The sequence below is a fragment of the Maribacter orientalis genome, assembly GCF_900109345.1.
Taxonomy (GTDB): domain Bacteria; phylum Bacteroidota; class Bacteroidia; order Flavobacteriales; family Flavobacteriaceae; genus Maribacter; species Maribacter orientalis.
On the sequence record NZ_FNZN01000009.1, the window covers coordinates 28,180 to 85,850 of the forward strand.

Here is a 57,671-nt window from a genome sequence, read left to right on the forward strand (position 1 = left end):
GGAGACAAAGGACTAATAGGAGATACTGGTGATAAAGGCGAAACCGGAGACAAAGGTATAGTTGGAGACAAGGGTGAAATCGGTGATAAAGGACTCACTGGAGATACGGGTGACAAGGGTGAAACCGGAGACAAAGGACTCACAGGTGACAAGGGTGAAACTGGTGACAAAGGACTAATAGGAGATACCGGAGAGAAGGGTGAAGTTGGAGACAAAGGTGAAACTGGAGACAAAGGTGAAACCGGAGATAAAGGATTAACAGGTGATACCGGTGACAAGGGTGAAGTTGGAGACAAAGGTGAAACTGGAGACAAAGGACTTACCGGTGATACGGGTGACAAGGGTGAAACCGGTGACAAAGGACTTACTGGTGATAGCGGAGACAAAGGACTAACTGGTGACAAGGGTGAAACCGGAGACAAAGGTGAAACAGGTGACAAGGGTATAGTTGGAGACAAAGGTGAAACTGGAGATAAGGGTGAAACCGGTGACAAAGGTGAAACTGGAGTTAAAGGTGAAACAGGTGACAAAGGTGATGCTGGAGATGTGATAGCAGCCGAAACTAACAACAACATAACTGCTGGTGCCAATGGTGGAGCATTCTACGAAAGTCCAATCAAAGCTTTTGGGAAAATATCAACAACCGGTTCAGTCACAAGAGCAACAACAGGTGTCTCAGCGACTAGAATAAGTACCGGTCGATATCGGGTGACATTGCCTTCGGGAGCGGTTTCTGATGCAAATTATATTATCCAATTGACCCAACCTGGAAGAGACGGCGTTGGCAATGATGACCCAGGTATCTCCTACTCTAATCAAACAGCAACGAGTTTTGAAGTTATTATAGGCGATAATGATAATGGAGGTACCGACAGAAGTCGTTTTGATTCTGAATTTATGTTCACTGTTTTAGATTTATAATAGATGGATTATAAAAAAATAATACTTACAAATTTATTCCTTTTGGTAACGATTGTTGGTTTTTCACAATTAGATGGCAGTCTATTTTTAGGGTTAACAAACGCAACAACATCAGAAATGAATTCCGCAGTCAATGTAGAAAAAGGCGCAATACTTTATAATACAGATGTTAATGAAATTTATGTTTATAATGGATCATCTTGGGTGTCAAATACCAAACCAAGTGTTTATATGGGTGTCTTAACCATAACATCAACTGGCAATTTATCAGTTACAGGATTGCCTTTTAAACCTTCGCAAATAAGTTTTGCGGCCCATGCAAATATTGAAAGCCTTAATTTGAATACAGATAATGGAACTAGGAATAATGATAATGGAATTGCAAATACCTATGGATCAATGAACGGATTCGCAAGAAATGACAATGGTAGTACTGTACAACAAGTAATTTATGTTGGAGGTAATGGTAATTCTATTAACGACATTTCTAGATTTTCATCAAACAGTTCATGTATTGGTATACGATATAGTAATCAAAATGGGGATAATCTTGGTGTTACCTCTGCATCATTGGCTAGTTTTAATTCTAACGGATTCACTATTAATGTTGGTAGTCACGCAGACAATCTAGTGGTTATCTATCAAGCTTATAAATAATGATTGTTCTTACAAGAATATACATATTATCTATAGTAATGTTGTTTGCTATGACCGGGTTTTCGCAAGACGCGGTTCATAATTATGGTAACATACAAATTCACGACGATGGTCTTGTAGGTTTTCATATGGATATCATTAACAACGGAGCCTTTAATCAAAATAAGGGGTTGGTAGGATTTTATTCCATGGATAAAGCTCTCACTATATCTGGAGGATCTAATCCAGTTTTCTATGATTTTGAAGTTGCCGTGGATAATCATCTTTATGTTGATAATACTGTAGGAATCTTAAATAATGCTAACTTAATTTCTGGTGATATTATCACATCTAGAGTAACATCCGAAGTAAATATTAATTTCCTAAACGACTCATTTTATATTGGAGAAGGTGATAATTCAAAAGTTGATGGATACGCTGCAATAAGTAAAAAAACTGAATTCACTTTTCCAATAGGACAAAATGGTAGTTTAAGGCCTCTGAGTATCCATTCTGTAAATTCTAACGATTATGCCAAATCTGCTTATTACTTTGAAGACCCTACTACACCAAGTATTTTTGGAACAAGTTTTGATACTAATAAAAAGGAAAATGAATTTTTATCTGTAAGCGAATATGAATTTTGGCATTTAGAAGGTAGTGTTACCTCTAAGGTTACCTTAACATGGGACGAACAAAGTAACGCTAATCTTTTGGGAGATTTTATTTCAGATTTAAAGGTTGTTGGCTGGAGTGTAGCAGATAAGGAATGGGTTAGTTTAGGTAGTACAAATGTTGAAGGTGACTTTAACAAAGGATCTATAACTTCAGAAGAATTTGTACCAAATGATTACGAAGTACTGACTATAGGTGGTAATTCTGATGTTTTAGAAACCTTAGATAATATAACCTTAGACAACTTTTACATGACGCCAAATGGCGATGGAGTTAATGATTATTTAGTGATTGATGGTATTGAAAATTCACCAAATAATACACTACAAATTTTTAATAGATATGGTATAATGGTTTTTTCAAAGAAAAATTACAATAATGAATTTGACGGTATATCTAATGTTGGTGGGGTGATTTCTAAAAATTCAGGTTTATCTTCTGGTATTTACTACTACATTATAACCTTAAATGAACTGAATATTAAACACCAGGGTTATTTATACCTCACTACGTATCAAGAAAATTGATTTAAATTCTTTTGAGACTAAGATTTATTACTTTTACTAGAGATAACATCATTTTCTAATTTCAATTTGATTTACATACCTGATTAAAAAGGTAATTTTATTATATTAAAAAATAGTTACTACAGTTATGCAAAGAAGAACGTTTATCAACAAAAGCAGTGCGGCAGCCTTAGCAATTGGCCTTGCCCCTTCAATATTTTTACAAGAAGACTATGAATATTCTATTTCAGAGCTCATGGGTAAAGAGGATATTGAATTATTCGGGAAAGGAATCAACTTAAGGAAGGAAGCTCACGATGCTTTCTTAGAGATGAAAAAGGCTGCATATAATGATGGTATAGATCTTAAGATTGTTTCTAGCTTTAGAGATTATGAGCGTCAAAAGGCAATTTTCGAGCGTAAGTTTTTAACTTATACTGAAGATGATGGAATAAACCCTCTTGATGCCATCGATAAAATTATAGAATATTCTACCATACCTGGAACAAGTAGACACCATTGGGGTACAGATATTGATGTCATTGATGGGTATAGAAAAGTTGAAGGTGATGTTTTAGTCCCTCACAAATATGAAAATGAAGGACCCTTTGTTGATTTTAAAAAATGGATGGATGAAAATTCTGAAACCTATGGTTTTTATTTAGTATACACAGATGAACCTAAAAGAAGAGGGTTTAAATATGAGCCTTGGCACTACAGCTATGCCCCACTTTCTATACCGATGTTAGAGCAATTTAGAGGTAAAAATATTGCATCGCTCTTACTTCGTGAAGATTATTATGGTGCAGAGAATTTTACAATGGGCTTTTTAAAATCTTATATTCAAAATAATATTTTAGATATTAATAGAGACCTGTTATAAGCTTTTTGCACTTTAAGGACCTGTATTAGCATACATTACCATGAGAAGAGGAAGTTGGAAAATTAGAATATTTATCGGTTTGGCTATTGTAGCCTTTGCATTTATCCAAAAATGCAGTAATACCGAAGAAAATCCATATACTGGTCGCTCGCAGCATATCACCATGACTTCAGACCAAGAAATTGCTATTGGTTTGCAAAGTGCTCCAGAAATGGCGCAACAACATGGCGGACTTTACCCTGATCAAAGACTACAATCATTTGTAGAATCGGTGGGTAATAAATTGGTGCAAAATAGTATCGCCAGAGAAACTCCTTATGAATATGATTTTCATTTACTTGCAGATGATCAAACTATAAACGCCTTTGCCTTACCTGGCGGACAGTGCTTTATTACATATGCATTATTTTCACAATTGACCGAGGCTCAATTAGCGGGCGTATTAGGTCATGAAATAGGACATGTGATTGGTAGACATTCTGCAGAACGAATTGCTGATAGTCAAACTTGGCAAACAGCGACAATGGGTGCAACCGTTGGTGCAGGAGATATGGGAAGCATTGTTGGCAGTATTGGCCAGAATACCTTGCTTAAAAATGGTCGTAGTGATGAATTGGAAAGTGACGAACTAGGGGTTCTTTTTATGATTCAGTCTGGGTATGACCCTTATGAGATGATTAAGGTAATGGAAATATTAAAAGCAGGTGGTGGTCCAAATCGCACTCCAGAATTTCAAAGTACCCATCCGGATCCCGAAAATAGAATTGAGAAAATTAAAGAAGCTATAGCAAAGTATAAAAATCAAGGTTAATCGGATTTTTTGGTCATTTAATCTATAGTACGTTTTACGACAACTATAATTTTGTAACTTTGGATAAGTCCCAAGCTTATTTTGCCATTTATTAATGCCTTTATAGCTATGATTTAATCATAGAAGAACACTATAATGGGAACAATTACACATTTTAGAAATATATACGTGCAGGCGTTCGAAAATTGTAAACCTGAAATATTGGTTATTATTTTAAAGGTCTACTCTATATTTTGTGCCTTAATGATATTTTCGGCACTATATGCTTTTGTTTATAGAGCATTAAATGGATTTGATTTTTAACGTTGTTTACTCTTTTACCTGAACACTATTTGGAGTAGAATTTTACAATTAAAAAAGCCTCATTGAAAATTTCAATGAGGCTTTTTTATATACTATTTATTAATTAAGAGTTTTTGTCGATTACGGCTAATACATCTGTTGCATTAGACATGGTTGCATATTCTTTTGCCGTATACCCTTTATCACTTTTAATATTAAGATTAGCTCCATTTAATAACAAAACTTTTAAGACCTCTGCCCTATTGTACCTCGCTGCATACATGGCAGGAGTTAGGCCTAGGGATTTTTTATTCAATTCTTCGCCCAGAGCAATAAGACTTCGAACCTTTTCTACATCACCTTGCATAGCAGCTTTACATAAAGAACTTATTTCCTCTTTGAAAGTAGAAGTAATTTGTTCAGAAGATATCGTTTTATTTGAAATATTTGCATAAGTGCCAACCACCACAAATAGGCTTAAAAAGAAGAAAATTTTAATTGAATTTTTCATAAAATTTATGTTTAAAAATATATAATTTTATATATTTCATAAAAATAGACATGTTTTAATAATAAAAATTAAATTTTAAGAAAGAAATAATAAACATTTAACATTTATAAAATCTTGACTAATATTTATTTTTAACTTAAACAAAAACTAGTATTAACAGACTAATCAATCGCGTATGTTTATATAGCTATTTGAATTAGTTCTAGCTACCCAATGCAGTTTCTATAACTACCACCGCTTCTTCCGCATTTGATAATTCAGCGTATTGTTTAACCGTAAAGCCTTGATTACTCTTCATGGTTAAATCTGCACCCTTTTTTATCAATAAGGACAACACTTCAACCTTATTATATCGAGCAGCAAACATTGCAGGGGTCATGCCTCCAGATTTTTGATTAACATCTTCTCCTAAATCTATTAGTCGTTTTACGTTTGATACATCTCCTTGTATAACAGCTTTACAAAACGAACTGATATCTACAATAATAATTAGTTCACTGCTTAAAGCGCTAAATGGTTGTGTAGTCGCATTGGCCATTAAATTTGACCCCATCGTAATCGCTACAATGGATAATGTTAGAATTGATTTTTTCATGATGAGTGATTTAATTGATGAATACACTATTGTATACATTAAAAGACCCAATCCATTTAAATTTGTTTCATCCATTAACAGTGTTATAACTAAACTTTAACAAACAAATACTATTCGAAACTGAAAATATGTTGTGATATGTTATCAAATTAAAAAAGGTACGTAATCTTATAGATTTACTAAGCAGAACATAGTATTTTTGATATCTAAAACCTTAGGAAAGATGAACAAAAAAGTAATCTTGATGATATTAGATGGTTGGGGAAAATCACCTGACCCAGAAGTATCTGCAGTTGACAAAGCCAATACGCCTTTTGTTGATAGTCTATATAAAAATTATGCAAACGCAAATTTACTGACCGACGGAATGAACGTTGGGCTACCCGAAGGCCAAATGGGTAATAGTGAGGTAGGTCATATGAATTTGGGTGCAGGTAGAATCGTATATCAAGATCTAGCTAAAATCAATAAAGCGGTTAAAGAGAATACGCTGAAGGATGAGCAAGTCTTAAAAGATGCTTTTGAATATGCTAAGAAAAATAACAAAAATGTTCATTTCCTAGGACTTCTTAGTGATGGTGGCGTACATAGTCACACAAACCATATTAAGGGACTCATTACCGCCGGAAAAGAATCTGGTGTTCAAAATATGTTTGTGCATGCATTTACCGATGGTAGAGATGTAGATCCTAAAAGTGGTAAAGGATTTTTAGAAGATTTAGTTCATTTCTGTGCTGACAAGAATACCAAATTAGCAACAGTTATTGGCAGATATTACGCAATGGATCGTGACAAACGATGGGAACGTGTTAAAGAAGCCTATGATGTTATCGTAAATGCAGAGGGCGAAAAATCAACCGACATAGGAAAAACTATTCAAAAAAGTTATGATAACGATATTACCGATGAGTTTGTAAAACCTATCGTTATGACGAATACCGATGGAACACCTATTGCATCTGTTAAAGAAGATGATGTAGTTATTTTCTTCAATTTCAGAACGGATCGTGGTAGAGAACTGACCCAGGTATTAAGTCAAGTAGATATGCATGAGCAAAATATGCATAAATTAAACTTGTATTATGTGACTTTGACGAATTATGATGAGTCATATAACAACGTACATGTGGTTTACAATAAAGACAATATCGTTGAAACCCTAGGAGAAGTACTATCTAAAGCAGGTAAAAAACAAATACGTATAGCTGAAACCGAAAAGTACCCTCACGTAACTTTCTTTTTCAATGGTGGTAGAGAAGTTCCTTTTGAAGGTGAATCTCGAATTTTATGTCCTTCACCAAAAGTGGCTACTTATGATTTACAACCCGAAATGAGTGCCTTTGAAATTAGGGATAAAATTATTCCAGAAATCAAAAAAGGGGATGTAGATTTTATTTGTTTAAACTTCGCTAATCCTGATATGGTAGGCCATACGGGGGTAATGGAGGCTGCTATAAAAGCTTGTGAAACTGTTGACGAATGTGCTAAAGATGTTATTACGGCTGCAATAGAAAAGGATTATTCTGTTATTGTTATTGCCGATCACGGTAATTGTGAAACAATGATAAATGAAGATGGGAGTCCGAATACAGCGCACACCACCAACCCAGTTCCATTAATTTTAGTGGATAAAGATATTCATCATATCAATGATGGCGTGTTAGGTGATATCGCACCGACAATTTTAAAAATGATGGGTGTGGAAAAATCTAAGTACATGACCCAAAATTCATTGGTATAAAATAAATAATCGGAAGCAACCGAAAGTCTAAACATCTATGATAAAAATTAAAACGGCAGAAGAGATTGAATTGATGAGAGAAAGTGCTCTCATTGTATCTAAAACTTTAGGGATGATAGCTAGCGAAGTGAAACCAGGAGTAACAACTCTTCAGTTAGATACTTTGGCTGAAACTTTTATTCGTGATCATGGTGCAGTACCCGGTTTTCTAGGTTTATACGATTTCCCCAATTCCCTTTGCATGAGTCCTAATGCTCAGGTAGTGCATGGTATACCCAACAATACCCCATTAGTAGAAGGTGATATTATTTCAATTGACTGTGGTGCATTAAAAAATGATTTTTATGGCGACCATGCCTATACTTTTGAAGTTGGTGAAGTAACCCCAGAAGTGAAAAAACTTTTAGATGTAACTAAAAAATCACTTTATGTAGGTATTCGTGAATTTAAAATTGGCAATAGAGTTGGTGATGTTGGTTATGCGATACAAAAATTTACTGAAGACCATGGATATGGTGTTGTTCGAGAGCTAGTAGGCCATGGTTTAGGTCGCAAAATGCATGAGGACCCAGAAATGCCAAATTATGGTAAACGTGGACGTGGCAAAAAATTCGTTGAAGGCATGACCGTTGCTATCGAGCCTATGACCAATATGGGCACAAAGAATATTAAGCAATTGAAAGATGGTTGGACAATACTTACCGCTGATGGCCAACCTAGTGCTCATTTCGAGCACAATATTGCGATTGTTAATGGCAAACCAGAATTGTTATCCACATTTAAATATATATATGACGCGTTAGGAATTGTTAGTGATGAAGAAGCTGAATTCACTTCTTCCTCCACTAACAACAACTAGGTAAAAAGTATGAAGAAAATATTTAAATTTTTTCTTAATCTGGTACCTAGACCTATTCTAATATCGCTTAGCTATGTAGTAAAACCTTTTTTTAAGATTTACTATAGCGGCAATACCTATGAGGACCCCATAGATGGGAATACATTTCGTAGCTTTTTACCCTATGGTTATGAAAATCCGCGTGAGAATGTACTCTCGCCTTCTACCTTATCTTTAGAAAGGCATCGTTTACTTTGGCTATTTTTAAAGGAAGAAACTAATTTTTTCACCACACCACTTAAAGTATTACATTTTGCTCCTGAGCAGGCCTTTTACAAGCGGTTTAGAAATTTAAAGAATTTAAACTATGTAACTACAGATTTAAATTCTCCCTTAGCAGATGTAAAAGCTGATATATGCAATTTACCCTTTGAAGACAATACTTTCGATGTAATTTTATGTAACCATGTGCTAGAACACATTCCTGATGATACTAAAGCTATGTCAGAATTATATCGTGTTTTAAAACCAGGAGGGTGGGGAATTTTCCAGATACCTCAAGATTTAAAAAGGGAAAAAACTTTTGAGGATAATTCCATTACCGATAAAGTAGAACGTGCGAAAATTTTTGGTCAATACGACCATGTTCGTATTTATGGAAAAGATTACTTTAATAAATTACGCACTATTGGGTTCACGGTCAATGAAGTAGATTTCACAAAAAAACTTACACCTGAAAAAATCAATCGATATCGATTGGCAACTGGAGAAATAATACCTCTAGTCAAGAAATAATTAGTTAACTACCAAATCTTTAAAGCCTTTGGTTAAATATTCTTGTGTATCTCCATTTTTATCTAGATAAATGATATATGCTTCTAGATCTTTATTCTCATTTATCAATTTGAAAGCTTCATCTAAATCCATGGCCATAAATGCTGTAGCATAAGCATCTGCAGTAGCGCAATCATCTGCCAAAATAGTAACTGCAAGTGTATTTGAAATTTGTGTGAAACCTGTTTTAGGATTTACAGTATGTACATATTTTTTACCGGTACTTTCGTCAATTCTAAATTTTCGATAATTACCAGAAGACGCTAATGCCCTATCATTCAAATGAATTAAGATTTTTGTTGTTCTATCAGTTTGCATTTGTGGATCATCAATGCCTACAACCCAAGATTTATCATTAATTATGTTTCTTCCTTTAGCGACTAGCTCACCACCAACTTCAATCAAATAATTCTTTACCCCTTTCGCATTGAGCATCGCAGCAATTCTATCTATTGCATAACCTTTAGCAATAGCATTAAAATCTAAATAGATATTTTTATTTCTTTTAACTAGCTGCTTTTCTGAATTAATACTTACCTTATCTAAACCTACATAATTTAATAAACTATCTACCTTAAGGCTATCTAATATTATCTGTTGCTCAGGACCAAATCCCCATGCGTTTACCAAAGTGCCAACGGTAGGGTCAAAATATCCATCAGTATCTTCATATATCATCTTAGATAACTCAAATACATCTTCAAACATCCTATCAACGACAACCGTACTATCACCATGGTTAATTCTAGAGATATCAGATTCGGGAATATAGGTAGATAATGAATGATTTATAGCTATAAAAACGGAATCAATATCTTTTTGAAAATCAATTTCATTTGCAGTAATGGAAATAACATTATAAGAAGTACCTAAAGCAGCACCTCTGTTTTCATTACGATGTGCATCAGCATCGTTTTGACTACAAGAATAAAACAGCCCAAAAACTACACCTAACACTAAAATTTTCTTCCTCATATCTCAACTAATCCATCAAAATCAACAATATACTCCTCATCTAAATAAACCGGTAAATTATGGTCAGCCGCATTTACCAGACCAACACCTGCATAAAAAGTACTTGCATCAAATTTTAATGCATGCTCCTTCATTTTATTCAAATCTGATTTAAAAAACTCTATATCTTTAGGATCACCGGGATATTCAATCGCCTTTACAACTACAAAGCGCATTTTCTTATCCTTGATGCAAACAAATTGAGGATTCTTACGTAATTCGCTATTCACGGCTAAAAACTCAAACCCAGCATCTTCCAATTGCTTACCAACAATGTTCATCGCTAAATTGTGAAGCTCTTGTTCTGTTAATACATGCATTTAAATAAATTTGATAAAAAAGCCGATACTTTAGGTATCGGCTATAATATTACTTATCAGTGTTTTATATATTATCCACCAAAATCATCAAAACGTATATGCTCATCTGGGATACCAAAATCTTCACCCATTTTCTGAACAGCTTTATTCATCAATGGAGGTCCACAGAAGTAAAGCTCTATATCCTCTGGAGATTCATGATGAACTAAATAATTGTCAATTACACAATTGTGTATGAAACCTACAAAACCGTCACCAGGCGCATCTATATTCTCTTTTACTTTCCAATTATCAACTTCCATTGGTTCTGATAAAGCCAAATAGAATTTGAAATTAGGAAACTCCTCTTCTAATTTATAAAAGTGATCTAAGTAAAATAACTCGCGTTTAGAACGACCACCATACCAATAACTAACTTTTCTTTTCGTTCTTAATGTTTTGAATAAATGATATAAATGCGAACGCATAGGCGCCATACCTGCACCACCACCTACATACAACATTTCTGAATCAGATTCATTTATGAAGAATTCTCCATAAGGTCCTGAAATTGTTACATTGTCACCTTTTTTAAGGTTAAAAATATACGATGAAGCAACACCAGGGTTAACATCCATCCAACCATTTTTAGCACGATCCCATGGCGGAGTAGCAATACGAACGTTCAACATAATCTCTCTTCCCTCAGCAGGGAAAGAAGCCATTGAATATGCTCTTTCTACTGTTTCTGGGTTCTTCATGACTAAAGGCCACAAATTAAACTTATCCCATTCTGCTTGAAACTTATCTGGAGTTTCATGCTCTTCCGGGTGAGCCGTAATATCCATGTCTGCAAATTTTACCTCACATTGTGGTATTTCAATTTGAATATAACCACCAGCTTTGTAATTCATATCTTCAGGAATCTCCACTACGAATTCCTTAATAAATGACGCTACGTTATAATTACGTACTACTTTTCCTGGCCATTTCTTAATACCAAAAACCTCTTCTGGAATAGTGATTTCCATATCTTGTTTCACCTTAACCTGACAGGCCAAACGTGCACCATGATTTAATTCTCTTTTTGAAAAATGAGGCGTTTCTGTAGGTAAAGCTTCACCTCCACCAGATAATACATGACATTCACATTGAATACACGTTCCACCACCACCACATGCAGATGGTAAGAATACTTTTTGATTTCCCAAGGTGGACAATAAAGACCCACCTGAAGCTACTTCAATTTTCTTTTCTCCATTTATTGTTATGGTCACAGGACCCGATGGAGATAGCTTTTGTTTGGTGAACAAAAGCAATGCTACCAATACCATTAATAATATTAGAAATGCGACAACGGTTATTAGTATAGTTCCGCCAGTACTTGCAGCTAAAATCATATTTATTTTTTTACGTTGTTATAAGAAATCTCCTTTTCGTCAATTTCAGTGTTCTTTTCTACTACTTCTTCTTTTGGCTCAACAACCTCAAGTTGTTGAATTTGAATAACTTGCTCAGTAGCTTCTTCAGTTTCATCGCCACCACCTGTAAGCATGCCTCCAAAACTCTGGAAACCAATACCCATTAAACCGGTAGTAATAAATGTAATTCCTAATCCTCTTAAAGGTGCAGGCACATTACTATATCTGATTTTTTCACGAATGGCGGCAATTGCTAAAATTGCTAAGAACCAACCAATACCAGAACTAACCCCGTAATTAAACGCCAACCCTAAGGTTTCAATTTCTCTAGCTTGCATAAACAATGAACCTCCTAAAATTGCACAGTTTACTGCTATCAATGGCAAGAAAATACCTAATGAATTATATAAAGAAGGTGAAAACTTCTCAACAACTATTTCTACTAATTGTACCATAGTTGCAATGGTTGCAATAAATAGGATAAATGATAAAAAGCTAAGATTGTAATCTGCATATTCTGGACCTAACCAAACCAAAGCACCATCTTGCAATAAATATTTATCTAACAACCAGTTCATTGGTACTGTTACTGCCAATACGAATATTACCGCGGCACCTAAACCTACTGCAGTAGCAACTTTTTTGGATACAGCCAAATAAGAACACATCCCCAAGAACACGGCAAATACCATGTTATCGATAAAGATGGACTTAAAAAATAATTCTACATGTTCTAACATAATCTCTTATTAAATGTCTATTTAATTCTCCTCTACCAATGCTGGATTCCTTGAGCGTTGCACCCAAATAATTATACCTACTACTATCAATGCAGCTGGCGGAATTATCATAAAACCGTTGTTCTCATAGCCCGTTGCATATAATCCAGTTTTTGTAATTGGATCTCCTAAAACCGGATAACCGAAAAGCGTACCTGATCCTAAAAGCTCTCTAAAGAAGCCTACAATAACCAAAATAATACCATAGCCTAGAGAATTCCCTATTCCGTCCAAAAATGAGCGCCATGGTCCGTTAGCCAAAGCGAATGCTTCAAATCGACCCATAATAATACAGTTCGTAATTATCAAACCAACAAATACCGCCAAGGTTTTGCTTAATTCATATTGATATGCCTTTAATACTTGGTCCACAATAATTACCAAGGTTGCCACAACAATCAACTGAACAATAATTCTAATTTTTGAAGGGATGATATTCCTCATCAATGATATGACGACGTTACCAGCACCTAATACAAACATTACAGAAACAGCCATCACCAAAGAAGCCTTTAATTCTGCAGTAATAGCTAATGCCGAACATATACCTAATACCTGAATGGTAATAGGATTATTATCCGCAAGCGGATCCGTTATAAGATTTGTATCTTTTTTTGAGAGTAGTGCCATATTACTTTGCTCTAATTGTTTCTAAATAAGGTTTATATAATTTAACGGTTTCCTTAATCATAGCCGAAACACCATTACCTGTGATAGTAGCACCTGCTAAGGCATCTACTTCATTATCATCTTTTGTTTTGTTCAATGGGTCATTGTTACCTTTTGCAACTGCTATACCCGCATACTGAGTCCCTTTTAATATAGATTCTCCTTTAAAATCGTCCATGAAATAACGCATTTTTATATTCGCACCTAAACCAGGAGTCTCCCCTTTATGATCAAAATACACCCCTTGAACCGTCATGGTGTCATCTAGAGCAATAAAACCCCAAATGGCATCCCAAAGACCTTTACCGTACATTGGTATGATATAAAACTTTTTTCCGTCCTTTTCACCAATAAAAACAGGCAATTTATACTCCTCACCTTTTTTCATGTTTGCCAGTTGCTTTTTCAAATCAATCAAATAAGCCTCATCATTCTGGGTGATTTTGTCTCCTTGAATAACTAATTGCTCTTTAATATAACTTGAAAATTCACCCTCAACTACATCCGTAGGAATAAAGTTCACACTACCAGCGTCATCGCCATTTTCATTTACGCCCATTGCATAAAGGATGTTCTGCTGCTTTTCGAAACGCTCGTTTTCTTTAATATTTGGTCGCAGTGCCGATGCCAAAAACGCAAGTATTGACCCAACTACCACAACCATAACAGCAGCAAAAACTACTGTATAAACGTTACTATCTGTTTTAATTGCCATAATTAAACTGTTTCAGCTTTAAGTTCTTCTGCCTTACCATCTGAATCTTTTGGATAGATAGTGGCATTCTTTAATCGTTTCATTCTATTCTTGATGTTACCTCTAATCACATAATGATCAATAGTAGGTGCAAATACGTTCATCAATAAGATAGCCAAGAATACACCTTCTGGATACGCCGGATTGAACACTCGTATCATTACAGAAATAAATCCTATAAAAAATCCATAAAACCATTTACCCTTGTTGGTCTGAGAACCTGTAACAGGATCCGTGGCCATATACACTATACCGAATGCCAGACCCCCAACGATTAGATGTTTCCAAAAATCAAAACTCATTAAACCGTAAAACTTACTAGATTCCGAAACCCAACCAAAATCGACAATTTGATTAAAAATCAATCCCATTACCAAAGAACCGATAACAGCACTCACCATAATTCTCCAACTAGCAATCTTGGTATAAATTAAAAACAGACCTCCTAAAAGAATCAAGAAGGCAGAAGTCTCACCTACAGATCCTGGTATAAAACCAAAAAACATATCTGATACGGAATATGTCATTTCAGCCCCTTTATTCTGAGCTAAATACCCTAATATCGTTTCACCTGAAATTGCATCTACATTTGCTCCAGCTAGTATTTCTTCGGAACGCTCACGTGCTCCGTAAACCCAAACTTTGTCACCACTCATCCATGTTGGGTAAGCGAAGAAAAGAAATGCTCTAATCGTTAATGCCGGATTAAGAATGTTCATTCCCGTTCCACCAAAAACTTCTTTACCTATTACTACACCGAAAACTACAGCAACGGCCAACATCCAAAGTGGAGTATCGACAGGTACAATTAAAGGCACTAACATACCGGTAACCAAATACCCTTCTTCAACTTCGTGACCTTTTATAACGGCAAAAATAAATTCTACCAAAAGACCCACTCCATAGGATACCACTACCAAAGGAAGAACCTTTATTATACCAATCCAAAAGTTATCCCAAGTAAGGAAATCGTTCATTACAGAAAAATCTGCCGGAAAACCGTTTATAGCAGAATAATGCTGATAACCCGCATTGAACATCGAAAACAACAACACTGGAATCAGTGCCATGATTACCGTATTCATCGTACGTTTTAAATCATCTGCAGCTTTAACATGCGTACCACCTGCATGGGTAGTTTCATCTGGCGAAAACAAAAAAGTATGAAAAGCATTGAAGGCAGGTGCCATCTTTTTACCCTGATACTTTAGTTTAAGTTCGTGTAATTTACTTTTTAAACTCATTTCTTATCCTATTTCTTTTTGCAATAAATCTAACCCCTCACGAATAATCTTCTGATGTGGTTGTTTGGAAATACATATAAACTCAGTCAATGAAAAATCTTCCGGAGCTACTTCGTACAAGCCTAGTTGTTCCATTTCATCTAGATCCTTCACCATACAAGCTTTTAAAAGTTGCATTGGAAAAATATCCATAGGAAAAACCTCTTCATACTGACCCGTTACAACGAAAGCTCTGTGTTCTCCATTTGTATTGGTATCTAACTCATATTTCTTATTCGGCTGCATCCATGAGAACGTTAATGCCCTAGTTGCCGAGATTTTATTAAAGACAGGCTTGTTCCATCCGAACAACTCATAGTCGTCACCTTCTGGAATAACCGTGACTGTATTATTATAGAACCCTAAGAAACCATCTGGTTTACTTTTTGTTCCAGTAAGAACATCACCATTTATAACCCTAAAATTCTCTTCATTAACACCACTGGCATATAGAAAAGTAGAAATTTCAGCGCCTATTTTAGTACTGTAATATTTCGGTGCCTTAACAGATGACCCAGCAAGTGCAACTACTCGATCAGCATTGAATTTACCCGTAAGCAAATACTCACCAATAATAACCAAATCTTGAGGTGATACCGACCAAACTGTTTCACCTTTATTAATAGGATCCAACTTGCTTATATGAGTACCTACTAAACCAGCAGGATGTGGACCAGAAACTTTATGTAATTCAATACCATTTAAAGTAGCTAATGGCGAATTACCCGAACTACCAACAGTTACATGAACTTTACCAGGCGTTAACTTACCTAGCGCAGTAATTGCTGCTTGCAATTCTTTTTCCTTACCCTGTAAAACATAATCCAAATCGGCCTGTAATGGCGCACTTGAATACCCAGAAATAAATATTGATTTTGGCGTAGCATCAGGATTAGCAACTACATCATATGGTCGTTGCTTTATGAATGGCCAACAACCACTCTTTAACAAAGCAGCCTTCAATTCTTCCTTAGAAGCCTTTTCAACATCTAAAGCCGCTCCCGCAAATGCTTCTTGAGTTTTATCAGCTAGTATCTTTAAGGTCAAAATACGTCTTCTATCCCCTCTTTCAATTTCTACCAACTCACCACTTACTGGCGACACAAAGAGCATATTCTCTATGTTTTTGTTGTAGAACAAAGGCTCTCCAGCTTTCACCTCAGCGCCTTGTTTCACTATCATCTTAGGGGTAATTCCGTGAAAATCACTTAATTGTATAGCATATACATTACTCAAAACAGCTTTCGAAGTCGTCTGTTCTGCGGCACCCACAAGGTTAATGTTGAGCCCTTTTTTAATTCGTATGTCTTTGGACATGTGTGTGTAGACCTTTAGGTTAACAAAATTTGAGCAAATTTAAGTACAAAAACTTCGTTTTCATAATTATTACCGCATAATTTAGACATTACATCGAGGTATATTTTTTAGGCATCGTTTTTGTTTACCTTTACTCAAAAAAAAGCCTTCCAATGCGAATTTTTATTAAACATTTTATATGTCTTTTTTTCTTACAAAACATAGTCGCTCAGGTTCAAGAAGAAGTAAATCCGCCAGATAATATAAAATCGATTATCTTCAAAGGACCAACAGAAGATCAGTTTCCAATAATAAAGATCGGCGAGCCTATTTACTTAGAATTCGATGATATTTTAGCCAATGAGCAAGACTATTACTATAAGGTAACGCATTGCGATTATGATTGGAATAAATCAACTCTATTAAAATCGCAATATTTAGATGGTGTAGACAACCAAAGAATTACTGACTACGAAAATAGCTACACCACCCTTGAAACATACTCCAATTACCAATTAACCATACCTAACGATAATGTTCGCCTAAAAGTTAGCGGCAACTATCTTTTAGAAGTTTACAACAGTAATTACGAACTTCAGTTTTCACGTAGATTTTTAGTTTATAAAGACCTAGTAAGCGTAGCTGCCACCATAAAACGTTCTAGAGATTTTAATTTCATAAACGAAAAGCAAGTAGTTCAATTTAATATTCAATCATCAGGCTTCAAGCTGGTTAATCCAAAAAAAGAAGTAAAAGTCACTATTTTACAAAATTATTATTGGCCAACCGCCATACAGGATATTGCACCGCAATACACCATAGGGAATGAACTTGTATATAAATACGATCAAGAGACCGCATTTTACGGAGGAAACGAATATTTACTTTTCGATACGAGCGACCTTAGAGCCCCAAGCTCTCAGATTTCTAGAATTGACCTAACCGACCTATATAATCACTATTTGTTTTCTGATGCTTTCAGGAACGACAAGCCATACAGTTACTTTCCTGATATTAACGGAGATTTCGTAATTAGAACCTTGCAGGGTGACAATGCTTCTCGTGAAGCGGAATATACTAATGTACATTTTAGCCTACCCTACAACGAATTCATAGCCTTAGACGATGTATACATATTTGGCAAATACAACAATTACGCACTTACCGATGAAAACAAAATGACCTATAATGAAACTAACGGTATGTTAGAGGCTACACTAAAAATGAAGCAAGGTTTTTACAACTATAAATATGTACTGAAAAACGGTCAAGAAATTAAAGCTAATGTAGTTGGAGGTAATTTTCATTTTACTGAAAACAATTACCTTATACTCGTCTATTACCGAAACTTTGGCGACATGTATGACAGCTTAATTGGTATCGGATCTGCCAATTCAAGAAATATCACGAACTAACTGTATCTTTATGTTTTTCATCGATCATGAAAAACCAATCAATCATAAAAACTCCGGGCCGATTTAAGCTTCAATATAGAGGGGTTGACTGCTTAAACTGCGGCCACCCTCTTGATTTAAGCGATAAATATTGCCCCAATTGCTCTCAAGCCAACAGCACCAAGAAGCTAACACTATTAGATTTTTTTGAGGAATTTTTCTCAAACTATTTCTCATATGATTCTAAACTATGGCAAACACTTGCGGCACTATTACTTAAGCCTGGTAAAATTACAAGAGAATATATTTCTGGCAAACGCTTGTCATACACAAATCCTTTCCGTTTTTTATTAAGCTTATCAATTGTATACTTTTTAATCATAAGTTTTAATAGTGAATTTGAATCCTTAAATAAATATGGTAGCGGCAATAGAATGCCAACGTTCGATATAACAAAGCAACTAAACACTTATGAATTTGAAAATGAAGACGAAAAAAAAGCAGCTTTGGCGGCTATTGATTCCATAAAACTAGAAAAGATTATCGGAAATATAAAAAGCGCAAAAGATTCTAGCATACTTTCAAATCCCAAAAAATATTTCAAAGAAATTAAAGACAATGGATTTTTCAATCGATATGGCACTAAAATAGAATTCTTTACCACCGTTATTAAGAGGGATACTATCTATAGCTTGGATGAAAGTATTATCAAATATGATATTAGCTCTAATCTAGAAAATGAAATAACCTTTAACCTTGCGCAAAGTTTGGTGGAAATCGAAAAACGTCCTGGAACTTTTTTCAACAGTCTCATATCTAAATTACCAATTGCTACATTTTTCTTTCTCCCATTCTTTTCTTTTTTCGTTTGGATGGTCTATATCAGAAAAAAATACACTTATACCGATCATTTAATCTTTAGCTTTCACAATCAATCGTTATTATTTATCTTGCTCATTGTTAGCAATTTGATTAACGCAGTTTTCAATATTGGCAGCGAAGGAGTATTTTTCCTGATATTTGCAATCTACCTTTATAAAGCAATGCGGAATTTCTATCAACAAGGAAGAGTTAAAACGATTATAAAATATATTTTCCTAACCTCATTATTTTTTACCTTAGGAGGTATAGCAATTACAATATTAATAGCTGCAAGCGTTTTTACATATTAAACATGATGATAACACAGGTAACCAAAGGCATTAAAATATCGGTACAGACTAGTTTTGAAGGCACATTCTTCAAAAACTATAAAATGCACTATGCGTTCGGTTATACTATTACCATTGAGAATCAAAGTAAAGATGCCGTTCAATTGACTTCTCGTCATTGGAAAATCTATGATTCTTTAAATGAAATGGAAACCTTAGATGGTGAAGGGGTAATTGGCAAAAAACCAGTAATTCAACCTGGAGATTCTCATACCTATAACTCTGGATGTTTGCTAACCTCTCCTATTGGTGCTATGAAAGGTCATTACAATATGACTCATCTTAGCAACTCTGAAAAATTCAGAGTATATATTCCTACGTTTAAATTTAGCGCCCCTTTTGCTCTAAACTAAATCCTTTTAACCTTATATTAGTTTTAAGTCCAACTCCCTTTTAGTACCTTTGGTCAACTTTTTAATTTAAAAATATTGACAATGGGTAAAGGTTTTTTCCAAGTTCCTACAGCTATTAATGAACCAATTAAAAGCTATGCACCTGGCTCTTCAGAAAGAGAAGCTGTTTTGGAACAATACAAAACATATTTTAACGGCAATGTAGATGTTCCTATGTACATAGGTTCAAAAGAGGTTCGAACAGGCAATACAAAACCTATGTCGCCACCTCACGACCACAAACACATTGTTGGTACTTACCATACTGCCGATAAAAAAAACGTACAAGCCGCAATAGATAATTGTTTAGAATCAAGAAACGCTTGGGCGAATTTAGCATGGGAGCAACGCGCTGCCATATTCTTAAAAGCTGCAGAATTAATTGCTGGGCCTTATCGGGCTAAAATTAATGCGTCTACCATGATAGCTCAATCAAAAAATATTCACCAAGCGGAAATTGACGCTGCTTGTGAATTGATTGACTTTTTACGTTTTAACGTAGAATATATGTCACAGATATATGCTGAACAACCTGATTCTGCAGAAGGTATTTGGAACCGTGTCGAATACAGACCTTTAGAAGGATTTGTTTATGCAATTACTCCATTTAACTTTACAGCAATAGCAGGTAACCTTCCTGCAAGTGCTGCGATGATGGGCAATGTCGTTGTTTGGAAACCTAGCGATAGTCAAATATTTTCGGCAAAAGTTATTGTTGACATTTTTAAAGAAGCAGGTTTACCTGACGGAGTTATCAATGTTGTTTATGGCGACCCAGTGATGATTACAAACACTATTTTGGCTAGTCCTGATTTTGCAGGAATCCATTTCACAGGTTCAACACATGTTTTCAAAGAATTATGGAAACAAATTGGAAATAATATTCACACTTATAAAACCTACCCAAAAATAGTTGGTGAAACTGGTGGTAAAGATTTTATACTTGCACACCCGACCGCAAACACAAAGCAGGTTGCTACCGCTATTTCCAGAGGTGCCTTTGAATTTCAGGGTCAAAAATGTAGTGCAGCATCAAGAGTATACTTACCAAAATCCACATCTAAAGAGATATTAGAATATGTAAAAGCAGATATCGAATCGTTTAACAAACCTGGATCGCCAGAAGATATGAGCAATTTTATCACCGCGGTAATTCATGAAGGTTCTTTTGATAAATTAGTGAAATATATAAACCAAGCGAAAGAAGATGAAAATGCCGAGATATATGCCGGTGGTAGTTTTGATAAATCTATAGGATATTTTATAGAGCCAACAGTTATTGTTACTACCGATCCAAAATACACAACAATGGAAACCGAACTTTTCGGACCCGTGGTTACGATTTATGTATATGATGATAAAGATTGGAAAGAAACCTTGCAATTAATCGACGGAACTTCAGAATATGCTTTAACAGGCGCTGTACTTTCAAATGACAGATATGCTATTGAAGAGGCTACAAAAGCATTACAAAATTGTGCTGGCAATTTCTATATCAATGATAAACCAACCGGCGCTGTTGTTGGCCAACAACCTTTTGGCGGTGCAAGAGCATCTGGAACAAATGATAAGGCTGGATCAGCTCAAAACTTATTAAGATGGGTATCTCCTAGATTAATAAAGGAAACATTTGTAACCCCAGTAGATTATAGATATCCATTTTTGGGATAATCAAACTTAAAAGGCTGAATTTAAATTCAGCCTTTTTTTTTTGATATTTTATTTAAATAAGGGTAATATCACACTAATATAATTTTTACTTTATCAATCTTAACACACTAATTATGAAAAAGTTACTATTAATTGCTGTTCTTTTCTCTGGCGCATTTTCTAACGCTCAAGAAGGGTTAGCGCAGACTACCATTAAAGCTGTTTTAACCAGCAATCAATCACAGGTAATTCAATTAGCAGAAGCATTTACTGAAGATAAATACGACTGGAGACCCGCAGAAGGAGTTAATTCTGTTGGAGAAGCACTTTTACATGTTGCATCCGGAAATTATTTTCTAGCATCTAAATTAGGATTTGCTCCACCAGAAGATGTTGATATGATGACTTTAGGGAAAATTACCGGGAAAGACAACATCATCGCAACCTTAAAAAAATCTAATGAATTTGTTTTAGAAAAAATTACCATGGTAGAAGATGGTGATTTGAACGAAGATGTTGATTTTGGCTTTATGAAAGCTAATAAATTAGGCGGACTTCTAGCAATTATGGAACATAATGGCGAACATAAAGGTCAATTAATTGCCTATGCGAGATCCAATGGGGTTGTTCCACCTTGGAGCGAGTAAAAATTCAGTTAAAAAAATATTAGCCTTCAACCATTTAAATGGTTGAAGGCTTTTTTTATACCCAATCCTTCTCCAGCATTATTAAACTAGGAATTACAACTATTGAATTGCCTTAGCATAGCAGGTTTCATTTCCAAACCAACCAATATTTAATTTCTCAAAAATTTAGGTATTTCTACCCAATTTGAGGTATTTCCTATGCCGAAATATAATTTCAATGTAAATTTAACGTTAATTAATTGTAAATTAAATGCTATTTACGGAACTTCATACGTCATTTAAAGTTAAATTCTTATGAAAACTCAAAAAGAAAAGATACCAATTAGCAGTTTCAAATTTCTAAGTTGGAAATCCATTAAACTATTTGTTCAAAAATACAGAAGAGCTTATTACCAAGCATTTAGTCTTTAAATCTAAGATAAGTACAGTAAAATCACCCTTTAAATTTCAAAGGCAGATAGACCATTTTTTTTGTTTCAAAAAAATCTTCTTTGAAATAATCCGTTAATTTATAGACTTCAGCCGTTTTATAGTCCTTTAGTTCTTCAAGCAAATCACCCCCTTTTAAGTACAATATTCCGTTACGAATAGAATGGGTCGATTCCTTTTTAATTTTTCCTTTTACCCAATGCACAAAGGTTGGCATCGCAGCAACAGCCCTACTGACAATAAAATCGAACTGACCCGGTATCTCCTCTACTCTGGCATTAATAGTTTTTACATTAGCTAACTGCAATCCTTCAACTACCTCATCAACTACTTTTATTTTCTTTCCGATAGAATCAACCAATGTAAAATGTGCCTCAGGAAATAATATAGCTAGTGGAATTCCGGGGAAGCCTCCTCCTGTGCCAACATCTAGAATTTTTGAACCTTCATTAAAAGTGATAAATTTGGCTATTCCGAGAGAATGTAAAACATGCCTTAAATAGAGTTCATCTATGTCTTTTCGAGAAACCACATTTATCTTTTGGTTCCAATCCTTATAAAGTTCCTCTAATCTTTCAAATTGTTCTTTCTGATTTATTGATAAATTGGGAAAATATTCAAATATGGTTTCAGCAGTCATCCTTATCTTTGTAAATAGATATTATTAGTATATTCACTATTGCAAAGATTTAGCTTTTAATTAAGCTATCAAACTATTATAGATTCAATTACATATAATTAAGTAAAAGATTACCCAATTATGGAACAAAATACCATACGATTTCCCCGAACAGATTCTGCAAAGTTTTTTAAGACTTTGAATAGTAGAGTCAATGATTATTTTAAAACGAATAAATTAAAAAAAACAGGTAATTGGAGACTTCACATTAAAACTTTTGTGATGTTCTCATTATTTCTCGCACCTTATTTTCTAATCTTAACTTTAGGATTGCCAAACTGGGCTAATTTTCTTTTGACAATTGTCATGGGCGTAGGTATGGCAGGTGTTGGCATGAACGTTATGCATGATGGCAATCATGGAGCTTACTCTAATAAAAAATGGGTGAACAAATTAATGGGCAGTAGTATTTATATACTCGCCGGAAATGTTTACAACTGGCAGGTTCAACACAATGTTCTTCACCATACCTATACCAATATTCATGAACATGATGAAGATATGGAAGCAGGTAGAATATTACGTTTTTCTAAACATGCCGAATGGAAAAAACATCATAAATTTCAACATTTTTATTCTGTCTTATTGTACGGTCTACTTACCTTCAATTGGGCCATTACCACCGATTTTCAACAAATGTATAGGTACATGAAGCGTAAATTATCATATGGTAAATTACCAAGTGCCACCATGAATTGGAGCACTCTAATCATCACAAAATTGCTATACATAACAATTTGGATTGTTCTACCTATGTTAATTTTGGACATTGCATGGTGGAAAATTCTAATTGGTTTCTTTTTAATGCATTATGTTGCAGGCGTTATATTAAGTGTAGTTTTCCAACTTGCCCATATCGTTGATGATGCCGATACGCCATTGCCAGACGAATCTGGTACAATGAAAAATACTTGGGCTATTCACCAACTATTCACTACCGTAAATTTTGGTACAAAAAATAAATTAGTGAATTGGTTTACAGGCGGATTAAATCATCAAGTTGAGCACCATATATTTCCTAACATAAGCCATGTTCATTACACAAAAATTTCGAAAATTGTGAAACAAACAGCGCAAGAATTTAATTTGCCATATCACGAGTATAAAACTACCAGAAAAGCTATAATTTCGCACTTCAAACATTTAAAAGAATTAGGCAAGGAGCCTACATTGCAATACTAGAAATTTATAGCACCCATGAGCAATCAACTTTCGGATAGAATAAACAGCGTTACACCGTCAGCTACTTTGGAAATGGCCGCAAAGGCCCGTGAATTAAGAGCATCAGGAAAAGACATCATAGGTTTAAGCTTAGGCGAACCAGATTTTGAAACTCCAGATTACATAAAAGACGCAGCAATTCAAGCAATTAATGATAACTACAATTCCTATTCTCCGGTAGATGGATATGTAGATTTGAAAAAGGCAATTATAACAAAATTTAAAAGGGATAACAACCTAAGTTATGAGCTTCCTCAAATCGTTGTTTCCACTGGTGCAAAACAGTCATTATACAATGTTGCCCAGGTTATTTTAAATCCTGGTGATGAAGTTATTTTACCTTGCCCTTATTGGGTAAGTTATAGTGACATTGTTAAATTGGCAGATGGTATTCCTGTAGAAGTGCCAACTTCTTTGGAAAATGATTTTAAAATGACTCCAGAGCAATTGGAAGCAGCTATAACACCAAAAACTAAAATGTTATGGTATAGCTCACCTTGCAACCCAAGTGGATCTATATACAGCAAAAAAGAATTGCGTGCACTTGCTGATGTTTTAATAAAACACCCACAAATCATTGTTGTTAGTGATGAAATTTACGAGCATATTAATTATGGAGTAACCAAACATGCCTCAATGGCTGAATTTGATGATATGTTCGATCGTACAGTTACGGTTAATGGTGTAGCAAAAGCATTTGCTATGACTGGATGGCGTATTGGATATATCGGCGCACCTGCTTACATTGCCCGTGCAACGAACAAACTTCAAGGTCAAGTTACCAGTGGTGCGAATTGTATTGCTCAACGTGCAGTTATAACAGCTTTAGAAGAATCACCTGACCGTATTCAATTCATGGTCGATGAATTTAAAGAACGTCGCAAGTTAATTTTAGGATTGTTAAATGAAATAGATGGTTTTAAATGTAATGAGCCTGAGGGTGCATTTTACGTATATCCAGATGTAACTGCCTTTTTTGGTAAAACATTAAACGGCACTAAAATCAATAATGCATCAGATTTCTCTATGTATATTCTAGAAGCAGCTAATGTAGCAACAGTTACTGGTGATGCATTTGGTAATGGAAATTGTATTCGTATATCTTACGCTGCATCAGTTAAAGATATTAAAGAAGCGATTTCAAGAATAAAAGAAGCACTGAAATAATATTCAACACATTATAGAATAAAAAAGTCCCTTTGATCAAAGGGACTTTTTTATTTTCAATTATCTATCTCCTTATGTTCGTTTCCAGAAATAAGGCGTTAACAATATTAATACTGTAAAGAGTTCTAGTCTACCTGCCAACATTAAAAAGCCACACCACCATTTCGCCAATACCGGCAAACTATTAAAATTACTTACCGGGTTTAGACTACCCAATGCCGGACCAACATTACCTAACGATGATGCCGCGCCACCAATAGCCGATTCAAAATCTAAACCTAAAAAACCTAATACAAGCGCACCAATAATAAAGAGTAACATATATAGCACAAAGAAGCCTATAATGTTATAAACGATTTTCTCCTTTACCGTTTTATTGTTGTACCGTACTGGTATAATGGCATTAGTATGTAATGTTCTTTTAAATTCTAACACACCGTTTTTAATAATCAATATGTGACGCATTACTTTAATACCGCCAGCCGTAGAACCCGCAGAACCACCTAAGAAAAACAACCCAAAAAAGAATATGGTTAAAAAGGGGGTCCATTGCGTAAAATCTGCACTTACAAAGCCAGTTGTAGTGATTACTGAAACTATTTGAAACAATGCATGCCTAAACGAGCTTTCTGCCTTACCCAAAACCATAGGGTAACCAGGTGTCATATCTGTTATGTTTGCTTTAAAATAGATAACCAAGGCTACTATAATCGTAAACACAATTACGAATCCAGCATAATATCGAAACTCTTCATCTTTAAACACCTTCTGTACTTTGCCTTTAAAAGCAAAATAGCTTAACACAAAATTACTACCTGCCAAAAACATGAAAAAGATAATAATGTATTGAATTAAGGGTTGATCATTCCAATAAGCAACACTTGCATTTTTAGTAGAAAAACCACCGGTAGACAATGTCGCCATTGCATGATTTATAGCATCAAAAAATGACATTCCGGCTGTTTGCAATAGAATTGTTTCCGCAATGGTATATCCAAAATAAATAAGCCAAAGTCGCTTTGCCGTATCGGTAATTCGAGGGTGTAATTTATCTGCACTTGGCCCAGGAGCTTCTGCAGAAAAAAGCTGCATACCCCCTATTCCTAATAATGGCAAAATAGCTATAGCCAATACGATGATACCCATTCCCCCAATCCAGTGAGTAAGGCTTCTCCAAAAAAGAATACCTTCTGGCATTACCTCTATATCATCCATAATAGAGGCTCCTGTGGTGGTATAACCCGATACCGTTTCAAAAAAAGCATTCGTAACATCAGGTACCGCTCCAGAAAATAGATAAGGCAACATACCTGAAATAGACATAATTATCCAACCAAAAGTAACAATAATGTAGCCCTCTTTTTGCTTTACTTCTTTCTTATGCCCTCGGGTATAATACATTGAAAAAACCCCAACAAACATGGTCGTTAACGATGCTAACGTGATACTAAGAGTAGCACCATCTTGATAAATACCACTTACTACCGCCGCCAAAAGCATAAAGCCTCCGTTACAAAGCAACAGCAACCCCATTAAATGAAATATGATTCTTAAGTTGAGCCGCATTTTAAAGGAACATTCGTTCAATTTTTGATATCTCAGAAGGCAAACAACAAACCACTACTCGATCACCCTCTTGGATTTTGAATCCACCTAGAGCAATATGACCAACACCATCTCTTACTACACCACCAATAGTTGCTGCTTTAGGAAAATTTAATTCCCTTATTGTCGCCCCAGTCACCTTAGAATTCTTTTTAACTATAAACTCTAGAATTTCGGCATTTAAATTATTCAAACGCATTAAGGCTACTACTTCGCCTTTACGAATATGTCTAAAAATATTATTAGCAGCTAACAGTTTTTTATTGATCAAGGTATCAATCCCGATAGAATGAGAAAGTTGAAAATAATCCATATTTTCAACCAAGGCGATGGTCTTCTTTATGTTCTTAGATTTTGCAACTAAGCATGACATTATATTGGTTTCTGAATTACCTGTCACCGCAATAAAGGCATCCATGGACTCTATGCTTTCCTCATCTAACAATTCAACATTTCTGCCATCACCATTAATTATTAAGGCATTAGGCAATTCATCTGCTAGATCAAAAGCTTTTTCCTTGTTCTTTTCTATCAACTTAACATTGAACTTATTGGCACAAAGGTCTCTGGCTGTTTTATAACCTACCTTACTACCTCCCAAAATCATAACATTTTTGATTTCAGCCTTTTTCTTACCCGTTAGCTTATAAAGTTCATCAACCCCTTTTTTTACAGTAATGAAATATACTTGATCCCCTTCTTTAAATAAGGTATCTCCTCTCGGTATAACTGTATATTGAGTACCTGTTCGCTGAAGTGCAATAGGCATAAAGTGTAGTTCTGGAAATATATTAGCAGCTTCTTTCACCATTTTACCAACAAAAGGAGCAGATTTTATTAAGGAAACACCTACCATAATTAGCTCACCATCCTCAAACTCGAAAGTATCATTAAAGGCCGACTTATTAAGCAGCATTTGAATTTCAGTAGCAGCTAAAGCTTCAGGAGAAATCAATTCATCGATTCCCAATTCAGAAAATCGCAATAATTCCTTATTGCTTATAAACTCGGTATTGGAAATTCTTGCGATAGTTCGCTTACAACCTAACTGTTTTGCCAGCATACACAATGTAATGTTGGTAGTTTCAGAAGAAGTTACCGCAATAACCAATTCAGAATCTTGCACTTGCGCATCTCTAAGCACTGCTATAGAGGTTGCATCACCCTTTAATACACGTATATCTAAATGATTATCTGCATAAGCAAGACTTTCTTTATCGCTATCAATTAAGGTAATATCCTGTGATTCATAGGAAAGTAACTTAGCCAAATGAAAGCCAACTTCCCCAGCACCAGCAATTATAATCTTCATTTAATTTATTAGACCGCTAACTATCAAGAATTCTTTAAAAATTCCACACTTATCTATATTACGTACTCAGAAGTATCTTGAAAACCGTAGCATTTATTATAGCACAAAATTACATAAATTAATTAGTTTAAAACTTATTTCCAGTTCTTTAACCATTTAAGAAATAACCACTCTCATTAAAAATAAAATTAGCCTTTCCTAAATCGTATCTTTGCAAAAAAAAGCGTACAATGTCTAAAAAAGTCACCCCTTATAAAGATTCTGATTTAGGAAAAAAGGAACAGGTAACTAAAATGTTTGATACTATTTCCAAAAATTATGATGGTTTAAATCGTGTAATTTCATTTGGAATAGACATTAAATGGCGCAAAAAGGTTGTTGAAATATTAAAAAAAGAACATCCAAAATCTATATTGGACATCGCTACAGGAACAGGTGATTTAGCAATTGCTCTTGTTAAAACGGGTGCTAAAAAAATTATCGGTCTTGATATCTCACCTGGCATGTTAGCCGTTGGTAAGGATAAAGTAAAAGATAAAAAGCTCGACAATACTATTGAAATGGTTGTTGGCGATAGTGAGAACCTAGTATTCGATGACAATTCTTTCGATGCTGTAACGGTGTCTTTTGGTGTTCGAAATTTCGAAACTCTTGAAACAGGCATGGCCGAAATACTAAGAGTTTTAAAACCTAACGGGTCTCTTGTCATTTTAGAAACCTCAGTACCAACCAAAACTCCTTACAAACAAGGTTATACATTCTACACTAAAAATATTCTTCCGCTTATTGGTAGAATGTTTTCTAAAGATAATTCTGCATATGGGTATTTAAGCGAATCAGCTTCTGTTTTTCCGCATGGGGAAAACTTCAACAATATTTTACGCGAAATTGGGTTTATAGATGTAACGAACAAACCTCAAACATTTGGGGTGGCATCAATTTATATTGCGAAAAAGGCAAGTACTACGCTTTAGATAGTCCGCTTTATTAATTTGATGACATACAATCGTAAACCTGGATATATGAAGAAATGGTTTTTTATAAGCCTAGCAATATTGTCTATGACTACTTCGTTGAGTGCTCAATTCAACGAAAGCCCCATATTAAATAAGCAAAACGAAGACAAGAAATTGTTGAACTGGGGTTATTTCTTAGGTTTAAATCAATATGATTTTAAGATAGAGTACAAAGAAAATGCTCCCGATATTTTGGTTAGCAAAAGTTTCGGATTCAATGTGGGCCTTATTGGAGAATTGCGTATTAATGAGTTTTTAGACTTACGATTTGAACCCGGACTGCATTATGGCTCAAGATTAATGGGTTTTACTGGTTTTGAGGAAGAGCGCGATGCTATTAGAGAAGTAAAATCTACCTATATAAACTTCCCTATTTTACTTAAAGCCAGCATGAAAAGATTTGGGAACTTCAAACCTTTTGTAATTGGTGGCGGATCAAGAAGTCTTAACCTAGGTAGTAACGAAGAAAGCCTTGACGACAATAGCTCCGGTACGTTTAGAATGAAAAAATGGGTGTACAACTACGAACTTGGCTTCGGTATTGATTTTTACTTAGAATACTTCAAGTTTACTCCTTCCATACGTGGTGTTTTCGCCATCACAGATGAACTTGTACCAGATCAAGACCCAAATAGTCCATGGACAGGCAATATTGAGTCGTTAAAAACAAGAGGTCTCTTTATCAATTTTACTTTTGAATAAATTTTAGCAATTAGCTCAATTTAAAATGCTATCATTTAAAAAGTTAGGCTCCGCTATTTTCTAATTTCGTGTAGTAAAATAGCTGTTGCAGATGCCACATTTAAACTTTCTGTTGTAATACCACCAAATTGAGGTATGGCCAACTTATCAGTGCATAATTGAGCAACAGAATCAGAAATTCCCTTTCCTTCGTTTCCCATTATTAGAATTCCTTTTTCTGGCAATTTTAAATCGTTGACACTAACACCGTCCATAAATGCTCCATAAATAGGAAGTTCGCTAGAACTCAGAAACGCTTTTAACTCTGTATATCGCATATGAACTCGCGTAATCGAACCCATAGTCGCTTGAAGCACCTTTGGGTTATAGCAATCTACAGTTTGAGGAGAACAAACGATATCTACCACGCCGAACCAGTCACACAGCCTAATGATTGTACCTAAATTTCCTGGATCCTGCACTCCATCAAGTACTAAAATCCAGTCTGACAGTACTTTTTGTTCCTGTTTAGGAATATAGAATACTCCAAGATATCCATTCGGATTTTTAAGACTACTTATTTGGCTAAGTTCCTTATTTGAAATTCGATTGACTTCTACTCCTTCTGTATTAAAATCATCAAAATCTACCGCAAATAATTTATACAGTTGCATATCAGACTTCAAAACCTCTTCTATAGTTTTTTTTCCTTCAACAACAAAAAGACCGTGTTCATTTCGGCATTTTTTTTGTTGTAGACTTTTGATAAGTTTCAATTCACTTTTGACAACCATTCAAATAATGTATTTTTGATTTATATGAGGATGGCACTTTGCTCCAAAAACAACATGGCTAAATTAAGCTTATTATCCCTATTGGCAATAGTCTTGCTATCCTGCAACTCACTTAAAAAAGTTGAGGATGATGAATATTTGGTGGTAAAAAATTCCATTTATACAGATTCCATAAAAATTAACAACGAAGAACTTCAAAGTCTTATATATCAAAAACCAAATTCAACTGTACTTGGTTACCCTTTAAGACTTAATTTATACAATTTAGCAAAAGAAAATCCTGATTCATCGTTCAACGCATGGTTGTATAAAAAGGAGAACAGAAAAAAGAGATTAACAAAATTGCTATCGGCTAAACAAGTTGAACGTTTAGGAGAATCGTTTTTAGTGTCAGGCCTGAGCTATTGGTTAGAAGATATAGGCGAGGCACCCACTGTTTTAGATACGACTAGAACGCGTCTTAGCTTAGCAAGGCTTAGCGCATATTATCGAAGCAAGGGCTATTTCACCAATAGTACTACTTATGAAATTGATACGACCAAACAGAACAAAAAAGCCAAAATTAATTACCATATAGAACTTGGGAACCCTTATATCATAGATTCTCTTGGTAATGATATTTTATCAACAGCTATTGATTCCTTATATTTTCTAAATTCAGCCAACTCCATAATTAAGGAAGGGCAACAGTTCGACTTATCTAATTTTAATAAGGAGCGTGAACGACTTACCGGTATTTTTAGAAATAATGGTATTCGAAATTTTCAGGAGAGTTCAATTACTTTTGATATTCTTAGAGACACCACAAAAACAGCTGATGATCAGAAAATGAACATCACATTAAATATTGGAGATTTAAAAACCAGGGGTGAGAATGAAGTCACCACCTCGGCCTATAAGGTGGAGAAAATCAATAAAATCAATATATATACAGACTATCTTTCAACAAACACAAAAGATTCACTGTATACAATAGATTATAGGGACTATACAATTCACTATTCGAAGAATTTCGACATAAAGCCAAAGACATTGGCCAATGCTATATTTTTTAAGAAAGACAGTATTTACAGGGATGTCGACAAAATAAGAACAAGTAGACAGCTTAACGCACTGAACATTTTTAAATATCCGAATATTATTTTCGAAGCAGATAGTATAGGTAATCAGGTAAACACCAATATTTACTTGGCACCAAAATCAAAATATTCATTAGGAACAAATTTCGAAGTTAGCCGTTCTAACCTCCGTAGACTAGGAGTTGGCCTAGGCACTACCCTACTTATTAGAAATATTTTTAAAGGTGCTGAAAATTTAAGTATTTCTGCCGATGGCACTTATGGACTTTTAAGCAGCAATACTTTTCAGGCCAATTACTTTTCAGAGTTTGGCGGTGACATTACCCTTGATTTTCCTCGTATCTGGTTTCCCTTTATTAATACAACTAAAATAATACCTAACTACACATTACCCAAAACTAGAATCGCGATAGGTACAAGTTTTCAAAATAATATTGGCCTAGATAAGCAGACCTTTAATACTGTTTTGGGTTATAATTGGGTTCCGAGCGATTTTGTTAACCATAACGTGGAGCTATTAAACATTCAATATGTGCGTAATGTTAATAGTAGCCGCTTTTTTAATGTGTACAACAACACCTATGAAAGACTCGATGCTATTGCAGATAATTACCAAACCGAACCCGTATTGTCAGAGTTTTTTGAAATAGAATCGGACTCGACCGACCCAAAGTTAATCATCCCTTCTGGCACCACAGGCTTTATCAATGCTATTGAAGATAGAAGAGTAACCTCTACGACAGAGGATTACAACAATATAAGTCTTATTGAAGAGCGAAGAAAACGTTTAACAGAGAATAATCTAATTTTCGCCACTAACTACACCTTCAACAAGACGAATAGAACAGGTATCATCGATAACAGTTTTTATCAGTTTAGATGGAAGCTCGAAAGTGCTGGGAATCTTCTATCGGCTTTTTCATCGTTCGTTCCTTTTAACAAAAATGAACAAGAGCAATTATTAGTTTTTGGTGTACCATTTTCTCAATATATAAAAAACGAATTTGAGTATGTAAAATATTGGGATCTATCACGGTCAAATGTTTTAGCAGCACGAGCATTTTTTGGAATTGCAATACCATATGGCAACTCTGACAACATCCCTTTTGTTCGAAGTTATTTTGCAGGTGGGTCAAATGACAACCGTGCGTGGTTCCCATATTCCTTAGGCCCTGGTAGTGTTTCCGCAGTTAATGATTTCAATGAAGCAAATCTAAAACTCGCATTAAACCTTGAATATAGATTCCCCATTGTAGGTGATATAAACGGTGCTATTTTTGCTGATGCCGGTAACATATGGAATGTTTTAGATAACGTTGAAGATCCAGACGCGACTTTTGACGGGGTTGCTTCTTTAAAAGATATCGCACTAGGCACAGGCATTGGCTTACGGTACGATTTTACATACTTTCTATTTCGATTAGATTTGGGTTTCAAAACCTACAACCCTGCTGAAATTCAGTCAGAAAGATGGTTTAAAGATTATAATTTCGCCAACTCTGTTTTGCAAATAGGTATCAACTATCCGTTTTAAATATAATTGTTTTATTACTTTTGTTTTTCATTTTTTCAGAAACTAAAAGACCACTAAATTATGGCTCACAATATTAAGCCGGGCGTTGCTACCGGAGACGAAGTTCAAGCAATATTCAACTACGCTAAAGAAAAAGGGTTTGCAATACCCGCTGTAAACGTTATAGGTTCTGACACCATTAATGGCGTTTTAGAAACAGCCGCAACTTTAAATTCTCCCGTAATCATTCAATTTTCTAACGGTGGCGCACAGTTTAACGCTGGTAAAGGACTTTCAAATGAAGGGCAAAATGCAGCAATACAAGGAGCTATAGCAGGAGCAAAACACGTTCATCAATTGGCTGAGGCATACGGTGCTGTTGTTATTTTACATACAGATCACTGTGCTAAAAAATTATTACCATGGATCGACGGGTTATTAGATGCAAGTGAAAAACATTTTGCTGAAACTGGTAAGTCTCTTTTCAGCTCACATATGATCGACCTTTCTGAAGAGCCTTTAGAAGAGAATATAGAAATCTGTAAAAATTACCTTGAGCGCATGAGCAAAATGGGAATGACTTTGGAGATTGAATTAGGAATCACTGGTGGTGAAGAAGATGGTGTAGACAACTCAGATGTTGATGATTCTAAGCTATATACGCAACCGGAAGAAGTAGCTTATGCATATGAAGAACTTTCTAAAGTAAGTCCAAGATTCACCATTGCTGCTGCATTTGGTAATGTACACGGTGTTTATAAGCCAGGTAATGTGAAATTAACCCCAAAAATTCTCAAGAATTCTCAAGAATACATTACAAAGAAATATGGTGTTGAACATAATCACATTGATTTTGTATTTCATGGTGGTTCTGGTTCTACGGTTGAAGAAATTAGAGAAGGTATCAGCTACGGTGTTATAAAAATGAACATCGATACAGATTTACAGTATGCATTTCTAGCGGGTGTTCGTGATTATATACAAGACAATAAAGACTATTTACAATCACAAATTGGAAACCCTAAAGGAGCTGACGAGCCTAACAAGAAATACTACGACCCAAGAGTTTGGCTAAGAAAAGGTGAAGTAACCTTCATAGAACGTTTGAAAAAAGCATTTGAAGATTTAAATAACGTTAATACGCTATAATAGATTTTAGGATAACTAAAAAATGGACGATATGACGGCTTGGTTTAAAAGAAAAGAAAAAGGGATACAGACTTCAACTGAAGAAAAAAAAGACACCCCAAAAGGCCTGTGGTATAAATCGCCCACAGGCAAAATTGTCGAGTCTGATGATCTTGCAAAAAACTTTTATGTTAGCCCTGAAGATGATTATCATGTAAGAATAGGTAGCAAGGAGTATTTTGAAATTTTGTTCGACAACAACAAGTTTACCGAACTTGATGAAAAGCTTACATCAAAAGATCCCTTAAAATTTGAGGACACCAAAAAATATAGTGAACGGTTGAAAGCGGTACAGAAAAAAACCGGACTTAAAGATGCTGTTAGAACAGGATACGGAAAGTCTTTCGGTAAAGACATCGTAATTTGCTGTATGGATTTTAAATTCATTGGTGGTTCAATGGGAAGTGTCGTTGGTGAGAAAATCGCTCGTGGTATCGACTATGCCATTAAAAAGAAAACACCATTCATGATGATTTCAAAATCTGGCGGTGCACGTATGATGGAAGCTGCACTTTCGTTGATGCAACTTGCAAAAACATCTGCTAAGTTAGCTCAGTTATCAGAAGCTGGATTACCATATATTTCGCTTTGTACCGACCCTACTACTGGCGGTACAACAGCATCATATGCTATGCTTGGCGATATTAATATTGCAGAGCCGGGAGCATTGATTGGTTTTGCAGGTCCTCGTATTGTTAAAGATACCACAGGTAAAGAATTGCCTGAAGGCTTTCAATCATCTGAATTTTTATTGGAACATGGTTTCTTGGATTTCATTTCACATAGAAAAGATTTGAAGAAAAAGGTTAACCTGTATATTGATTTAATACAGAACAATCCTGTTAGGTCGTAATAAAGGTCTATTTTTTCTTGAATTGAAGTAGTTTCTTATTTCAAAAAAAGAGTATCTTTGCGCCCTGATTGAAAATCAATCACGTACATAAAAATCATTTAAAATAATATTGGAATGTATTTAACAAAAGAAGTAAAAGCCGAGATTTTTAAAAAATACGGCGGTAAAGAAGGCAATACAGGTTCTACAGAAGGCCAAATTGCTTTATTCACACACCGTATCAATCACCTGACCGGTCACTTGAAAAGAAATCATAAAGACTACAATACTGAGCGTTCACTTGTGAAGCTAGTAGGTAAAAGAAGAAGTCTTCTTGATTACATGATTAAAAATGATATTGTAAAATACAGAGAGCTAATTGTAGAGCTTGGTATTAGAAAATAATATTGCAAAAAAAGGGGATAGTTAACTATCCCCTTTTTTTTAAATTACTCCGAGCCTTGGGAGATTTAGCCAATCATTGGTAAAGGTGAACACAAAAAGCTACACACGGTTTTTCATTGGTCAACACAACAACACAACAACTCCGACCAGAGAAAATTTAGTCGGAAAGACCATTGTTTAACAAATCTGCAATACGCAGATTTTAATCAAATTTTATGATTCCAAAAGTATTTAAAGAGGTCATAGACCTTGGCGACGGTAGGGAAATTTCTATCGAAACCGGTAAATTGGCAAAACAGGCTCACGGCTCTGTTGTTGTTCAATCAGGAAAATGTATGTTATTATGTACAGTTGTTTCCAATTACAAACAAAGTGATGTGGACTTTCTTCCACTTACGGTAGATTACCGTGAAAAATTTGCTGCCGCAGGCCGTTACCCAGGTGGTTTCTTCAAAAGAGAAGCTAGACCAAGTGATGGTGAGGTGTTAACCATGCGTTTAGTGGATCGTGTATTACGCCCATTATTCCCAAAAGATTACCATGCAGAAACACAAGTGATGATTCAGTTAATGTCTCATGACGAAAACGTTATGCCAGAAGCTATGGCTGGTTTAGCTGCATCTGCTGCTATACAATTATCAGATTTTCCTTTTGAATGCCCAATCTCTGAAGCTAGAGTTGGTCGTGTAAATGGAGAATTTATCATCAACCCAACTAGGGCACAATTAGCCGAGTCTGACATCGATATGATGATTGGAGCATCAGCTGATTCTGTAATGATGGTTGAAGGTGAAATGGATGAGATTTCTGAAGAAGAAATGGCAGAAGCTATAAAATTTGCTCATGAAGCCATTAAAGTACAATGTGCTGCACAAGTAAAATTAGCTGAAGCATTCGGTAAAAAAGAAGTACGTGAGTACGCAGAAGAAAGAGAAGATGAAGATTTAGCGAAGAAGATTCATGATATGGCATATGATAAAGTTTATGCTATAGCAAAAGCTGGCTCTGCTAAACACGAACGAAGTGCTGCCTTTTCTGAAATCAAAGAAGAAATTAAAGCAACATTTTCTGAAGAAGAGTTAGCCGATTTTGGTGATTTAGTTTCTAAATACTATTCAAAAGCTGAAAAAGCTGCGATTAGAAATTTAACTTTAGATGAAGGTTTACGTTTAGATGGTCGTAAGACAGATGAAATTAGACCAATCTGGTGTGAAATCGACTATTTACCATCAACTCACGGTTCAGCAATTTTCACAAGAGGTGAAACTCAAGCATTGGCAACTGTAACTTTAGGAACTTCTAGAGATGCAAACAAAATAGATATGCCATCTCACGAAGGTGAAGAAAATTTCTATTTACATTATAACTTCCCTCCTTTTTGTACAGGTGAAGCAAGACCGTTAAGAGGAACTTCTAGAAGAGAAGTTGGTCACGGTAACTTGGCGCAACGTGGTTTAAAAGGAATGATTCCTGCTGATTGCCCTTATACCGTGCGTGTAGTGTCTGAAGTATTAGAGTCTAATGGCTCTTCTTCAATGGCTACTGTTTGTGCAGGTACAATGGCATTGATGGATGCCGGTGTTCAAATGATAAGACCTGTTTCTGGTATTGCCATGGGGTTAATCTCTGATGCAAAAACTGGAAAATATGCTGTTCTTTCTGATATTTTAGGTGATGAAGATCACTTAGGTGATATGGACTTTAAAGTTACTGGTACTTCTGAAGGTATTACTGCTTGTCAAATGGACATTAAAGTAAAAGGATTGTCTTACGAGATTTTAGTAAATGCACTAAAACAAGCAAGAGAAGGTCGTTTGCATATCTTAGGTAAAATAACGGACACTATTTCTACACCAAATGCAGATGTTAAGGAACATGCGCCTACTATGGTTACGCGTAGAATTCCTAACGAATTTATTGGTGCTTTAATCGGACCTGGTGGAAAAGTGATACAAGAGATGCAAAAAGAAACTGAGACCACTATCGTTATAAACGAGGATCCGGTAACTGAAGAAGGTATCGTTGAAATTTTAGGTGTAGGTCAAGCTGGTATTAATGCTGTTATGGCAAAAATCGATGCTATATTGTTCAAACCTACCGTAGGTAGTGTTTACGAAGTAAAGGTAATCAAAATGTTAGATTTTGGTGCTGTTGTTGAGTATATGGATGCACCAGGAAACGAAGTTCTACTTCACGTTTCTGAATTGGCATGGGAAAGAACTGAAAATGTAACCGATGTGGTAAATATGGGTGATGTATTTGATGTGAAATATTTCGGCCTTGATCCAAGAACAAGAAAAGAGAAAGTTTCTCGTAAAGCTCTTTTACCAAAACCAGAAGGTTTTGTAGAAAGACCACCACGTGATGACAAACGAAGAGATGACCGTCGTGGAAACGATCGTAATCGTGATCGTGACCGTGATAGAAAACCAAGAAGAGATTAACTCTTTGTAAGTTTAAAAAGTAAGCCTCGACATATATGTTGGGGCTTTTTTTATGCATTTCAACAGAAAAACAAAGTTTTTTACCTTCAATTGTAACATTCGGAAGTTTTTTACGTATAAGTATATGCAGTCTATGCAAATTGAACTTAATTTATTTTAATGAGACAGCTTAAGATTACAAAACAGGTCACCAATAGGGAGACCGCATCTTTGGACAAGTACTTACAAGAAATTGGAAAAGTTGACTTGATTACCGCTGATGAAGAAGTAGAGTTGGCACAACGCATCAAGGCAGGCGACCAGATCGCTCTTGAAAAACTTACAAAAGCCAACCTCAGATTCGTGGTATCAGTTGCAAAGCAGTACCAAAACCAAGGCCTTACTTTACCAGATTTAATTAATGAGGGAAACCTTGGGTTAATTAAAGCTGCACAGCGTTTTGACGAAACGCGGGGATTCAAATTCATCTCCTACGCCGTATGGTGGATCCGTCAATCTATATTACAAGCTTTGGCAGAGCAATCTCGTATTGTTCGTTTGCCATTGAACAAAATTGGTTCTATCAATAAAATCAACAAAACTTTTGCTTTTCTTGAGCAAGCGCATGAAAGAATGCCTTCTCCTGAAGAAATCGCAAAAGAATTGGATATGACCGTTGAAGATGTTAAACAATCTTTGAAAAACTCAGGTAGACACGTATCTATGGATGCGCCTCTTATCGATGGTGAAGATTCTAACCTTTACGATGTACTTCGTAGTGGCGAATCTCCAAATCCAGATAGAGAACTTTTACATGAGTCTTTACGTACCGAAATTGAGCGTGCATTAGAAACATTGACTCCGCGTGAGGCAGATGTTATTCGTTTGTACTTTGGCCTTGCAGGTCAACATTCTATGACCCTTGAAGAAATTGGTGAAACTTTTGACCTAACAAGAGAAAGAGTGCGTCAAATTAAGGAGAAAGCGATTAGAAGATTAAAGCACACTTCTAGAAGTAAAATATTAAAAACGTATTTGGGTTAAAAATCCTTAGCGTTCAAGCTATAGAAATTACACGTTAAATATATCCTAAATTGGTTTTATGGCATATTAATTGTAATTTTAACGATAACAACAGTTATCATGACTGTTCGTTTTTTGATTGATGAATAAACTCCGGCTGATTACCGGAGTTTTTTCATTTATAATAGTTAGTAAAAGAATTCGACCAATAATAGCAGCCAACAATTGCCCTCAAATTAATCTTCCTTATATTAGAACATTATCGCCAAGTATCAATGAAACAATTCTTTGTATTTATAATGAGTATCACGCTTTTAGGTTCTTGTAAAAAACAAAACGCAGATTTTCTCAGTTACCCAACGCCTGTAAATGAAAACCTTTGGACCAATTATTCCAAAGAATCAACCTTATTTAAATTATGGTCCCCTACTGCTGAAGAAGTTACCCTCCGATTATTTAAAACCGGCAATGATTCTAATTCTTTCGAAACATTTTCTCTTGAATCTGCTAAAAGTGGTATTTGGCAAAAAAACCTAACCAAAGATCTTGATGGAATCTATTACACGTATCAGGTGAAAATAAATGGGAGATGGTTAGAAGAAACACCCGGCATGTATGCCAAAGCAGTTGGGGTAAATGGCAATAGAGCTATGGTTCTTGATTTGAACGCTACAAATCCTGATAAATGGGAAAAAGATAAAGGTCCAGTAATAAGCCATTTAAACAAAGCTATTATTTACGAGCTCCAAATAAGAGATTTGACCATCCATCCTGAATCAGGTTCATCCTTACCAGGCTCATATTTAGGATTGGTCGAGGAAGGCACAAAAGGGACTGGTAATATTTCTACAGGTATAGACCATTTGAAGGAATTGGGAATAACCCATGTGCATTTATTACCCACTTTTGACCATTATTCGATTGATGAGACAAATTTAGATACGCCTCAATATAATTGGGGCTATGATCCACAAAACTACAATGTGCCTGAAGGCTCGTTTTCATCAGACCCTTTTAATGCTGCAGTTAGGATTAAGGAATTTAAGCAAATGGTGAAAGCCTTTCATGATAATGACATCGGTGTTATACTAGATGTGGCCTACAACCATACCGGCAAGACCGAAGAAGCCAACTTCAACCAAGAAGCGCCAGGCTATTACTATCGACATTGGAAAGATGGCTCTTATGCCGATGCGGCAGCTTGTGGTAACGAGACAGCTTCTGAACGTGCTATGATGCAAAAATTCATTATAGAATCTGTAATGTATTGGACTAAGGAATATCATGTTGATGGTTTCCGAATCGACCTTATGGGAATTCATGACATCACGACAATGAATAAAATATCTGATGCGGTCAAAAAAATAAATCCCGATGCATTATTATATGGTGAAGGATGGACAGCAAAAGACTCACCCTTACCAGAAGAAAAACGTGCACTTAAAAAACACATGAAGCAATTACCCCAAATTGCTGCATTTAGTGATGATATTCGTGACGGTATTAAGGGCTCTGTTTTTGAAGATGAAAGTACCGGTTTTGTAAGTGGTGCAAAAAACACCGAAGAATCTATAAAATTTGGAGTTGTAGGTGCCATTCAACATCCTCAACTCGATTATGAAAAAGTTAACTATTCAAATGCTCCATGGGCATTAGAACCCTGGCAGTCTATCAATTATGTTTCTTGTCATGACAACCATACCTTATTCGATAAATTAAAAATCTCAAAACCTAAAGCAGATTCCGAAGAACTTATTGCAATGGATAAATTGGCAAATGCAATCGTCTTAACCTCTCAAGGAACTCCATTTCTCCATGCAGGCGTTGAAATGCTTCGAACTAAAAATGGGGAACACAATTCCTATAACCTCCCAGATAGCATCAACCAAATTAATTGGAATTGGAAAACTGAACATAAAGAGGTATTCGAGTATTACAAAAATCTAATCTCACTTCGTAAAGCCCATCCAGCATTCTATATGAAAAATGCCGCTGATGTAGTAAATAATTTAAATTTTCAGACTGTTAAAGATGGAATTGTTTCATATATTATTAAGGATAATGCCAATAATGATGATTGGAAGAATATTTTAGTTATTTATAACGCGAAAAATAAAACAATCTTTCATGAAATAAAAGGAACATGGCAAGAGGGTGTTTCAGGCGACAACTTTGATTTAGAAGGTAAAAGAACCTTAAAAAATAAAATAAAAGTTCCCGCCTTATCCATGTACATTGCATTCCAGAAATAACCCAATTACATAATCATACTAATATTACATTGATGAATTCTGAAACCCAACCTAATAATCCGCTTCATGGTGTTAAACTAGTCACTATGCTAGAAAAACTTACTGAAAAATATACATGGGAAGATTTGGCAGGACAAATAAATATCAACTGTTTTAAAAGTAATCCATCAATTAAGTCCAGTTTAAAATTTCTTAGAAGAACACCGTGGGCACGAGAAAAAGTGGAGCATTTATATTTACAATCCTTTAAAAAATAATGAGTTTTAATATTGTATTAATAGAACCCGAAATACCTAATAACACAGGTAATATTGGCAGATTGGCACTTGCCACAGGATCTACACTTCATCTAATTAAGCCATTTGGTTTCGAACTTAGTGATAAACGCCTAAAACGGGCCGGTCTAGACTATTGGCAGCACCTAAACGTAATCATTTACGAAAATGCGGAATCGTTCTTTGAGCAACATCATGATAGAGAAATGATTTTCTTTACGGCTACCGCCAAACGTAACCATTGGCAGGTAGATTATAAAGATGAAATGTTTTTAGTTTTTGGGAAAGAATCTGTCGGGCTATCTAAAGCAATCTTAACACAACATCAAGACAAAACAGCTAAAATACCCTTATACAGCGAACATATTAGGAGTTTAAACTTAGCAAATGCTGTAGCCATTTCAATTTATGAAGGATTACGTCAATTAGACTGATAATTGCACTAAGTTACTTTGTATCTTTAAGTAACCAATTATCAGAAATCATGACCAATACCACCAACCGATTCATAATCCTTATCATTACGTGTTTACTATTCTCCTGCAATGAGAAAAAAAAAGAAATAGTCGAGGAAACTAGTATCGAATTTAACACTCCAAAAGATTTTGCACTCGAAGAAATTTATCATCCTAGCAATAATGAGCAAGGTTCTTGGGTAGCATTGGCACAGGGCAATGACAATACAATGTTTGCTTGTGACCAGTATGGTAAATTATATCAATTTAAAACTCCTAAAATTGGAGAAATTCTCAATACAAGCGATGTAATTCCTTTAGATTTAGAAATTGGGGAAGCACATGGCTTACTGTGGGCATTTAATAGTTTGTATGTTGCTGTTAATAAAAATTGGGATGACGAAATTTCAGACGACCAAGAGAATGGCAGCGGTATTTACCGAATAACGGATGCAAATAATGACGGAAAATTAGATACCGTAAAAATGCTTCTTAGATTAGAAGGTAGTGGAGAACATGGCCCACATAGTTTTACATTATCACCGGATGGAAAAGAGATTTATTTCATTGCCGGCAACCATACTTTAATACCTGAAAGGGTAAAACAAAACAGTCGTATTCCGACTAATTGGGGAGAAGATAATTTGTTCACTCCGTATTTAGATGCAAGAGGCCATGCAAATGACATAAAGGCACCAGGTGGATGGATAACAAAATTTAATCCTGATGGGTCATCTTTTGAACTAATTTCTGCAGGTTTTAGAAATCCTTTTGATATTGCTTTTAATGCTGACGGTGAACTTTTCACCTATGATGCAGACATGGAATGGGATATTGGTATGCCTTGGTATAGACCTACAAGAATTTGCCATGTTACTAGTGGTAGCGAATACGGCTGGCGAACAGGATCTGGAAAATGGCCTGCCTATTATCCAGACAATTTACCTGCCGTGCATAATTTAGAACAAGGATCACCAACCGCAGTTTTATCAACCTCTTCATTAAATTTTCCTCAGAGATACAAAAACGGACTACTGGTAATGGATTGGAGTTTTGGTACCGTTTATTTTATTGATTTAATTGAGAAAGAAAGTTCGTACGAAGCCAAAAGGGAAGAATTCTTATCAGGAACGCCCCTACCCTTAACAGATATGATTGCTGGTAATGATGGTAATTTATATTTTGCAACCGGCGGTCGTCGACTGGATTCTCGCCTTTACCGTCTGCGATATACAGGTGAAGATACAACCGTTACCTCTCAGGTAAATTTAAATAATACACAAGAACGAAATCTGCGTAAACAAATAGAAGAGTACCATGTAACAGTTTCTCCAGAAGGCACAGAATTGGCATGGGAACATTTAGCCGATAAGGACCGATTTATGCGATACGCCTCTAGAATTGCCTTAGAACATCAACCTATTACCTCTTGGTTAGACGATTATAAAAAGGAAGCCGACTATAGAAAAATTATTGAAAGTAGTATTGCTCTAAATCATCAGGGCGATAAGGAACTTCAATCATTGATTTTAAAAAAATTAATGACGATACCCATTACCACTTTAGATGCTGAATTGCAGATGGATTTACTTCGCACCTATTCTCTAAATTTTATTAGAATGGGAATGCCAAATATGAGCGAGAAACAAAAACTTATAAAGATTTTAAGCCCTTTATTTCCTGCAACGGAAAGTGCAATAAGCAAAGAATTGGCTCAAATACTTTTATATCTAGAAGCTGACGGTATAGTTAAAAAACTTGTAGAGAGACTCGAATATCATACAGAGCAAAAAACAGTGACTGAGGGTGTTAAAATGCTATCTAATGAAGCCACCATGCGTAGCGAAGAATACGGACCATTAATTAGAGATGTTATCGCTAAAATGCCGCCAAGTGAAGCTATTTATTACGGTATGCTATTAAGCAATGCCAAAAATGGATGGAACAAAGATTTAAGAACGCGTTATTTTTCTTGGTATTTTGATGTGTTAGGTTCTAAGGGTGGTATGAGCTTTAAAGCCTATATGGAGAATGTAAGGCAACGGGCCCTGTCTCATGTTCCAGAAAAAGAAAGAGATTATTTTCAAGAAATTTCCGGAGTATACTCTCCAACTAGCGCAGTGGCAGATTTACCGCAACCTTTTGGACCTGGTAAAAATTACACCGGCGAAAATATGGGCGATGTCGTTTGGGGCGGCTTAGATAACTACATAGGCAATATAAAAGCTGGTAAAAGAGCATTTGCTTCGGCAAACTGTGTATTGTGTCACAGAATGCGTGGTGAAGGTGGTGCTGCAGGTCCTGATCTTACTCAAGCACATACAAAATTCAGTACCTATGATTTGATGTTCGCTATTTATAGTCCGAACGATGAAATTTCAGACCAATATGCAAATACTCTTTTTCATTTAAAAGACGACGCAAAACTAGCTGGGCGAATAAAATCTGAAGCTGGCGATTCTATCGTGATAATGCCAAATCCGTTCAACGAAAGCTACACCGTTAGCATTGCCAAGAGTGCCATTCTAAAAAAAGAGCTATCACCGGTATCACCAATGCCACCAGCTTTATTGAATAGATTAAATGAGCAAGAGGTCGCAGATTTATTCGCATACATCATTGCCGGTGGAGATGAAAATCATAAGATATATACTGGAAAAGAATAGTTTAAAATTTCATGAAATACAAAATTCCTGATCAAACAAGAATAGGTCATGTACACTTAAAAGTATCTGACCTAAATCAATCCATTTATTTCTATTGCGAGATACTAGGTTTTGAAATTACCACGAAATATGGTGACCAAGCTGCCTTTATTTCAGCTGGCGGCTACCATCATCATATTGGTCTAAATACATGGGAAAGTAAGAATGCACCACGTGCTTCAAAACATGGCGTCGGACTTTACCATACAGCAATTCTATACCCCACAAAAAAGGTTTGGGGCGAATCTTAAAAAGACTCAATGATTTTGAATATCAACTTACAGGCGCTGCAGATCATGGTGTTTCAGAAGCACTTTACCTTGATGATCCAGACGGCAACGGAGTAGAACTTTATTGGGATCGCCCAAAAGAAGAATGGCCGCTTAATAATTTAGGTGAGATTGACATGTTTACCAAGCCGTTAAATTTGAACAATCTCTTAGCATTAGCAGATTAAATTATTATTTTCAAACTAGATTTATTTATTTTCCAACTTTTAGTATACCAACCAAATTTCAATTTTATGACTATGAAGCTACGCTATCTCTTTCTTGTATTTGTGTTATCCATTTTTAGCACAAGTTTTGCTCAAAAAAAATCAGACAAAACGAATTCTTCAGTTCCCCTAGCTAAAGAATTTTATGAAAATTTATCATGGAGAAATATTGGACCCGTTCGTGGCGGTCGTTCACTAGGTTCGGCTGGTAGCCCTGGCAGACCCAATGAATATTATTTTGGAGCTACAGGTGGCGGACTTTGGAAAACTACCGATGGTGGTAATGAATGGGCACCAGTTACAGACGGCCAAATTACAAGTTCTTCTGTTGGTGCAGTAGCCATCGCAGAAACAAATCCTGATATTGTGTATATCGGCATGGGTGAAGTACAATTACGCGGTAGTATAACACAAGGTGATGGTGTTTATAAAACTAAAGATGGCGGTAAAACATGGAGGCATTTAGGACTTGAAGAAACCCAAGCGGTATCTCGAATTAGAATTCATCCAACAAATCCTGATATTGTTTATGTTGCTGCTCTTGGTCACCCCTATGGTGATAATGAACAACGTGGGGTTTTTAAAAGTATAGATGGTGGAAATACATGGAAGAAAACACTTTATGTTAGCGATAAAGCCGGTGCAGTAGATTTAATCATCGACCGAAATAATCCTAAAGTTCTGTATGCAAGCACATGGCAGGTTCAACGAAAAGCCTGGAAAATGTGGGGCGGCGGACCAGATTGTAAATTATGGAAATCTACAGATGCTGGCGAGACCTGGACAGATTTAACAGAAAATCCTGGTATGCCAGAAGGCCCGATAGGAAAAATTGGAGTGACCGTTTCTCCGGCAGATTCAAACCGTGTTTGGGCAATTGTCGAAGCTAATGAAGGTGGTGTATTTCGTTCTGACGATGCAGGTAAAACTTGGGAAAGAACGAATGACGAAAGAAAACTGCGACAACGTGCCTTTTACTATTCTAGAATTTATGCTGATCCCTTCGATAAAGATATTGTCTACGGACTGAATGTTGATTTCTGGAAATCAACAGATGGGGGTAAAACTTTTGATACCGAAATAAAAGTTCCGCACGGCGATAACCATGATTTATGGATTGACCCTAATAATCCGGAGCGTATGATTTCTTCCAATGATGGTGGAGGTATCGTCAGCATCAACGGTGGAAAAACTTGGACAGAAGAAGATTATATTACTACCCAATTATATCATGTAATGGCAACTAACGATATTCCGTATCATGTTGCAGGTGCACAACAAGACAATAGTACTATAGCTATGCCAAGTGATGATTGGGAGCATATGCTAGCACGCGGTCTTGGTGATGGCTGGGCTTATGCTGTCGGTGGAGGTGAAAGTGGTTGGATTACCCAACACCCAGAGAATTTAGATATTTTCTATGCAGGTAGTCAAGGTGCTCTTTTAACGCGATATGATAGAAGCAACGGACAATCAAGAGACATTCAAGTATATCCACGGTTTTTCTCAGGAGAACCTGCCAGTGCATTACCAGAACGCTGGCAATGGACCTTCCCTATTATGTTCGCTCCACAAGATTCTAAGGTAATGTATACCTGCTCGCAACACGTATGGAAAACAACCGATGACGGACAATCATGGGAAAAAATTAGTCCGGATCTCACCTATGCAGACCCTTCTACATTAGGAAAAACCGGTGGAATTATTACCATGGATATGAACGGACCTGAAATTTACGCGACAGTATTTGCACTTGCTCCATCTAATCATGACATCAATACGATTTGGGCAGGCTCAGATGACGGAAAAATACATATCACTAGAGATGGCGGCAAAAATTGGTCAGACATCACCCCTAAAGATTTACCTAAATTTTCAAGAGTCAGCATTATTGACGAATCTATCCACAACCCGGGTACACTATACGTAGCTGCCAACCGATATCAAGTAGATGATAGACAACCTTATGTTTTTAAAACCCATGATTATGGTAAAACTTGGACAAAGATTACCAATGGAATCAAAGATGGTCATTTTGCACGAGCTGTTCGCGAGGATCCGGTCAAAGAAGGTCTTCTATTCTTAGCCACAGAGCATGGCGTTTATTTTTCCATGAATGATGGTGAATTATGGCAGAGTCTACAATTAAAATTACCTGACACACCCGTACGAGATTTAGTAATAAAAGATAATGATGTTGTTTTAGGAACCCACGGTAGAGGTTTTTGGATTTTAGATGACATTCAACCACTAAGACAGTTCACTCCAGAAATGGCCAAACAAGAAGCAGTACTATTTCAACCTAGCAATACTTATAGAGGGTTAACCGATGCATCTATTCAATACTATCTAAAAGACCAAAAAGATACGATCACTTTTGAAATTTATGATGCCAACGACAACTTAATAAACACCTTTACAGGTAGTAAACCTAAATATGAAGTTGACCCAAATTTACCGTATTGGTTACGTGGCGGTTCATCTAAACCAACAACCGCAAAAGGCATCAACACATTTACTTGGGACCTTAGGTATCCTGGAGCGACAACATTTGATGGTATGATCATTTGGAGTGCAAGGCCTGCAAGAGGCCCAAAAGCACCTTTAGGTACTTATAAAGTAAAAATGAAGTCGGGAGATTATGAAAAAACATACTCATTTGACTTAGAAATAAATCCAAACCTTAAAGGAATCACTAAAGAAGATTTAGATGAGCAGTTCGAATTGTCAAATAAAATAATGGGTAAAACTACTGCTGCCAATGAAGCGGTTATTAAAATTCGAAAAATCAAAAAAACATTCAGTGATTCAAAAGATAAAATTGATCAAAACGATTACAACAAAACCGTAACTCCATTTTTAAATGAATTATCAGAAGTTGAAGAAGCGCTTTATCAGGTTAAAAATCAGTCTGGACAAGATCCATTGAACTTTCCGATAAAACTGAACAACAGATTAGCTTCGTTGAGAAGAAGTGTTGAATCTGGTGATGCCAAACCTACAAATGGCGCATACAAAGTATTTGAAGAATTATCTGCAGAGCTAGATGTAGAATTAGGAAGATTAAACAATGTTGTGGAAAAGTATAAGACAAAGGTAAATCCTATCTTAAATAAGAATGGTTTAACACTCTTAGAATAAAATAGAATAAATATAAGAGAAAGGATTCTGTTAAACCTTACCTTGAAGGTTTAACAGAATCCTTATTTTTGTAAACAATTTCAAGGGAATATAACATGAAAAAGCCAAGTATAGCACCATCACTTTTAGCTGCAGATTTTGGAAACCTTCAGCGTGATGTAGAAATGGTGAACGCAAGTGAAGCAGAGTATCATCATATCGATGTTATGGACGGCGTTTTTGTTCCAAACATTTCATACGGTATGCCTGTGGTAAAGGCAATTCAAAAAAGTGCCACGAAGCCACTAGATGTGCATTTAATGATTGTAGACCCCGACCGTTACATTGAAGAATTTGCCAATTTAGGAGCCAGCATATTAACGGTGCACTATGAAGCATGTACTCATTTACATAGAACATTGCAGGCCATTAAAGCTCATGGTATGAAAGCTGGTGTCGCCTTAAATCCGCATACCAATATAATGCTGTTAGAAGACACCATTCAAGACATTGATGTCGTATTGATTATGAGTGTTAATCCTGGTTTTGGCGGACAATCATTTATTGAACATACGTATGAAAAGGTTAAAGCTTTAAAAGCTTTAATCCAAAGAAAAAATTCATCTGCTTTAATAGAAATTGATGGAGGTGTAACCACAGCGAATTCACAAAAATTAGTTGATGCAGGTGCCGATATATTAGTTGCAGGTAGCTTTGTTTTTAAAAGTACAGATCCAATAAAAACAATAAAAGAATTAAAGGGATGAAAACTGGATTTGATGTCGTTATCATAGGTGGAGGACCTATAGGGATAGCATGTGGCTTAGAAGCAAAGAAAAATGGCCTTAGCTACCTTATCTTAGAAAAGGGGCCTATTGTAAATTCCCTTTTCCACTACCCAACTAACATGCAGTTTTTCTCATCTTCAGAAAAACTGGAAATCGATGAAATTCCCTTTATTAGTAAAGAAGCTAAACCGAAAAGAGACGAGGCTTTAGAATACTATAGACGTATAGTAACGTCTAACAAGTTGAATATTCATTTGTTTGAAAAAGTTGAGGACGTTAAAAAAAATGATGAAACCTTTATCATAACTTCTGAAAAAAACACGTATACCGCTCAACAAATTGTAGTTGCTACAGGCTTTTACGACATTCCTAACTTATTGAATGTACCCGGCGAAAATTTGGATAAAGTGGTTCATTATTATGACAATCCACATTACTACTCAGGTCAAAAAGTAGCCGTTATAGGTGCTAGTAATTCAGCTATTGATGCTGCGTTAGAGTGTTGGCGAAAAGGTGCTGAAGTTTCATTGATTATTCGCGGCCCTGAAGTTGGGCAACGCGTAAAGTATTGGGTTCGACCAGATATTGTTAATAGAATTGAAGAAGGTAGTATTAAAGCCTATTACAATACTACCGTTAAGGCCATAACAAAAAACACTATACTTTTAGCTACACAAGACCAAGATGTTGAAATTGACAATGATTTTGTTCTAGCGCTTACGGGGTACAAACCTAATTTTAGTTTTTTAAAAATGTTGGGGGTCAATATTAGTAATGACGAGAAAAAATTGCCAGAGTACGATCCAGAAACGATGGAAACCAATGTAAAAGGTCTTTACTTGGCCGGAGTTATTTGCGGCGGAATGGAAACCCACAAATGGTTTATTGAAAACTCTCGAATTCATGCTAAAATAATCATTAAGAATATAATCTCAAAATCCGTTACCCCTTAGATAGTCAATATCACAATTTATAAAATCAACTATAATATTAAAAGCCACATCTTTTACATGTGTGGCTTTTGTACTAGTGACCTCAAATGGATCACGATATCTTTATTTAGTTTTTCTTAATTTAATCTAACTTTATTTGGGACAATAGCATAAATCCCTTATTTATACTAAATAACAAACCCATATCTTTAGTTATGTCGATATTTGACCTACTAAGAAATCTGTTGTTCCGAAGTAATAAAGAGAGAATAGAAAGGGTTCAGGATTTACTATTTGGATTAGCTAATATTTATTTAATTTCTTTGATATTTTAATATGGACATTTTTGATACGGATAATTGGTCTGGATTCTCATTATATTGGATTATGGCTTGTATAATAGCCATTCTTTTACCTTGGTTAGCTCACCGATTCAGACATAACTATATATTGGATATGGATGGAATGTATGCGAGACGTAAATTTTATCTCGGTCTTTGGACCTTTGTAATGATCGCAGCATGGTTTATTGAATACCTATTGGGTAAATACTAAAGCTTATAACATCAAACAAACCCTACTCTATAGCCTTTTTGCAAAACAATCACAATTTTGATTTTACTTCATAGATTACGAATGAAAAATGATTCAAAAAGTGACACACTAAAAAAAAACGCAATAACCCTTATATCAGATTAATGCGTTTTTATGTTGTGACCTCGAAGGGATTCAAACCCCCAACCCTCAGAGCCGAAATCTGATGCGCTATTCAGTTGCGCCACGAGGCCATTTTACTTCAGTATTTAAATTAAATACTAAGACTTAAGATAATTTCTTTTTAACAATGGTAGATATTAATTTACCATCGGCTTGACCGGCTAATTCTTTAGATACAATACCCATTACCTTACCCATATCCTTCATACCTGAAGCACCTATTGAATCAATAGTTTGTACCACTACTTTTTCCACTTCCTCCTCTGTAAGTTGTTCAGGTAAAAATTGTTCGATAACCGCAATTTGCGCCAATTCAGGATCGGCAAGATCTTGTCTGCCTTGCTCTATAAATATTGCAGCACTATCTTTTCTTTGTTTTACTAATTTCTGTACCAATTGTATCTCGTCATCTTCTGTTATTTCACCAGCACCGCTAGTACTTGCCATTAAGAGCGCAGATTTTATAGCTCTAAGTGATTCTAATGCAACCGTATCTTTGGCTTTCATAGCCAATTTTAATTGCTCCATTACTTTTTGCTGTAAACTCATAGCTTCCTTATTTTGGTCTGCGAAGATAAAAAATAAACCCGAAAACTAAGATAGTTTTCGGGTTTAAAAATAGTAGTTGTATGCTATTCCTAATCTACATTATCATGTAAAAATGAGTTATTTGAACGTAACTTAATATCATCGTTACTATCACCACTAAGTGATGTTCTAGAAATTTTACTTTCTCTAGGGTTTTCATTTAAATTCACCCCTTGTCTTTGGTATGCAGGTTTCTTTTCATCATAACTGCTTGGTGCGCTAGTTTTGAACTTGTAGTTGAAATCTTTAAGTTTTCTTCTACGCTCATCAGCTCTTTCACGCAATAACTCTTCTATAGGAGTTTCCATTGGATCTAATTGCTCTTCTGGGCGCACTTCTCTTTTTGGAGCTACAGTTCTTTTTTCAAATATCAATTCATCTTCAATAATCTTTGGCTCGAATTCTTCCGCTTTTGATTTTGCACCGGTCAATTTACTTTCCAACTGCATGTAATCATCTAAACTATAGCGTTTCTCACCATTTTTATTGTATTCTAAAACAGGTATGATTTCAATACTATCGTTTACATCTAAATCCTTTACTTCTTCATGTAAGTCAAAAGTGATTACGTTTTCCTTTTCTTCATCCTTCAAAGGCATATCGAAATCTATTGAAAAATCATCATCTTTTACTTTTTTAGCTTTTAATACTACTGGATCAACAACTTCAATATCCATAGCTGCTGAATCTACAATTACAAAATCATCTTCAGAAACGTTATGCGCTACTACTTCTTCATAAAAAACGTTGAAATTCTTGATGTAATTTGTAGTCGGTATCAAATCGAAATCTGCCTCATCAACAAACTCATATTTTTGTACGGGCTTAACTTCTTTAACTTCCTCCTCTTCTTCATCCATTTCCAAAGTGTGTACAGTTTTGGAATTGGACAGCAACATGGCCTCGGCACGTTGACCGTCTTCTAAGGTATGAATGATTTTTTTGGACTCCGTATTTACAATATCATCCTGTTGCTCTATATTAAAACCCGTGGCAATTACGGTTACGGCAATAGCCTCTCCTAAGCTTTCATCCTCGCCAACACCCATAATGATGTTTGCTCCATAACCCGCTTCGATTTGAATATGATCATTGATTTCTCCTATTTCATCAATAGTGATTTCTTGTGCTCCTGAAACAATCAATAACAATACGTTTTTAGCTCCTTGAATCTTATTGTCATTCAATAATGGAGAATCCAAAGCTTTCATAATTGCCTCATTGGCTCTTGCCGAACCAGATGAAATAGCAGAACCCATTATTGCAGTACCACTATTAGACAGTACTGTTTTAGCGTCACGTAAATCTATGTTTTGTGTGTAGTGATGTGTTATAACTTCTGCAATACCTCTAGCTGCGGTTGCCAATACTTCATCAGCTTTTGAGAAACCAGCCTTAAAACCAAGGTTACCGTATACTTCTCGTAATTTATTGTTATTAATGACGATCAGCGAATCGACATTTTTTCGCAATTTTTCAATACCACGTTGTGCCTGTTCAACTCGCATTTTACCTTCGAATTGAAACGGCATGGTAACGATACCTACAGTTAGAACATCCATTTCCTTTGCAAACTTGGCAATTACGGGAGCAGCACCAGTTCCTGTTCCCCCACCCATACCAGCAGTAATGAAAATCATCTTTGTTGTTGAATCCAACATCGATTTAATCTCTTCCATACTTTCCATGGCAGCTTGTTCGCCAACTTCAGGATTGGCACCAGCACCCAAACCTTCTGTTAATGATACACCTAATTGTATTTTGTTTGGCACAGGACTATTGTCCAAAGCCTGTGAATCTGTATTACAGATTACAAAATCAACTCCGTTTATTCCTGCCTGGAACATGTGATTTATGGCATTGCTACCACCACCACCTACACCGATGACCTTTATAACGTTGCTTTGATTCTTTGGAAGATCAAAAGAGATATTATCGAATTCGCTGTTCTTACTCATAATCTAAATTATTACTGGTTATGTATATTCTTACTATATGCTTTTTACTCTGCGTTGTCTAAAAACTCTTTCAACTTTTCAGACCATTTATCAAAAACAGATTTTCTTTCCTTGTACATTCTGTTCTTATTTTCGAACTCATCTTCTTCAACACCGGCAAATGCTTCTACTTCTTCTTGTTCTGTTTGCAAAAACTCTTCAGATACTTGAGATTTCTTCTTAATATTTTGAAGCTTCTTCTCGTTCTTAATTGCATTCATTAAAAGTCCGACAGCTGTAGCGTATAAAGGACTAGCAACTTCTTCGTCTGAATCACCTGCTAAATGCTCGTTCGGATAACCTATTCGGGTATCCATACCTGTTATATATTCCACTAATTGCTTTAAATGTTTTAGTTGACTACCGCCACCTGTTAAAACAATACCCGCAATTAATTTTTTCTTTTGCTCTTCATGACCGTAATTTTTAATCTCCACATAGACTTGTTCTATGATTTCAACAACACGTGCATGAATTATTTTAGACAAATTCTTTAAAGAGATTTCTTTTGGCTCTCTACCTCGTAAACCCGGAATAGAAACAATTTCATTATCCCTATTCTCACCTGGCCAAGCCGAACCAAATCTTGTTTTCAATAACTCAGCCTGCTTCTCAATAATAGAACAGCCTTCTTTGATATCTTCGGTTATTACACCTCCACCAAAAGGAATAACCGCAGTATGCCTGATAATACCATCTTTAAAAATGGCCAAATCAGTAGTACCACCTCCTATATCGATTAATGCTACACCTGCTTCTTTCTCTTCTTGACTCAATACCGCATCAGATGATGCCAATGGTTCTAGCGTAATATTTCCTAAATCTAGGCCTGCACTCTTAATACAACGACCTACATTTTTTATAGAAACTACTTGCCCTACAACAACATGAAAATTCGCTTCTAATCGGCCACCATACATACCGATAGGCTCCCGAATTTCTCCTTGGCCATCAACCTTATATTCTTGTGGTAATACGTGAATTATCTCCTCACCAGGAAGCATAATCAATTTGTGCACTTGATTAATAAGGATATCTAAATCTTCCTCATTGATTACTTCTTCAGAATCTTTTCGAGTAATGTAATCGCTGTGTTGTAAACTTCTAATGTGCTGACCAGCGATACCTACCACTACCGAACCAATTTTAAGCCCAGAATTAGCCTCAGCTTCTTCTACCGCTTGTTGTATCGATTTAATAGTTTGGGTGATGTTATTTACAACACCTCTATGTACACCTAAACTTTTGGATTTACCGATACCCAAAATCTCAATCTTACCGTATTCATTTTCCTTACCGATAATGGCAACGATTTTCGTTGTCCCAATGTCTAGACCGACTGAATATTTAGTTTGTTCCATTTTTATTAAATTTTAGTGCACACCACCTGGTTATTGAATTCTAAACTTACTACCGCATAATCCTCCAAGGTCTCATCCTTGTTCGCTTTGGCATAAAACGCCTTAAAATTGCTGAACTTCGTATCCAAATCTTCAACACCACCTAAGTTCACTACAAAATTGTTAAGCCTTAATCGCAATTGATACTCATTTTCACCTTTTATGTGAATACCGATTATCGTTTTACGAAAAAAATCGTCTTTGTTAATATGCTCCAATATGACATAGACATCCTCAAGGCTTTTACCACTGATATTGCCTGTTATTATGGGAACTCTTGCTGAGTGATTATTAGAAAGTGGCATTCTCTTTCCTTCATCATCCAGATAATACTTTTTGTCCCCTTCTATGCGTCCGATTGGTTTCCGTTGAACAATTTTCGACGTAAGCTCACCATCTATTGTTAGATAGACTTGGGCACTTTTCACCATTTCATTAGCCTCAATGGCTTTTTCTATAGTATTCAAAACTATATTTTCTTTAGGGACATTTTTGAGGCTACCGTATTTTTGTATTAACAATTTATTAACCGTCCCTTCGGTCAGGTATAAATTCTCATCACCTATGAACTCCACCTTCATACCGGCAACGTTCTTAGCGCTATTTCGACCATTCGAAAAAGCATATAACCCCGTGATTACCAGAATCAAAGCGGTCAACTTTAAAAAATTCCAATTAATCTGCATACGATAGTTCATTTTTAATTTTCATTACTTCTAAACCAATATCTCCAGCTCCCATGGTCACTAAAACTTCCGGATTCTGTATTTTAATTTCAGAAATGATTTGTTCCTTTAAAATTAATTTTTTATTAGTGCTTGTTATTTTTTCTAGCAACCATTGTGAATCTATTCCTACAATTGGTTCTTCCCGTGCAGGATAGATATCTAACAACAAAATATTTTCGAATTGAGATAAGCTTTTTGCAAAATCATCGGCAAAATCCCGTGTTCTTGAAAATAGATGTGGTTGAAAAATGGCCAATACTTTTTTATTCGGATGCATTTCTGAAATCGCTTCAAAAACTGCATTGATCTCTGTTGGATGATGGGCGTAGTCATCTATAAAAATAAAATCATCATTTTTAATTTTATAGGAAAAACGTCTTTGCACACCTTTAAATGTTGCTAGTGCTTTAGCAAGGCGATGCGGTGGGGAACCTGCTTGCATCGCCATCGCAAAAGCTACCAAACCATTAAGCAAATTATGCCTTCCTGGTTTGTTGAATTCAACCCCTTCTAGTTTGAGGTCAGGGGTCTCCAAATCGAATATGTAGGTGCCATGTTCTATTTTTATGTTCCGGATGCAATAATCCGAATCGTCTTCAATACCATAGGTTAGCCCTTCTAAAGGCAAACCATTACGAACGAATAATTTTCCGCCCGGTTTCAATCGTTTTGTAAAATCAACAAACGTTCGCTCCAATTCTTGTGCATCACCATAAATGTCTAAATGATCGGCATCCATAGAGGTTACACATGCGACATTGGGTGTTAACTGCATAAACGAACGATCAAACTCGTCTGCTTCTACCACAGAATAGTCGGTGCCTTCCAACAGAAAATTGCTATTGAAATCTTCCGAAATCCCTCCTAAAAAAGCCGTCAGTTTAACACCGGTTTCTTTTAGCAGATGCGCTAGTATACTTGATGTGGTGGTTTTACCATGCGTACCTGCCACAGCAAAACAGAACGAATCTTTTGTAATTAAGCCCAAGACCTCTGAACGTTTCTTAATCACAAATCCCTTCGCTAAAAAATACCGATACTCCGAATGACTTGATGGTACTGCCGGAGTGTATACGATCAGTGTATTTTCAGGATTTTTAAACTCATTAGGTATTTGCTCTACATCATCACTATAATGAATGGCAATGCCAGAATTTGATAATTCTTTTGTTAATGGGCTTTCTGTTTTATCATACCCAGCAACCGTTTTATTTATGAAAGCAAAATAGCGAGCTAGGGCAGACATACCAATGCCTCCTATACCTATAAAATACACTCTATGTATTTGCTCTAAATTCATTTTACTTTAATAATTTTTCAATTTCATCACAAATATCTGCGGTTGCATTCGGTAATGCCAACGCTTTACTGTTCTTTGATAATTCTGCCTGCTTTTCAGGTGAATTAAATACTGCTTCAAACGCTGACTTAAACTGCTTGTCTAAATCGTTCTCACGTATCATAATTGCCGCATTATGACCTACCAGCGACAAGGCGTTTTTTGTCTGGTGATCTTCAGCAACAACTGGTGAGGGAATAAAAAATGTAGGCTTCCCTACCAAACATAATTCTGACACCGCTCCTGCTCCTGCACGAGAAATGATGAAATCGGCAGCTACATAGGCCTTATCCATAGAATTCAAAAATGCATGCACTTTTATCGTTTCAGACTGATTTGATTTATACGTTTCATAATACCCTTTTCCACATTGCCATATTACTTGCAATCCTAATTCTTCAAAATATGCTAAATGGTCTGCTACGAGTTGATTAATGCGTCTAGCGCCTAAACTACCACCCAATACCAAC

Annotated in this window: 53 protein-coding genes, 1 tRNA gene and 1 pseudogene (1 of these 55 running past the window's edge); 34 read left to right on the forward strand and 21 right to left on the reverse strand. The window is 35.7% G+C overall.

From position 1 onward, the window contains the following. The 6 genes and pseudogenes from BMY56_RS15730 to BMY56_RS19105 form a co-directional block, all read left to right on the forward strand. Positions 1-921 (forward strand): annotated as a pseudogene (locus tag BMY56_RS15730) (hypothetical protein); the annotation flags it as partial. A 3-nt stretch (positions 922-924) separates the two neighbouring features. After that, positions 925-1,578 carry a hypothetical protein gene (locus tag BMY56_RS15735; RefSeq protein ID WP_091626404.1) on the forward strand — a complete coding sequence of 218 codons (654 nt, stop codon included), beginning with the start codon at positions 925-927 and terminating at the stop codon, positions 1,576-1,578. After that, on the forward strand, positions 1,578-2,759 hold the full coding sequence (locus BMY56_RS15740) for a T9SS type B sorting domain-containing protein (protein WP_091626406.1): 1,182 nt from the start codon (positions 1,578-1,580) through the stop codon (positions 2,757-2,759). The genes BMY56_RS15735 and BMY56_RS15740 overlap by 1 nt, the downstream gene beginning before the upstream one ends. A gap of 127 nt (positions 2,760-2,886) precedes the next feature. Next, positions 2,887-3,621 carry a M15 family metallopeptidase gene (locus BMY56_RS15745; RefSeq protein ID WP_091626409.1) on the forward strand — a complete coding sequence of 245 codons (735 nt, stop codon included), beginning with the start codon at positions 2,887-2,889 and terminating at the stop codon, positions 3,619-3,621. Positions 3,622-3,661: 40 nt separating this feature from the next. Beyond that, a complete protein-coding gene (locus BMY56_RS15750; RefSeq protein WP_091626411.1) occupies positions 3,662-4,432 on the forward strand; it encodes a M48 family metalloprotease in 771 nt (256 codons plus the stop codon). A 135-nt stretch (positions 4,433-4,567) separates the two neighbouring features. Continuing rightward, positions 4,568-4,735, forward strand: coding sequence for a DUF6747 family protein (locus BMY56_RS19105; RefSeq protein WP_317040636.1), 168 nt, complete (start codon positions 4,568-4,570; stop codon positions 4,733-4,735). A 103-nt stretch (positions 4,736-4,838) separates the two neighbouring features. On the opposite strand, the gene BMY56_RS15755 is transcribed toward BMY56_RS19105, so the two are convergent. Both BMY56_RS15755 and BMY56_RS15760 read right to left on the reverse strand, forming a co-directional pair. Next, the gene (locus tag BMY56_RS15755; RefSeq protein ID WP_091626413.1) at positions 4,839-5,225 is read right to left on the reverse strand and encodes an ankyrin repeat domain-containing protein; all 387 of its coding nucleotides are present in this window, start codon (positions 5,223-5,225) and stop codon (positions 4,839-4,841) included. 202 nt (positions 5,226-5,427) lie between these two features. Next, entirely contained in the window at positions 5,428-5,820 is a 393-nt protein-coding gene (locus tag BMY56_RS15760; protein ID WP_091626644.1) for an ankyrin repeat domain-containing protein, read from the reverse strand. A gap of 223 nt (positions 5,821-6,043) precedes the next feature. On the opposite strand from BMY56_RS15760, the gene gpmI reads away from it, so the two are divergent. The 3 genes from gpmI to BMY56_RS15775 are packed head-to-tail and all read left to right on the forward strand — an operon-like array spanning position 6,044 to position 9,194. Then, the gene (gene gpmI / locus BMY56_RS15765) at positions 6,044-7,561 is read left to right on the forward strand and encodes a 2,3-bisphosphoglycerate-independent phosphoglycerate mutase (protein ID WP_091626416.1); all 1,518 of its coding nucleotides are present in this window, start codon (positions 6,044-6,046) and stop codon (positions 7,559-7,561) included. A gap of 37 nt (positions 7,562-7,598) precedes the next feature. Continuing rightward, positions 7,599-8,420: a type I methionyl aminopeptidase gene (gene map / locus BMY56_RS15770; RefSeq protein WP_091626418.1), complete on the forward strand. Its 822-nt coding sequence runs from the start codon at positions 7,599-7,601 to the stop codon at positions 8,418-8,420. A gap of 9 nt (positions 8,421-8,429) precedes the next feature. Next, the gene (locus BMY56_RS15775) at positions 8,430-9,194 is read left to right on the forward strand and encodes a class I SAM-dependent methyltransferase (RefSeq protein WP_091626421.1); all 765 of its coding nucleotides are present in this window, start codon (positions 8,430-8,432) and stop codon (positions 9,192-9,194) included. On the opposite strand, the gene BMY56_RS15780 is transcribed toward BMY56_RS15775, so the two are convergent. The 8 genes from BMY56_RS15780 to BMY56_RS15815 form a co-directional block, all read right to left on the reverse strand. Beyond that, positions 9,195-10,208, reverse strand: a complete 1,014-nt coding sequence (locus BMY56_RS15780) for an FAD:protein FMN transferase (RefSeq protein WP_091626422.1) — start codon at positions 10,206-10,208, stop codon at positions 9,195-9,197. It lies immediately after the preceding gene. Next, positions 10,205-10,567 carry a Na(+)-translocating NADH-quinone reductase subunit F gene (locus tag BMY56_RS15785; RefSeq protein ID WP_091626424.1) on the reverse strand — a complete coding sequence of 121 codons (363 nt, stop codon included), beginning with the start codon at positions 10,565-10,567 and terminating at the stop codon, positions 10,205-10,207. Before BMY56_RS15785 ends, BMY56_RS15780 begins: the two co-directional genes overlap by 4 nt. Positions 10,568-10,638: 71 nt before the next feature. After that, the gene (nqrF, locus tag BMY56_RS15790) at positions 10,639-11,946 is read right to left on the reverse strand and encodes an NADH:ubiquinone reductase (Na(+)-transporting) subunit F (protein ID WP_091626427.1); all 1,308 of its coding nucleotides are present in this window, start codon (positions 11,944-11,946) and stop codon (positions 10,639-10,641) included. 2 nt (positions 11,947-11,948) lie between these two features. Further along, a complete protein-coding gene (gene nqrE, locus BMY56_RS15795) occupies positions 11,949-12,707 on the reverse strand; it encodes an NADH:ubiquinone reductase (Na(+)-transporting) subunit E (RefSeq protein ID WP_091626429.1) in 759 nt (252 codons plus the stop codon). Between the two features lie 21 nt (positions 12,708-12,728). Continuing rightward, entirely contained in the window at positions 12,729-13,376 is a 648-nt protein-coding gene (locus BMY56_RS15800) for an NADH:ubiquinone reductase (Na(+)-transporting) subunit D (RefSeq protein WP_091626431.1), read from the reverse strand. A gap of 1 nt (position 13,377) precedes the next feature. Continuing rightward, positions 13,378-14,130: a Na(+)-translocating NADH-quinone reductase subunit C gene (locus BMY56_RS15805; protein ID WP_091626433.1), complete on the reverse strand. Its 753-nt coding sequence runs from the start codon at positions 14,128-14,130 to the stop codon at positions 13,378-13,380. Between the two features lie 2 nt (positions 14,131-14,132). After that, positions 14,133-15,413, reverse strand: coding sequence for an NADH:ubiquinone reductase (Na(+)-transporting) subunit B (locus tag BMY56_RS15810; protein ID WP_091626436.1), 1,281 nt, complete (start codon positions 15,411-15,413; stop codon positions 14,133-14,135). A 3-nt stretch (positions 15,414-15,416) separates the two neighbouring features. Beyond that, on the reverse strand, positions 15,417-16,769 hold the full coding sequence (locus BMY56_RS15815) for a Na(+)-translocating NADH-quinone reductase subunit A (protein WP_091626438.1): 1,353 nt from the start codon (positions 16,767-16,769) through the stop codon (positions 15,417-15,419). A 152-nt stretch (positions 16,770-16,921) separates the two neighbouring features. Here BMY56_RS15815 and BMY56_RS15820 point away from each other — a divergent pair, with 152 nt between their 5' ends. The 5 genes from BMY56_RS15820 to BMY56_RS15840 all read left to right on the forward strand — a co-directional run bounded on the left by BMY56_RS15820 (position 16,922) and on the right by BMY56_RS15840 (position 22,042). Beyond that, positions 16,922-18,163, forward strand: a complete 1,242-nt coding sequence (locus BMY56_RS15820) for a type IX secretion system plug protein (RefSeq protein ID WP_091626441.1) — start codon at positions 16,922-16,924, stop codon at positions 18,161-18,163. Between the two features lie 26 nt (positions 18,164-18,189). Beyond that, the gene (locus BMY56_RS15825) at positions 18,190-19,314 is read left to right on the forward strand and encodes a DUF3667 domain-containing protein (RefSeq protein WP_091626442.1); all 1,125 of its coding nucleotides are present in this window, start codon (positions 18,190-18,192) and stop codon (positions 19,312-19,314) included. Positions 19,315-19,319: 5 nt separating this feature from the next. Continuing rightward, positions 19,320-19,706 carry a Co2+/Mg2+ efflux protein ApaG gene (gene apaG, locus BMY56_RS15830; RefSeq protein ID WP_091626647.1) on the forward strand — a complete coding sequence of 129 codons (387 nt, stop codon included), beginning with the start codon at positions 19,320-19,322 and terminating at the stop codon, positions 19,704-19,706. Between the two features lie 81 nt (positions 19,707-19,787). Continuing rightward, on the forward strand, positions 19,788-21,416 hold the full coding sequence (pruA, locus tag BMY56_RS15835; protein WP_091626445.1) for an L-glutamate gamma-semialdehyde dehydrogenase: 1,629 nt from the start codon (positions 19,788-19,790) through the stop codon (positions 21,414-21,416). A 113-nt stretch (positions 21,417-21,529) separates the two neighbouring features. Next, a complete protein-coding gene (locus BMY56_RS15840; RefSeq protein ID WP_091626448.1) occupies positions 21,530-22,042 on the forward strand; it encodes a DinB family protein in 513 nt (170 codons plus the stop codon). A 433-nt stretch (positions 22,043-22,475) separates the two neighbouring features. Here BMY56_RS15840 and rsmG read toward each other — a convergent pair whose 3' ends face one another. Then, positions 22,476-23,111, reverse strand: coding sequence for a 16S rRNA (guanine(527)-N(7))-methyltransferase RsmG (gene rsmG, locus BMY56_RS15845; protein WP_091626450.1), 636 nt, complete (start codon positions 23,109-23,111; stop codon positions 22,476-22,478). Positions 23,112-23,231: 120 nt separating this feature from the next. On the opposite strand from rsmG, the gene BMY56_RS15850 reads away from it, so the two are divergent. Both BMY56_RS15850 and BMY56_RS15855 read left to right on the forward strand, forming a co-directional pair. Beyond that, a complete protein-coding gene (locus tag BMY56_RS15850) occupies positions 23,232-24,332 on the forward strand; it encodes a fatty acid desaturase family protein (protein WP_091626452.1) in 1,101 nt (366 codons plus the stop codon). A gap of 15 nt (positions 24,333-24,347) precedes the next feature. Next, the gene (locus BMY56_RS15855) at positions 24,348-25,538 is read left to right on the forward strand and encodes a pyridoxal phosphate-dependent aminotransferase (RefSeq protein ID WP_091626455.1); all 1,191 of its coding nucleotides are present in this window, start codon (positions 24,348-24,350) and stop codon (positions 25,536-25,538) included. Positions 25,539-25,610: 72 nt separating this feature from the next. Here the strand turns inward: BMY56_RS15855 and BMY56_RS15860 are convergent, their stop codons facing one another. Then, on the reverse strand, positions 25,611-27,104 hold the full coding sequence (locus tag BMY56_RS15860) for a TrkH family potassium uptake protein (protein WP_091626457.1): 1,494 nt from the start codon (positions 27,102-27,104) through the stop codon (positions 25,611-25,613). Position 27,105: 1 nt separating this feature from the next. Further along, positions 27,106-28,455 (reverse strand): Trk system potassium transporter TrkA, encoded by a 1,350-nt coding sequence (gene trkA / locus BMY56_RS15865; protein ID WP_091626460.1) that lies wholly within the window; start codon positions 28,453-28,455, stop codon positions 27,106-27,108. 230 nt (positions 28,456-28,685) lie between these two features. Between trkA and ubiE the strand changes: the two genes are divergently transcribed. Both ubiE and porT read left to right on the forward strand, forming a co-directional pair. Beyond that, complete coding sequence (ubiE, locus tag BMY56_RS15870) at positions 28,686-29,429, forward strand: bifunctional demethylmenaquinone methyltransferase/2-methoxy-6-polyprenyl-1,4-benzoquinol methylase UbiE (RefSeq protein ID WP_091626463.1); 744 nt, start codon at positions 28,686-28,688, stop codon at positions 29,427-29,429. Positions 29,430-29,477: 48 nt separating this feature from the next. Further along, positions 29,478-30,173: a type IX secretion/gliding motility protein PorT/SprT gene (gene porT, locus BMY56_RS15875; protein ID WP_091626465.1), complete on the forward strand. Its 696-nt coding sequence runs from the start codon at positions 29,478-29,480 to the stop codon at positions 30,171-30,173. Positions 30,174-30,226: 53 nt separating this feature from the next. Here the strand turns inward: porT and BMY56_RS15880 are convergent, their stop codons facing one another. Then, a complete protein-coding gene (locus tag BMY56_RS15880; protein WP_091626468.1) occupies positions 30,227-30,946 on the reverse strand; it encodes a TrmH family RNA methyltransferase in 720 nt (239 codons plus the stop codon). 54 nt (positions 30,947-31,000) lie between these two features. Between BMY56_RS15880 and tamL the strand changes: the two genes are divergently transcribed. The 16 genes from tamL (at position 31,001) to BMY56_RS15955 (ending at position 50,987) form a co-directional block, all read left to right on the forward strand. Further along, positions 31,001-33,559, forward strand: coding sequence for a translocation and assembly module lipoprotein TamL (gene tamL / locus BMY56_RS15885; RefSeq protein WP_245737248.1), 2,559 nt, complete (start codon positions 31,001-31,003; stop codon positions 33,557-33,559). Positions 33,560-33,619: 60 nt separating this feature from the next. Beyond that, positions 33,620-34,687 (forward strand): class II fructose-bisphosphate aldolase, encoded by a 1,068-nt coding sequence (gene fbaA / locus BMY56_RS15890; protein ID WP_091626473.1) that lies wholly within the window; start codon positions 33,620-33,622, stop codon positions 34,685-34,687. Positions 34,688-34,718: 31 nt separating this feature from the next. Continuing rightward, complete coding sequence (gene accD / locus BMY56_RS15895; protein WP_091626650.1) at positions 34,719-35,579, forward strand: acetyl-CoA carboxylase, carboxyltransferase subunit beta; 861 nt, start codon at positions 34,719-34,721, stop codon at positions 35,577-35,579. Positions 35,580-35,693: 114 nt separating this feature from the next. Further along, positions 35,694-35,963: a 30S ribosomal protein S15 gene (gene rpsO / locus BMY56_RS15900; RefSeq protein WP_091626475.1), complete on the forward strand. Its 270-nt coding sequence runs from the start codon at positions 35,694-35,696 to the stop codon at positions 35,961-35,963. Positions 35,964-36,178: 215 nt separating this feature from the next. Next, positions 36,179-38,407 carry a polyribonucleotide nucleotidyltransferase gene (locus BMY56_RS15905; RefSeq protein WP_091626477.1) on the forward strand — a complete coding sequence of 743 codons (2,229 nt, stop codon included), beginning with the start codon at positions 36,179-36,181 and terminating at the stop codon, positions 38,405-38,407. A gap of 159 nt (positions 38,408-38,566) precedes the next feature. Then, on the forward strand, positions 38,567-39,430 hold the full coding sequence (locus tag BMY56_RS15910; protein ID WP_027067982.1) for a sigma-70 family RNA polymerase sigma factor: 864 nt from the start codon (positions 38,567-38,569) through the stop codon (positions 39,428-39,430). A gap of 254 nt (positions 39,431-39,684) precedes the next feature. Next, positions 39,685-41,661: a type I pullulanase gene (gene pulA / locus BMY56_RS15915; RefSeq protein ID WP_091626479.1), complete on the forward strand. Its 1,977-nt coding sequence runs from the start codon at positions 39,685-39,687 to the stop codon at positions 41,659-41,661. Between the two features lie 32 nt (positions 41,662-41,693). Beyond that, a complete protein-coding gene (locus tag BMY56_RS15920) occupies positions 41,694-41,918 on the forward strand; it encodes a VF530 family protein (RefSeq protein WP_091626481.1) in 225 nt (74 codons plus the stop codon). Beyond that, positions 41,918-42,370: a tRNA (cytidine(34)-2'-O)-methyltransferase gene (locus tag BMY56_RS15925; protein ID WP_091626484.1), complete on the forward strand. Its 453-nt coding sequence runs from the start codon at positions 41,918-41,920 to the stop codon at positions 42,368-42,370. The genes BMY56_RS15920 and BMY56_RS15925 overlap by 1 nt, the downstream gene beginning before the upstream one ends. Positions 42,371-42,420: 50 nt before the next feature. Continuing rightward, positions 42,421-45,057: a c-type cytochrome gene (locus BMY56_RS15930; protein WP_091626487.1), complete on the forward strand. Its 2,637-nt coding sequence runs from the start codon at positions 42,421-42,423 to the stop codon at positions 45,055-45,057. Positions 45,058-45,068: 11 nt separating this feature from the next. After that, positions 45,069-45,347 carry a VOC family protein gene (locus BMY56_RS18935; protein ID WP_245737250.1) on the forward strand — a complete coding sequence of 93 codons (279 nt, stop codon included), beginning with the start codon at positions 45,069-45,071 and terminating at the stop codon, positions 45,345-45,347. Further along, positions 45,332-45,553 (forward strand): VOC family protein, encoded by a 222-nt coding sequence (locus BMY56_RS18940; protein WP_245737252.1) that lies wholly within the window; start codon positions 45,332-45,334, stop codon positions 45,551-45,553. The genes BMY56_RS18935 and BMY56_RS18940 overlap by 16 nt, the downstream gene beginning before the upstream one ends. A 66-nt stretch (positions 45,554-45,619) precedes the next feature. Next, positions 45,620-48,733 (forward strand): VPS10 domain-containing protein, encoded by a 3,114-nt coding sequence (locus BMY56_RS15940; RefSeq protein WP_245737253.1) that lies wholly within the window; start codon positions 45,620-45,622, stop codon positions 48,731-48,733. 95 nt (positions 48,734-48,828) lie between these two features. Then, on the forward strand, positions 48,829-49,479 hold the full coding sequence (gene rpe / locus BMY56_RS15945; protein ID WP_091626489.1) for a ribulose-phosphate 3-epimerase: 651 nt from the start codon (positions 48,829-48,831) through the stop codon (positions 49,477-49,479). Next, a complete protein-coding gene (locus tag BMY56_RS15950) occupies positions 49,476-50,453 on the forward strand; it encodes a YpdA family putative bacillithiol disulfide reductase (protein WP_091626492.1) in 978 nt (325 codons plus the stop codon). The genes rpe and BMY56_RS15950 overlap by 4 nt, the downstream gene beginning before the upstream one ends. A 315-nt stretch (positions 50,454-50,768) precedes the next feature. Further along, positions 50,769-50,987: a hypothetical protein gene (locus tag BMY56_RS15955; RefSeq protein ID WP_091626495.1), complete on the forward strand. Its 219-nt coding sequence runs from the start codon at positions 50,769-50,771 to the stop codon at positions 50,985-50,987. Between the two features lie 159 nt (positions 50,988-51,146). Here the strand turns inward: BMY56_RS15955 and BMY56_RS15960 are convergent. From BMY56_RS15960 to murG, 7 genes are all read right to left on the reverse strand, one after another. After that, a tRNA-Arg gene (locus BMY56_RS15960) sits at positions 51,147-51,220 on the reverse strand. Positions 51,221-51,254: 34 nt separating this feature from the next. After that, positions 51,255-51,698 carry a GatB/YqeY domain-containing protein gene (locus BMY56_RS15965; protein ID WP_091626497.1) on the reverse strand — a complete coding sequence of 148 codons (444 nt, stop codon included), beginning with the start codon at positions 51,696-51,698 and terminating at the stop codon, positions 51,255-51,257. An 89-nt stretch (positions 51,699-51,787) separates the two neighbouring features. Continuing rightward, entirely contained in the window at positions 51,788-53,695 is a 1,908-nt protein-coding gene (gene ftsZ, locus BMY56_RS15970; protein ID WP_091626500.1) for a cell division protein FtsZ, read from the reverse strand. A gap of 44 nt (positions 53,696-53,739) precedes the next feature. Further along, positions 53,740-55,095, reverse strand: coding sequence for a cell division protein FtsA (gene ftsA / locus BMY56_RS15975; protein ID WP_091626502.1), 1,356 nt, complete (start codon positions 55,093-55,095; stop codon positions 53,740-53,742). 5 nt (positions 55,096-55,100) lie between these two features. Further along, positions 55,101-55,820, reverse strand: coding sequence for a cell division protein FtsQ/DivIB (locus BMY56_RS15980; RefSeq protein ID WP_091626505.1), 720 nt, complete (start codon positions 55,818-55,820; stop codon positions 55,101-55,103). After that, positions 55,810-57,162: a UDP-N-acetylmuramate--L-alanine ligase gene (gene murC / locus BMY56_RS15985; RefSeq protein ID WP_091626508.1), complete on the reverse strand. Its 1,353-nt coding sequence runs from the start codon at positions 57,160-57,162 to the stop codon at positions 55,810-55,812. The genes BMY56_RS15980 and murC overlap by 11 nt, the downstream gene beginning before the upstream one ends. A gap of 1 nt (position 57,163) precedes the next feature. Further along, positions 57,164-57,671, reverse strand: the final stretch of a protein-coding gene (murG, locus tag BMY56_RS15990; RefSeq protein WP_091626511.1) for an undecaprenyldiphospho-muramoylpentapeptide beta-N-acetylglucosaminyltransferase. The gene runs 581 nt beyond the window's last position; only the last 508 of its 1,089 coding nucleotides appear in the window; its start codon lies beyond the right edge, outside the window; it ends in the stop codon at positions 57,164-57,166.

Coding starts and splice junctions, on each gene's coding strand:
- BMY56_RS15805 (WP_091626433.1), bottom strand. CDS start 14,130: ATGGCAATTAAAACAGATAGTAACGTTTATACAGTAGTTTTTGCTGCT.
- BMY56_RS18935 (WP_245737250.1), top strand. CDS start 45,069: ATGAAATACAAAATTCCTGATCAAACAAGAATAGGTCATGTACACTTA.
- murC (WP_091626508.1), bottom strand. CDS start 57,162: ATGAATTTAGAGCAAATACATAGAGTGTATTTTATAGGTATAGGAGGC.
- BMY56_RS15920 (WP_091626481.1), top strand. CDS start 41,694: ATGAATTCTGAAACCCAACCTAATAATCCGCTTCATGGTGTTAAACTA.
- BMY56_RS15880 (WP_091626468.1), bottom strand. CDS start 30,946: ATGGTTGTCAAAAGTGAATTGAAACTTATCAAAAGTCTACAACAAAAA.
- BMY56_RS15940 (WP_245737253.1), top strand. CDS start 45,620: ATGACTATGAAGCTACGCTATCTCTTTCTTGTATTTGTGTTATCCATT.
- rpe (WP_091626489.1), top strand. CDS start 48,829: ATGAAAAAGCCAAGTATAGCACCATCACTTTTAGCTGCAGATTTTGGA.
- rsmG (WP_091626450.1), bottom strand. CDS start 23,111: ATGACTGCTGAAACCATATTTGAATATTTTCCCAATTTATCAATAAAT.
- apaG (WP_091626647.1), top strand. CDS start 19,320: ATGATAACACAGGTAACCAAAGGCATTAAAATATCGGTACAGACTAGT.
- BMY56_RS15910 (WP_027067982.1), top strand. CDS start 38,567: ATGAGACAGCTTAAGATTACAAAACAGGTCACCAATAGGGAGACCGCA.
- BMY56_RS15930 (WP_091626487.1), top strand. CDS start 42,421: ATGACCAATACCACCAACCGATTCATAATCCTTATCATTACGTGTTTA.
- BMY56_RS15755 (WP_091626413.1), bottom strand. CDS start 5,225: ATGAAAAATTCAATTAAAATTTTCTTCTTTTTAAGCCTATTTGTGGTG.
- BMY56_RS15860 (WP_091626457.1), bottom strand. CDS start 27,104: ATGCGGCTCAACTTAAGAATCATATTTCATTTAATGGGGTTGCTGTTG.
- map (WP_091626418.1), top strand. CDS start 7,599: ATGATAAAAATTAAAACGGCAGAAGAGATTGAATTGATGAGAGAAAGT.
- BMY56_RS15850 (WP_091626452.1), top strand. CDS start 23,232: ATGGAACAAAATACCATACGATTTCCCCGAACAGATTCTGCAAAGTTT.
- BMY56_RS15750 (WP_091626411.1), top strand. CDS start 3,662: ATGAGAAGAGGAAGTTGGAAAATTAGAATATTTATCGGTTTGGCTATT.
- BMY56_RS15760 (WP_091626644.1), bottom strand. CDS start 5,820: ATGAAAAAATCAATTCTAACATTATCCATTGTAGCGATTACGATGGGG.
- BMY56_RS15810 (WP_091626436.1), bottom strand. CDS start 15,413: ATGAGTTTAAAAAGTAAATTACACGAACTTAAACTAAAGTATCAGGGT.
- BMY56_RS15965 (WP_091626497.1), bottom strand. CDS start 51,698: ATGAGTTTACAGCAAAAAGTAATGGAGCAATTAAAATTGGCTATGAAA.
- BMY56_RS15815 (WP_091626438.1), bottom strand. CDS start 16,769: ATGTCCAAAGACATACGAATTAAAAAAGGGCTCAACATTAACCTTGTG.
- BMY56_RS15745 (WP_091626409.1), top strand. CDS start 2,887: ATGCAAAGAAGAACGTTTATCAACAAAAGCAGTGCGGCAGCCTTAGCA.
- BMY56_RS15780 (WP_091626422.1), bottom strand. CDS start 10,208: ATGAGGAAGAAAATTTTAGTGTTAGGTGTAGTTTTTGGGCTGTTTTAT.
- BMY56_RS15905 (WP_091626477.1), top strand. CDS start 36,179: ATGATTCCAAAAGTATTTAAAGAGGTCATAGACCTTGGCGACGGTAGG.
- accD (WP_091626650.1), top strand. CDS start 34,719: ATGACGGCTTGGTTTAAAAGAAAAGAAAAAGGGATACAGACTTCAACT.
- porT (WP_091626465.1), top strand. CDS start 29,478: ATGAAGAAATGGTTTTTTATAAGCCTAGCAATATTGTCTATGACTACT.
- ftsZ (WP_091626500.1), bottom strand. CDS start 53,695: ATGAGTAAGAACAGCGAATTCGATAATATCTCTTTTGATCTTCCAAAG.
- pruA (WP_091626445.1), top strand. CDS start 19,788: ATGGGTAAAGGTTTTTTCCAAGTTCCTACAGCTATTAATGAACCAATT.
- rpsO (WP_091626475.1), top strand. CDS start 35,694: ATGTATTTAACAAAAGAAGTAAAAGCCGAGATTTTTAAAAAATACGGC.
- BMY56_RS15855 (WP_091626455.1), top strand. CDS start 24,348: ATGAGCAATCAACTTTCGGATAGAATAAACAGCGTTACACCGTCAGCT.
- BMY56_RS15775 (WP_091626421.1), top strand. CDS start 8,430: ATGAAGAAAATATTTAAATTTTTTCTTAATCTGGTACCTAGACCTATT.
- ubiE (WP_091626463.1), top strand. CDS start 28,686: ATGTCTAAAAAAGTCACCCCTTATAAAGATTCTGATTTAGGAAAAAAG.
- BMY56_RS15925 (WP_091626484.1), top strand. CDS start 41,918: ATGAGTTTTAATATTGTATTAATAGAACCCGAAATACCTAATAACACA.
- nqrF (WP_091626427.1), bottom strand. CDS start 11,946: ATGATTTTAGCTGCAAGTACTGGCGGAACTATACTAATAACCGTTGTC.
- pulA (WP_091626479.1), top strand. CDS start 39,685: ATGAAACAATTCTTTGTATTTATAATGAGTATCACGCTTTTAGGTTCT.
- BMY56_RS15950 (WP_091626492.1), top strand. CDS start 49,476: ATGAAAACTGGATTTGATGTCGTTATCATAGGTGGAGGACCTATAGGG.
- BMY56_RS15735 (WP_091626404.1), top strand. CDS start 925: ATGGATTATAAAAAAATAATACTTACAAATTTATTCCTTTTGGTAACG.
- gpmI (WP_091626416.1), top strand. CDS start 6,044: ATGAACAAAAAAGTAATCTTGATGATATTAGATGGTTGGGGAAAATCA.
- BMY56_RS15840 (WP_091626448.1), top strand. CDS start 21,530: ATGAAAAAGTTACTATTAATTGCTGTTCTTTTCTCTGGCGCATTTTCT.
- trkA (WP_091626460.1), bottom strand. CDS start 28,455: ATGAAGATTATAATTGCTGGTGCTGGGGAAGTTGGCTTTCATTTGGCT.
- ftsA (WP_091626502.1), bottom strand. CDS start 55,095: ATGGAACAAACTAAATATTCAGTCGGTCTAGACATTGGGACAACGAAA.
- nqrE (WP_091626429.1), bottom strand. CDS start 12,707: ATGTTAGAACATGTAGAATTATTTTTTAAGTCCATCTTTATCGATAAC.
- fbaA (WP_091626473.1), top strand. CDS start 33,620: ATGGCTCACAATATTAAGCCGGGCGTTGCTACCGGAGACGAAGTTCAA.
- BMY56_RS15980 (WP_091626505.1), bottom strand. CDS start 55,820: ATGCAGATTAATTGGAATTTTTTAAAGTTGACCGCTTTGATTCTGGTA.
- tamL (WP_245737248.1), top strand. CDS start 31,001: ATGGCTAAATTAAGCTTATTATCCCTATTGGCAATAGTCTTGCTATCC.
- BMY56_RS15800 (WP_091626431.1), bottom strand. CDS start 13,376: ATGGCACTACTCTCAAAAAAAGATACAAATCTTATAACGGATCCGCTT.
- BMY56_RS15820 (WP_091626441.1), top strand. CDS start 16,922: ATGCGAATTTTTATTAAACATTTTATATGTCTTTTTTTCTTACAAAAC.
- BMY56_RS15740 (WP_091626406.1), top strand. CDS start 1,578: ATGATTGTTCTTACAAGAATATACATATTATCTATAGTAATGTTGTTT.
- BMY56_RS15785 (WP_091626424.1), bottom strand. CDS start 10,567: ATGCATGTATTAACAGAACAAGAGCTTCACAATTTAGCGATGAACATT.
- BMY56_RS19105 (WP_317040636.1), top strand. CDS start 4,568: ATGGGAACAATTACACATTTTAGAAATATATACGTGCAGGCGTTCGAA.
- BMY56_RS15825 (WP_091626442.1), top strand. CDS start 18,190: ATGAAAAACCAATCAATCATAAAAACTCCGGGCCGATTTAAGCTTCAA.
- BMY56_RS15955 (WP_091626495.1), top strand. CDS start 50,769: ATGGACATTTTTGATACGGATAATTGGTCTGGATTCTCATTATATTGG.